The organism is Pseudomonas sp. C6002, from assembly GCF_013385805.1.
GTDB lineage: Bacteria > Pseudomonadota > Gammaproteobacteria > Pseudomonadales > Pseudomonadaceae > Aquipseudomonas.
The window spans coordinates 1-56668 of the sequence record NZ_JACAPH010000001.1; the positions used below are offsets into that span (position 1 = coordinate 1).

General features: G+C 61.1%; 48 protein-coding genes, 2 tRNA genes, 1 rRNA gene and 3 pseudogenes (1 of these 54 cut by a window edge). 24 read left to right on the forward strand and 30 right to left on the reverse strand.

Going from position 1 to position 56668, the window contains the following annotated elements; all coding sequences use genetic code 11:
- Nucleotides 1-129: 129 nt before the first annotated feature.
- From rrf to HX817_RS00020, 4 genes are all read left to right on the forward strand, one after another.
- A 5S ribosomal RNA gene (rrf, locus tag HX817_RS00005) occupies nt 130-245 on the forward strand.
- Between the two features lie 256 nt (nt 246-501).
- The gene (locus HX817_RS00010; protein WP_008437533.1) at nt 502-1161 is read left to right on the forward strand and encodes a paraquat-inducible protein A; all 660 of its coding nucleotides are present in this window, start codon (nt 502-504) and stop codon (nt 1159-1161) included.
- Nucleotides 1148-1771, forward strand: coding sequence for a paraquat-inducible protein A (locus HX817_RS00015; RefSeq protein ID WP_003214366.1), 624 nt, complete (start codon nt 1148-1150; stop codon nt 1769-1771). Before HX817_RS00010 ends, HX817_RS00015 begins: the two co-directional genes overlap by 14 nt.
- Nucleotides 1764-4067: a PqiB family protein gene (locus HX817_RS00020; protein WP_003214369.1), complete on the forward strand. Its 2304-nt coding sequence runs from the start codon at nt 1764-1766 to the stop codon at nt 4065-4067. Before HX817_RS00015 ends, HX817_RS00020 begins: the two co-directional genes overlap by 8 nt.
- Before the next feature lie 170 nt (nt 4068-4237).
- Here the strand turns inward: HX817_RS00020 and mksF are convergent, their stop codons facing one another.
- The 3 genes from mksF to mksB are packed head-to-tail and all read right to left on the reverse strand — an operon-like array spanning nt 4238 to nt 9049.
- Complete coding sequence (gene mksF / locus HX817_RS00025) at nt 4238-7078, reverse strand: Mks condensin complex protein MksF (protein ID WP_177039569.1); 2841 nt, start codon at nt 7076-7078, stop codon at nt 4238-4240.
- The gene (mksE, locus tag HX817_RS00030; protein ID WP_003214375.1) at nt 7075-7782 is read right to left on the reverse strand and encodes an Mks condensin complex protein MksE; all 708 of its coding nucleotides are present in this window, start codon (nt 7780-7782) and stop codon (nt 7075-7077) included. The genes mksF and mksE overlap by 4 nt, the downstream gene beginning before the upstream one ends.
- Entirely contained in the window at nt 7772-9049 is a 1278-nt protein-coding gene (mksB, locus tag HX817_RS00035; protein WP_003214377.1) for an Mks condensin complex protein MksB, read from the reverse strand. The genes mksE and mksB overlap by 11 nt, the downstream gene beginning before the upstream one ends.
- Nucleotides 9050-9255: 206 nt before the next feature.
- On the opposite strand from mksB, the gene HX817_RS00040 reads away from it, so the two are divergent.
- Together HX817_RS00040 and rimI are read left to right on the forward strand one after the other, a co-directional pair.
- Entirely contained in the window at nt 9256-9993 is a 738-nt protein-coding gene (locus HX817_RS00040; RefSeq protein WP_177039603.1) for an energy transducer TonB, read from the forward strand.
- Nucleotides 9986-10438, forward strand: coding sequence for a ribosomal protein S18-alanine N-acetyltransferase (gene rimI, locus HX817_RS00045; protein ID WP_003214382.1), 453 nt, complete (start codon nt 9986-9988; stop codon nt 10436-10438). The genes HX817_RS00040 and rimI overlap by 8 nt, the downstream gene beginning before the upstream one ends.
- A gap of 135 nt (nt 10439-10573) precedes the next feature.
- On the opposite strand, the gene HX817_RS00050 is transcribed toward rimI, so the two are convergent.
- Nucleotides 10574-10978 carry a hypothetical protein gene (locus HX817_RS00050; protein WP_003214383.1) on the reverse strand — a complete coding sequence of 135 codons (405 nt, stop codon included), beginning with the start codon at nt 10976-10978 and terminating at the stop codon, nt 10574-10576.
- A gap of 150 nt (nt 10979-11128) precedes the next feature.
- Here HX817_RS00050 and can point away from each other — a divergent pair, with 150 nt between their 5' ends.
- Nucleotides 11129-11773, forward strand: a complete 645-nt coding sequence (can, locus tag HX817_RS00055) for a carbonate dehydratase (RefSeq protein ID WP_003214385.1) — start codon at nt 11129-11131, stop codon at nt 11771-11773.
- Here the strand turns inward: can and HX817_RS00060 are convergent.
- From HX817_RS00060 to HX817_RS00080, 5 genes are all read right to left on the reverse strand, one after another.
- On the reverse strand, nt 11770-12294 hold the full coding sequence (locus HX817_RS00060) for an SET domain containing protein (protein WP_032899640.1): 525 nt from the start codon (nt 12292-12294) through the stop codon (nt 11770-11772). The two genes, can and HX817_RS00060, sit on opposite strands and share 4 nt — an antisense overlap.
- Nucleotides 12295-12465: 171 nt before the next feature.
- Nucleotides 12466-13635, reverse strand: coding sequence for a hypothetical protein (locus tag HX817_RS00065; protein WP_177039570.1), 1170 nt, complete (start codon nt 13633-13635; stop codon nt 12466-12468).
- A gap of 122 nt (nt 13636-13757) precedes the next feature.
- The gene (acpA, locus tag HX817_RS00070; RefSeq protein ID WP_177039571.1) at nt 13758-15458 is read right to left on the reverse strand and encodes an acid phosphatase; all 1701 of its coding nucleotides are present in this window, start codon (nt 15456-15458) and stop codon (nt 13758-13760) included.
- Nucleotides 15459-15559: 101 nt separating this feature from the next.
- A complete protein-coding gene (locus tag HX817_RS00075; RefSeq protein ID WP_010177091.1) occupies nt 15560-15880 on the reverse strand; it encodes a hypothetical protein in 321 nt (106 codons plus the stop codon).
- A 137-nt stretch (nt 15881-16017) separates the two neighbouring features.
- Entirely contained in the window at nt 16018-17436 is a 1419-nt protein-coding gene (locus HX817_RS00080; RefSeq protein ID WP_008437512.1) for a short-chain fatty acid transporter, read from the reverse strand.
- 188 nt (nt 17437-17624) lie between these two features.
- On the opposite strand from HX817_RS00080, the gene HX817_RS00085 reads away from it, so the two are divergent.
- A complete protein-coding gene (locus HX817_RS00085; protein WP_177039572.1) occupies nt 17625-18908 on the forward strand; it encodes an MFS transporter in 1284 nt (427 codons plus the stop codon).
- Nucleotides 18909-19013: 105 nt separating this feature from the next.
- Here HX817_RS00085 and HX817_RS00090 read toward each other — a convergent pair whose 3' ends face one another.
- On the reverse strand, nt 19014-20384 hold the full coding sequence (locus HX817_RS00090; protein WP_177039573.1) for a gluconate:H+ symporter: 1371 nt from the start codon (nt 20382-20384) through the stop codon (nt 19014-19016).
- Between the two features lie 217 nt (nt 20385-20601).
- Here HX817_RS00090 and HX817_RS00095 point away from each other — a divergent pair, with 217 nt between their 5' ends.
- Nucleotides 20602-21507, forward strand: coding sequence for a cation diffusion facilitator family transporter (locus HX817_RS00095; protein WP_177039574.1), 906 nt, complete (start codon nt 20602-20604; stop codon nt 21505-21507).
- Between the two features lie 3 nt (nt 21508-21510).
- Here the strand turns inward: HX817_RS00095 and HX817_RS00100 are convergent, their stop codons facing one another.
- A complete protein-coding gene (locus HX817_RS00100; protein WP_008437506.1) occupies nt 21511-22185 on the reverse strand; it encodes a heavy metal response regulator transcription factor in 675 nt (224 codons plus the stop codon).
- Between the two features lie 161 nt (nt 22186-22346).
- On the opposite strand from HX817_RS00100, the gene HX817_RS00105 reads away from it, so the two are divergent.
- From HX817_RS00105 to HX817_RS00115, 3 genes are read left to right on the forward strand one after another with little or no spacing between them, the layout of a single operon-like run.
- Nucleotides 22347-23570, forward strand: coding sequence for a TolC family protein (locus HX817_RS00105; RefSeq protein ID WP_177039575.1), 1224 nt, complete (start codon nt 22347-22349; stop codon nt 23568-23570).
- An 18-nt stretch (nt 23571-23588) separates the two neighbouring features.
- The gene (locus HX817_RS00110; protein WP_177039576.1) at nt 23589-24701 is read left to right on the forward strand and encodes an efflux RND transporter periplasmic adaptor subunit; all 1113 of its coding nucleotides are present in this window, start codon (nt 23589-23591) and stop codon (nt 24699-24701) included.
- A gap of 18 nt (nt 24702-24719) precedes the next feature.
- Nucleotides 24720-27881: a CusA/CzcA family heavy metal efflux RND transporter gene (locus HX817_RS00115; protein ID WP_177039577.1), complete on the forward strand. Its 3162-nt coding sequence runs from the start codon at nt 24720-24722 to the stop codon at nt 27879-27881.
- 37 nt (nt 27882-27918) lie between these two features.
- On the opposite strand, the gene HX817_RS00120 is transcribed toward HX817_RS00115, so the two are convergent.
- The 4 genes from HX817_RS00120 to HX817_RS00135 form a co-directional block, all read right to left on the reverse strand.
- A complete protein-coding gene (locus HX817_RS00120; protein WP_177039578.1) occupies nt 27919-29322 on the reverse strand; it encodes a heavy metal sensor histidine kinase in 1404 nt (467 codons plus the stop codon).
- Nucleotides 29319-29993 carry a heavy metal response regulator transcription factor gene (locus tag HX817_RS00125; RefSeq protein ID WP_003214417.1) on the reverse strand — a complete coding sequence of 225 codons (675 nt, stop codon included), beginning with the start codon at nt 29991-29993 and terminating at the stop codon, nt 29319-29321. The genes HX817_RS00120 and HX817_RS00125 overlap by 4 nt, the downstream gene beginning before the upstream one ends.
- 219 nt (nt 29994-30212) lie before the next feature.
- Complete coding sequence (locus HX817_RS00130) at nt 30213-30398, reverse strand: hypothetical protein (RefSeq protein ID WP_177039579.1); 186 nt, start codon at nt 30396-30398, stop codon at nt 30213-30215.
- 160 nt (nt 30399-30558) lie between these two features.
- Nucleotides 30559-31887 (reverse strand): OprD family porin, encoded by a 1329-nt coding sequence (locus tag HX817_RS00135; RefSeq protein WP_177039580.1) that lies wholly within the window; start codon nt 31885-31887, stop codon nt 30559-30561.
- Between the two features lie 238 nt (nt 31888-32125).
- Between HX817_RS00135 and HX817_RS00140 the strand changes: the two genes are divergently transcribed.
- The 4 genes and pseudogenes from HX817_RS00140 (at nt 32126) to HX817_RS00150 (ending at nt 34510) form a co-directional block, all read left to right on the forward strand.
- Nucleotides 32126-32458, forward strand: coding sequence for a DUF2790 domain-containing protein (locus HX817_RS00140; RefSeq protein ID WP_177039581.1), 333 nt, complete (start codon nt 32126-32128; stop codon nt 32456-32458).
- Between the two features lie 199 nt (nt 32459-32657).
- Nucleotides 32658-33341: pseudogene (locus HX817_RS31515) on the forward strand (PAS domain-containing protein); the annotation flags it as partial.
- Between the two features lie 111 nt (nt 33342-33452).
- Nucleotides 33453-33881, forward strand: a pseudogene (locus HX817_RS31520) (methyl-accepting chemotaxis protein); the annotation flags it as partial.
- A 53-nt stretch (nt 33882-33934) separates the two neighbouring features.
- The gene (locus HX817_RS00150; protein ID WP_003214424.1) at nt 33935-34510 is read left to right on the forward strand and encodes a flavin reductase family protein; all 576 of its coding nucleotides are present in this window, start codon (nt 33935-33937) and stop codon (nt 34508-34510) included.
- 164 nt (nt 34511-34674) lie between these two features.
- On the opposite strand, the gene HX817_RS00155 is transcribed toward HX817_RS00150, so the two are convergent.
- Nucleotides 34675-35559, reverse strand: coding sequence for a LysR family transcriptional regulator (locus HX817_RS00155; RefSeq protein ID WP_102368105.1), 885 nt, complete (start codon nt 35557-35559; stop codon nt 34675-34677).
- A gap of 121 nt (nt 35560-35680) precedes the next feature.
- On the opposite strand from HX817_RS00155, the gene HX817_RS00160 reads away from it, so the two are divergent.
- A complete protein-coding gene (locus tag HX817_RS00160; protein ID WP_218182547.1) occupies nt 35681-37051 on the forward strand; it encodes an MFS transporter in 1371 nt (456 codons plus the stop codon).
- A 121-nt stretch (nt 37052-37172) separates the two neighbouring features.
- On the opposite strand, the gene HX817_RS00165 is transcribed toward HX817_RS00160, so the two are convergent.
- Nucleotides 37173-37973, reverse strand: coding sequence for an AraC family transcriptional regulator (locus HX817_RS00165; protein WP_003214430.1), 801 nt, complete (start codon nt 37971-37973; stop codon nt 37173-37175).
- A 137-nt stretch (nt 37974-38110) separates the two neighbouring features.
- On the opposite strand from HX817_RS00165, the gene HX817_RS00170 reads away from it, so the two are divergent.
- Complete coding sequence (locus HX817_RS00170) at nt 38111-38749, forward strand: LysE family translocator (RefSeq protein ID WP_177039583.1); 639 nt, start codon at nt 38111-38113, stop codon at nt 38747-38749.
- Between the two features lie 43 nt (nt 38750-38792).
- A complete protein-coding gene (ddlA, locus tag HX817_RS00175) occupies nt 38793-39887 on the forward strand; it encodes a D-alanine--D-alanine ligase (RefSeq protein ID WP_177039584.1) in 1095 nt (364 codons plus the stop codon).
- 223 nt (nt 39888-40110) lie between these two features.
- Here the strand turns inward: ddlA and HX817_RS00180 are convergent, their stop codons facing one another.
- Both HX817_RS00180 and ggt read right to left on the reverse strand, forming a co-directional pair.
- Nucleotides 40111-40839, reverse strand: coding sequence for a polyphenol oxidase family protein (locus tag HX817_RS00180; protein WP_177039585.1), 729 nt, complete (start codon nt 40837-40839; stop codon nt 40111-40113).
- 23 nt (nt 40840-40862) lie between these two features.
- On the reverse strand, nt 40863-42689 hold the full coding sequence (ggt, locus tag HX817_RS00185) for a gamma-glutamyltransferase (RefSeq protein ID WP_177039586.1): 1827 nt from the start codon (nt 42687-42689) through the stop codon (nt 40863-40865).
- Nucleotides 42690-42886: 197 nt separating this feature from the next.
- On the opposite strand from ggt, the gene HX817_RS00190 reads away from it, so the two are divergent.
- Nucleotides 42887-43777 (forward strand): bifunctional helix-turn-helix transcriptional regulator/GNAT family N-acetyltransferase, encoded by an 891-nt coding sequence (locus HX817_RS00190; protein ID WP_218182549.1) that lies wholly within the window; start codon nt 42887-42889, stop codon nt 43775-43777.
- 165 nt (nt 43778-43942) lie between these two features.
- Nucleotides 43943-44983: a DMT family transporter gene (locus HX817_RS00195; RefSeq protein WP_102604724.1), complete on the forward strand. Its 1041-nt coding sequence runs from the start codon at nt 43943-43945 to the stop codon at nt 44981-44983.
- Between the two features lie 81 nt (nt 44984-45064).
- On the opposite strand, the gene HX817_RS00200 is transcribed toward HX817_RS00195, so the two are convergent.
- Nucleotides 45065-45141, reverse strand: a tRNA-Met gene (locus HX817_RS00200).
- A 269-nt stretch (nt 45142-45410) separates the two neighbouring features.
- Nucleotides 45411-45731 (reverse strand): DUF6124 family protein, encoded by a 321-nt coding sequence (locus HX817_RS00205; protein WP_177039588.1) that lies wholly within the window; start codon nt 45729-45731, stop codon nt 45411-45413.
- A 426-nt stretch (nt 45732-46157) separates the two neighbouring features.
- On the opposite strand from HX817_RS00205, the gene HX817_RS00210 reads away from it, so the two are divergent.
- A complete protein-coding gene (locus HX817_RS00210) occupies nt 46158-47375 on the forward strand; it encodes an MFS transporter (protein ID WP_093201834.1) in 1218 nt (405 codons plus the stop codon).
- A gap of 108 nt (nt 47376-47483) precedes the next feature.
- Here the strand turns inward: HX817_RS00210 and HX817_RS31175 are convergent.
- Nucleotides 47484-47603: pseudogene (locus tag HX817_RS31175) on the reverse strand (RNA polymerase subunit sigma); the annotation flags it as partial.
- Between the two features lie 124 nt (nt 47604-47727).
- Here HX817_RS31175 and HX817_RS00215 point away from each other — a divergent pair.
- The gene (locus HX817_RS00215; RefSeq protein WP_087693771.1) at nt 47728-47952 is read left to right on the forward strand and encodes a hypothetical protein; all 225 of its coding nucleotides are present in this window, start codon (nt 47728-47730) and stop codon (nt 47950-47952) included.
- Between the two features lie 368 nt (nt 47953-48320).
- Here the strand turns inward: HX817_RS00215 and ychF are convergent, their stop codons facing one another.
- The 8 genes from ychF to HX817_RS00255 all read right to left on the reverse strand — a co-directional run bounded on the left by ychF (nt 48321) and on the right by HX817_RS00255 (nt 55230).
- Complete coding sequence (ychF, locus tag HX817_RS00220) at nt 48321-49421, reverse strand: redox-regulated ATPase YchF (protein WP_003208384.1); 1101 nt, start codon at nt 49419-49421, stop codon at nt 48321-48323.
- Between the two features lie 23 nt (nt 49422-49444).
- On the reverse strand, nt 49445-50029 hold the full coding sequence (gene pth / locus HX817_RS00225) for an aminoacyl-tRNA hydrolase (RefSeq protein ID WP_003208389.1): 585 nt from the start codon (nt 50027-50029) through the stop codon (nt 49445-49447).
- 165 nt (nt 50030-50194) lie between these two features.
- Entirely contained in the window at nt 50195-50794 is a 600-nt protein-coding gene (locus HX817_RS00230; RefSeq protein ID WP_003208391.1) for a 50S ribosomal protein L25/general stress protein Ctc, read from the reverse strand.
- A gap of 138 nt (nt 50795-50932) precedes the next feature.
- Nucleotides 50933-51874, reverse strand: coding sequence for a ribose-phosphate pyrophosphokinase (locus tag HX817_RS00235; RefSeq protein WP_003208392.1), 942 nt, complete (start codon nt 51872-51874; stop codon nt 50933-50935).
- A 45-nt stretch (nt 51875-51919) separates the two neighbouring features.
- Nucleotides 51920-51994, reverse strand: a tRNA-Gln gene (locus HX817_RS00240).
- Nucleotides 51995-52030: 36 nt separating this feature from the next.
- Nucleotides 52031-52882, reverse strand: coding sequence for a 4-(cytidine 5'-diphospho)-2-C-methyl-D-erythritol kinase (ispE, locus tag HX817_RS00245; protein WP_177039589.1), 852 nt, complete (start codon nt 52880-52882; stop codon nt 52031-52033).
- Nucleotide 52883: 1 nt separating this feature from the next.
- Nucleotides 52884-53501, reverse strand: coding sequence for a lipoprotein insertase outer membrane protein LolB (gene lolB, locus HX817_RS00250; protein WP_008432261.1), 618 nt, complete (start codon nt 53499-53501; stop codon nt 52884-52886).
- Nucleotides 53502-53505: 4 nt separating this feature from the next.
- Nucleotides 53506-55230, reverse strand: coding sequence for a tetratricopeptide repeat protein (locus HX817_RS00255; protein WP_008432263.1), 1725 nt, complete (start codon nt 55228-55230; stop codon nt 53506-53508).
- Between the two features lie 274 nt (nt 55231-55504).
- Here HX817_RS00255 and hemA point away from each other — a divergent pair, with 274 nt between their 5' ends.
- On the forward strand, nt 55505-56668 hold the 5' portion of the coding sequence (gene hemA, locus HX817_RS00260) for a glutamyl-tRNA reductase (RefSeq protein WP_008432265.1). Its footprint extends 126 nt past the window's final position; the window shows 1164 of its 1290 coding nt (coding positions 1-1164); it begins with the start codon at nt 55505-55507; the stop codon falls past the right edge of the window.

Genomic DNA, 56668 nt, shown 5'->3' on the forward strand with positions numbered 1-56668 from the left:
AAGAGACCAGATTGCGGTGTGTAAAGACGAAACGAACCGAAAGTTCGAGATCTTGCAAAACACCGAAAGCTATCACATACCCAATTTGCTGAAGCGAGGCCAACTGGCCACGACTCAGTACCCGAATTTCTTGACGACCATAGAGCATTGGAACCACCTGATCCCATCCCGAACTCAGCAGTGAAACGATGCATCGCCGATGGTAGTGTGGGGTTTCCCCATGTGAGAGTAGGTCATCGTCAAGATTAAATTCCAGAACCCCTGATTGCTTATGCAGTCAGGGGTTTTGTTTTGCGCGGTCGGAAAGTATGGCGAGCTTGCTGGCGAAAAACTCCAACGGTAACGCGGGCTACCTGATGCCACGCATTGGTCTAAATCCCCTCGTCCCAATCCCCCCTCGCGCGCACAAACGCTACTGAATCCCCCGACAAATTTGCACAGTTATTTCTGAACCAGAACACTAGAATAGGCACCTAATCTTTTTTAGAGTCCGAGCCCTATATGCCCGACCCGGTTGATACCCTTGAGGTGTCAGACTTACCGCTGGACGAACTGGTGGCATGCCATGAGTGCGACCTGCTGATGCGCAAGCCGGAGCTTGCCCGCGGTGAAAAGGCCCAATGCCCACGCTGCGGCTACGAGCTGTACGCTCACCGCCACAACGTCGTTGAACGAAGCCTGGCGTTAGTGCTTGCGGCGCTATTGTTGTACGTCCCCGCGAACTTTTTACCCATCATGCAGCTCAATCTACTCGGGCAGTCCTCGCAGGACACCGTATGGACCGGCGTCGTCGGCCTGTTCGACACCGGCATGCAGGGCGTCGCCGTGGTGGTGTTCCTCTGCAGCATGGGCATTCCGTTGCTCAAGCTCCTGTGCCAACTGGCGGTATTGCTGAGCATTCGCTGGAACATCGGTCGCAGCTACGGCCTGCTGTTTTATCGCATTTACCACCACCTCAAGGACTGGGGAATGCTCGAGGTGTACCTGATGGGCGTGCTGGTGGCGATCGTAAAACTGGCTGACATGGCCACTATCACCGTAGGGCTCGGTCTGGCCTGCTTCGTCAGTCTGTTAATGGTCCAGATATTGTTGGAGGTGGTGATGTCACCTCACCAGATCTGGGAAGCGCTGTCAGGAGAGGATGCTCATGCGGGCGATTGATGCGGGCATTCTGATCTGTACCGAATGCCATGAATTAAACAAACAAGACCCGGACACCGACGAGCAAACCTGCACCCGTTGCGGTGCGCTGGTCCATGCTCGCCGGCCGAACAGCCTGACACGCACCTGGGCGCTGCTGATCACCGCGGCCATCCTGTACATCCCGGCTAATCTGTTGCCGATCATGACCGTCAGTTCCCTGGGGCAGGGCGATCCGAGCACCATCATGTCTGGCGTGATCCAATTGATGCAGCACGGTATGTTCCCCATCGCCGCTGTAGTGTTTATCGCCAGCATCCTGGTGCCCACCTTCAAGCTGGTTGGTATCGGGCTGCTGCTGTTCTCGGTGCAGCGTCACCAGCCACTTTCCGCGCAACAACGCATTATCATGTACCGCTTTATCGAGTTCATTGGCCGCTGGTCCATGCTGGATATCTTCGTGATTGCCATCCTGGTGGCAGTCGTAAACTTTGGGCGACTTGCCAGTGTCGAGGCCAATCTCGGTGCCGTAGCGTTCGCCAGTGTGGTGATCTTGACGATGCTTGCCGCAGTAACTTTTGATCCCCGACTGATTTGGGATAACACGGAGTCGGACGACGACCATGAGTGATTTGCCTAAGGCTAAAACCCGCCCAGCTTCCAACTGGTCGGCCATTTGGGTGCTGCCCCTGATTGCCCTGATCATCGGTGGCTGGTTGGGATGGCGTGCGTACAACCAGCAAGGTATCGAGATTCAGGTACGCTTTGAAAGCGGCGAAGGCATCCAGGCCAACAAGACCGAAGTGGTCTACAAAGGCATGTCCGTGGGTAAGGTCAAAACCCTGGCCCTGGATGACGAAGGTAACAATCGCGGGGTGATTGCTACCATCGAGATGAACAAGGATGTGGAGCAATACCTCAAGACCAACACCCGCTTCTGGCTGGTCAAGCCAAGTGTCAGCCTGGCCGGGATCACCGGCCTGGAAACCCTGGTCTCGGGTAACTACATCGCCGCCAGCCCAGGCGATGGTGAGCCGACGCGCAAGTTCAAGGCCCTGTCCGAAGAACCGCCTTTATCCGACGCCAAGCCCGGCCTGCACCTGACGATCAAAGCTGATCGCCTCGGCTCGCTGAACCGTGGCAGCCCGGTGTTCTACAAGCAGATCCAGGTCGGCCAGGTCAAAAGCTACCTGCTCTCCGAAGACCAGACCACCGTTGAAATCAAGGTCTACATCGAGCCGACCTACGCCAGCCTGGTGCGCAAACACACGCGTTTCTGGAACGCCAGCGGCATCAGCATCGACGCCAACCTTTCCGGCGTAAAAGTCCGCAGTGAATCCCTGGCCAGCATCGTTGCCGGCGGTATCGCCTTCGCCACGCCGGAGAACCGCAAGGACAGCCCACCGACGGACCCGAGCCTGCCGTTCCGCCTGTACGAAGATTTCGATGCAGCCGCGGCGGGCATCAAGGTCAAAGTCAAACTCACCGACTTCGAAGGCCTCCAGGCGGGCCGCACCCCGGTGATGTACAAAGGCATCCAGGTCGGCAGCCTGAAGACCCTGAAGATCGATCCGGACCTGTCCAGCGCCAATGCCGAGTTGACCCTCGACCCACTGGCCGAAGACTACCTCGTCCAGGACACCCAATTCTGGGTAGTCAAGCCGTCCATCTCACTGGCCGGCATCACCGGGTTGGAAGCGTTGGTCAAAGGTAACTACATCGCCATCCGTCCCGGCGACAAGGGCACCGCGCCACAACGGGAGTACGTCGCCCGCGCCAAGGCGCCGCCACTGGACCTGCGTTCCCCCGGCCTGCACATGGTGCTCTTCACCGACAACCTCGGTTCCCTGGATGTCGGCAGCCCGATCCTCTACAAGCAGGTCAAGGTCGGTTCCGTGCAGAGCTACCAGTTCTCCCGCAAGAACAAGCAACTGGTGATCGGCGTCCATATCGAGAAAGAATACGAAGGCCTGGTCAATGGTTCGACCCGTTTCTGGAATGCCAGCGGCGTGACCCTGACCGGTGGGCTTACCGGCGGCATCCAGGTGAAAAGCGAATCCCTGGCCAGCCTGATGGCGGGCGGTATCGCCTTCGAAACCCCGGAGCCGAATGTGCCGCTGAAAAAGCGCATCCCGCGTTTCCGTCTGTTCCCGGATCGCGAAGCCGCCAACCAGCACGGTACGTTGGTGACCATCAAGGTCGACCGCGCCGATGGCCTGCGCCCGGGTACGCCAGTGCGCTTCAAGGGCCTGGACGTAGGCAAGATCGAAAGTGTCGACCTGAGCGCCGACATGCAATCGGTGCTGCTCAGCGCGCGTATCACCCAAGTGGCCGACCGCATCGCACGGGCCGGCAGTCAGTTCTGGGTGGTCAAGCCTGAACTGGGCCTGATGAAAACGTCGAACCTGGAAACCCTGGTGACCGGCCAGTACATCGAAGTACAGCCAGCGACCAAAAGCATCGGCCCACAGAAGAGTTTCGTCGCGCTGGACAAGCCGCCAGAAGCCGTTCATCAGGAGGAGGGCCTGAGCCTGGTACTCAGCGCCGCACGCCGTGGCTCGTTGAAGGAAGGCGTTCCGGTCACTTACCGCGAAGTCACCGTAGGCAAAGTTACCGGCTACGAGTTGGGCCAGACCGCCGACCGTGTGCTGGTTCACATCCTGATCGAGCCCAAGTACGCGCCTCTGGTGCGCAGTGGCAGCCGGTTCTGGAACACCAGCGGCTTCGGGCTCGACTTCGGCTTGTTCAAGGGCGCGACTGTTCGCACTGAGTCCCTGGAGACCCTGGTCGCCGGCGGCATCGCCTTTGCCACGCCGGACGGCGAGCGTATGGGCAACGCTGCACGGCCCCAGCAGACCTTCCCGCTGTTCGACAAATTTGAAGATGAATGGCTGACCTGGGCGCCTAAAATCCCACTCGGCAAATAGACCGAGGCGCGGCCTTCGCGAGCAAGCCCGCTCCCACATTTGACCCAGTTCCCATTGAAGGAACCCGATTGAATGTGGGAGCGGGCTTGCTCGCGAAGAGACCCTCAAGAACACAAAAAAAAGGCCGCGATCCAGAAGATCGCGGCCTTTTTGCATTTCAGCGCAACTAATTAAACCTCATCCAGCTCCGGCTCATCCGCCTGCACATTCACCGTTGCCTTCACCACATCGTGACGACGGATGTACTTCCAGTCCGCCTCATCAATGTAGATCCCGTTCGGCCCGCTGCCGCCTTCCAGGTCGATTGCCACCTGGGCGGAAACCTGCGGCTTCACACTCGCCAGAATCGGCACGAAGCCCAGCTGCAAGCTGGTCTCCAGCAATGCTGCCTGATTCTTCTCATCGATGTCCGCGGCCTCATCGAGGTAGTACGGCAGGCGCACGCGACCGGCCTGGTCGCGGTCCATCAAGTGCAGCAACAAATACATGTTGGTCAGCGCCTTGATGGTCATGGTGGTGCCGTTGGAGGCGGCGCCATCGATGTCGGTGTGAATGATCGGCTGGCCGTTGACCTTGGTGATCTCGAACGCCAGTTCGAACAAGTCCTTGAGGCCCAACTGGTTATGGTTGGCCGCAACCAGGCGCGCCAGGTATTCCTTGGCTTCCTCGTTCTTGTTGTCCTGCTCGGCGCTCTGGCTCAGATCGAACACCGAGAGGGTTTCGCCTTCTTCATACTGGCCGGCACTCTGGATGATCTGGTCGATATGCTTGAGGGCTTCCTTGTTCGGCGCGAGCACGATGCGGAAGCTCTGCAGGTTGGACACCTGGCGCTTGTTGATCTCACGGTTGAACAACGCCAACTGGTGCTCAAGGCTGTCGTAGTCGCTGCGGATATTGCGCAAGGTGCGTGCGATATCGGTGACGGCCGCACGCCGGGCCTTGCCCAGGGTCAGTGCTTCATCGGTACGGTGCGCGTAAGCGTTGATCAGCAGGTGCAGGCGGCGCTCCATATCGTCTTCACTGTCGAACTTGGCCACGCCCTTGAGGCGCACCTGTGCGTACAGCGCGTCGATCTGGCCATCAGCGCGCAGCAGGCCTTGCCAGCTGTCCTGGTAGTCATTGAGCAGCGGCAGCAGGTTGTCCATGGAATCGTCGACCGGGTCCATGAACGGCGTACCAAACGGCAAGTCTGCCGGCAGCAACTGGCGACGACGCAATGCGTCATCCAGGGTGCGCTGCTTGGCTTCCATATCACCAATCTGCCGGCCTACCAATTGCAGCTTGGCCGACAGTTGCTGGACGCGCTCGGTAAACGCATCGCTGGAGCGTTTCAATTCGTCCTGGGCCGCTTCCATCTGCGCCAGGCTTTCCAGCTTCTCGCCTTCCTCGGCGCTCAGGGTTTGTGCACGGCGGAAATCTTCCAGCGCCTTCTGCGCGTCCAGTACCTGTTGGTACAGCGCTTCAGTCTGGGTCTTGCTCGCCGCGCGGTCGGCCGCCACGGCTTGCTGGGTTTTCAGTTGCTTGAGTTCTTTTTCCAGACGCTCTTTCTGGTCGCGCAACGCGGCGCGGTCAGCCAGTGCCTGCAACGCTGGTGGTTCAATGTGCGAGATGTCGATGGCCAGCCCCGGCACTTCAAAACGCTCGCCCTTGAAGCCATCAAGGATCTGCTCCAGGGATTTCACCCACAGGCCGTCCTCGTCCAGCGTGATGCCATGCTCACCCAGCGGCAAGCTGAACAGCGAACTGTTGAACAGGCGCATCAGACGCTCGACATCCTGCTGCGAGAATTCTTCCCGCAGCTTGGCGTAGCTGTTGTTGTCGGCGTGATCGAGTTGCTGCTTCACCGACTTCAGGCGTTTTTCCAGGTCCCGCAGACGTTCGTCCAGATCCTCGGCGCTGAACTGGCGCGACTGCGCCAAGGCCCCGGCCAGTTCATCGTGAGCATCCTTGGCGGCCAGCAGTTGCTGCTCCAGCACCTTGACGTCATCCACCAGCGCGAAGCGGTGCTTGAGCACCGACAGCTCACCCAGCCAGCGCTGAATCCCGCTGATTTCCCGCTCCAGGCGCATCAGCTCCTGAGTGCCGCCGCGCTGGTCGTTCTGCAGCGAATCCTGCTCGTTGCGGTAATGCTCGGCCTGGATCGTCAGCTCTTCCTTGCGCGCACTGGCGTAGTCCGACCAGGTGCCCAGCAACGAATCCAGCAGCGGTGAGAGGCGATGCAGCTTGCCCCGCAGAATGTCCCGCTGCTTCACGCCGTTGGCCAAGGCTTCTACCAGAGGGCCGGCAGCCACCAGCGAGTTGTAGTCCTGCTCCATGCGTCGTACATCGCGGAAGGCTTCTTCGCACGCCGCGATGTAATCGACACTGCCGGAACGCAGGCTGTGTTCGAACGCATCCAGAAACAGCTGCTTCAACTTGGCCGCGGTGATTTCCCGCATGTGCAGCAAATTGATAAACAGCGCGCGGAAGGTCTTCAGGCTCTGCTCGCTGGTGGAGCGCAGCGGAATCAGGGTCAGGTCCAGCGGGATCGACGTATGGCCGCCCACCAGCAAACGCCGCAGCTCATCGGGCTTGAGCTCATAGGCTTTCAGGCCTTCGCGCTCAAGGTTGGTGAACAGCTCTTTCTGGCGCAGGCAGGTGTCGTTCTTCTGGTAGTGCGCCAGGTCCAGCTTGCCGGCGTAGGCAAAGAACTGGTGACCGAAACCACCGCCCGGGCCGCGACCGACCACGCCGATCACGTGCGGGCCATGGGGAAGCGAGACTTCCACGAGGATGTAGCTGGTGTCGGTGGCAAAGTAGAAACGCCGGGATTGCTCCAGGGTGTACTTGCCGAAACTCATGTCCGACATGCGCGCCAGAATCGGGAACTGCAAGGCGTTGATCGACGCCGATTTGCCAAGGTTGTTCGCGCCGTACACCGACAGCGGTTCTTCCAGCGGGAACAGGCCCAGGCTGTAACCGGCGGTGTTCAAAAGGGCGAAGCGGCGAATGCCGTAGCGTTCCTTGCTCATGCGTCGGTCTCCTGTTCTTCGGCAATGGCGCGGGCCAGGGCGTCTTCTTCGCTTTCTTCTGCAAAGTCACTCAAGTCCAGCGGGTCATCGGTCTTCAGCAGTTTTTCATCGCTGTCTTCGTCGATGATCACCGGGGCCGGCAACGGCAATACGCTGTGGATGCTCGCGGCCAAGTCGCGGTCTTGCTGGACCGAGAGGCACACATCGAGGAAGCGGTGCATCGGCGGCAGGAAGCGGTAGATGCCGTTCTCTTCACCGGCAAAACCCAGCTGGGTCATGCGGCGCATGATTTTTTCTTCCAGTTCCTCGACGGTCTGTACTTCGGCCTGGATAAACAGGTCGCGGTACTTTTCCAGCAACGACGGCAGTTCGTCACGGCCCAGGCTGCCACCGTCGAGCACGGCGATCGGGTCGCGGCCCTGGTCGGCCAGGTGCTCGACGATGATGAAGGTGAACAACGCCAGGCGCTGGGCGGTCTTGTTGACCTGCGCGGCGGCCACGGCCGAGTCCGGCACGAAGTAGTAGAAACCCCGCGTGTCGCACACCAACTCAAAGCCCAGGGCCTTGAACAACGTGCGGTACTGGTCCTGGAAGTTCGACAGTTGGGCGTACAGCTCCGGGTCGCGGCGGCTGACGTGGTAACCCTTGAACAGCTCGCGAAAGATCGGCGCCAGCTGGGACAGTTCGGATAGATCAAGATGCATGAGGGGTGCTCGCAGAATTCCCGGCCGTATCAATACTGGCTGGAAGCAGGGCGAATGAGCGCAGGCTGACCTGGTGCTCGTGAGTGTGGTAATCCCGTCGTTCCAGACGTTCACGCTTGAAGCGTTTTTCCCGCGACAGGCGTGAGAACCAGTACAGCAACTCGTCGGTTGCGCCGTCCGGTTCCTGCTCCAGCAGCCAGGTCATCAGGTCCGGCATCGGCAGCGCGTCTTCACAGCGTTCGAGCATTTCCTTGACCGTGCGCGGTGCGCGAGGGGCTTCGCCCTTGTGGGATTTATGCGCCTTGGGGAAACGCGCCGGCTTTGGTTCGAAGTTGGCCAGGGCGTACACGTAGGCTTCGACCTGGCTGGCACTGCCAAGAAAGGTGCTTTGCGGCCGGGTGAACATCGGCATCGCCGCTTGCGGCACCGCGTCCAGGCCCTTGCGGCGAATCGCCGACAAGGCCAGCGCCGCGCCCCGGGTCACGGCATTGTGCCGGCGCGCTTCTTCCCGCAACGGCAGCAGCAGTTCCCGGGCGTGACGCAAGGTCAGTTGGGCGCTGGTCTGCATTTCGAGGATGCGCGCGTGGGTGCGCAGCAGCATGTCGTCGTCCACCAGGTGGCCGAGGCGCTGCTGCTCGGTGAGCATGCGCAACAGTACGTTTTCCACCTTGCGCACGCCTTGTTCGAAGGCGCCGTCGGCGTTCACCAGTTGAATCATCGGCTCGACGTATTCGTCCCAGGTCGCCAGTACTTCGGCGTAGCGCTGGCGCAACGGGATCTGCCGGTCGCTGGTCTTGGCGCGATCGGCCACGGCAGCGAGGGCCTGTTCGTCGTTGGCGAGTTTTTTCAGCACGTCGCGCACGCGCATGTCCAGCAGGCGCAATTGGCGCGCCAGGTCATGGCCGTCGCGGATGTCGAAGGCGTCCTGGATATAACCCGCCAGGCGCTCAAGGTGGCGCAGGTAGGCTTCGATTTCCAGGCACAGGCCTAGCCGGTGCTCCTTGCGAAGATACGCCAGGAAGTCGTGGATCTGTGCGTTGAGCTCGAAACGGTTCGGGCTCTTGGCGACAGGCACCAGGATATCCAGGCGAATCCACACGTCCAGCAGGCTGGTGATGTCCTGTGGCGTGCTGTCCAGTTGTTGGGCGGCCAACTGGGCGCGCAGTTCGCTGAGGCTCAGGGTGCCTTGGTCGAAGTGTTCGCACAGTGGCTCAAGCAGGGCCCAGTGTTCGGCGAGGGCGCGCAAGACGCGCTTGGGTTCGATCATCGGAATGGCCGGCTGGTTAGCGATTAAAAGCAGCGATTGTACTGCATCGGTGCCGGGATTTATCCACAGCCGGTCGTGAGGCGCTCACCGGAACGATCAACTGCGGGCGATCTTCGTCGAAGGGCGGTAGAATCCCTGTTCTTTAGTTATCCACAAGTGGCCGACCTTTGCTTATCGAGTCCCGACGTCGCGCTTACTTGACCGCCATGCAGGTGGTCAACTGGCTGCCGCGCACTGAATTACCGTTCGCCGCCCCTTCGCGGCCCGAGCTGCTGGAGGCCCCGGAACCGTTCGAGGCTTTCGAGCCTTCGGGTGAGGAGGCGGCTGCTCCGGTGCCGCTGGTCAAGCCCGTGGCAGAAACCCCGGTGGTCCGGCCAAAGGTCGAAGTGCCGCGCCCGTCGCCGGTGGCCAAGCCGGTCGTCGCCGAAGAGGCGCCTGCCGTGGTCAAGGCTCCGGTCGTACCGCCGCCACGCTTTGCCCTGCAACTGCTGCGGGCCGGGCGATGCCTGCTGCTGGTGGAGTTACCCACAGGCGAGCGCTTCCAGGCCCGCGACCCGGCCTATCTGCTGCTCAAGGACATGTTGCGCGCCGCCGGCCTGCCCGACAGTCCGCAAATCGTTGGCGAGCCGGTGCGCTGGCCGCTGCTGGCCCGGGGCACCATGGACCAGGGCCCGGAAGCTGCACGGGATTTTGTGCAAGGTTTTGTCTCGGCGCGCCTGGAAGACGACCCCTGCGTGTGCCTGTGGCTGATCGGCCTGCCCGCCGTGCGTTTTGCCGGCGAAGCGAATGCCGAGGCCTGGTACCGCGAACTGCAGGTCGAAGGCCTGGGCTCCGTCTGGGCCCTGCCGGGCCTGGAACTATTAATGGAAGAGCCACAGCGTAAGGCTGATGTCTGGCAAGCCATGCGCCGGCTGATGGCGCGCTGGAAAAGTACCGATGAGTGAAGCTTTATCCTTCCGCCCGATGACCGAGGCGGACCTCGACGCTGTACTGAAGATCGAATACGCAGCGTTCAGCCACCCCTGGACCCGCGGGATTTTTCTCGACGGGCTGGGCAAATACCAGATCTGGCTGATGTTCGAAGGCGAGCAGCAGGTGGGCCACGGGGTGGTGCAGATCATCCTCGATGAAGCGCATTTGCTGAACATCACCGTCAAGCCGGAAAACCAGGGCCGTGGCCTGGGCTTGAGCTTGCTGGAGCACCTGATGTCCCGGGCCTACGAGGCCAAGGCGCGGGAATGTTTCCTGGAAGTGCGCGACAGCAACACCGGCGCGTTCCGGCTGTACGAGCGTTATGGTTTCAACGAAATTGGCCGTCGGCGGGATTATTACCCCGCCGTCGGTGGCCGCGAAGATGCGGTGGTGATGGCCTGCACCCTGGTCGACTAAACACAGGGCCCAATGTGGGAGCGGGCTTGGTGGGAGCGGGCTTGCTCGCGAAGGCGATGGTCCAGTCGCCAGATGTAATGACTGACACACCGCCTTCGCGAGCAAGCCCGCTCCCACATTCAGTTCGGCAGGGTGTCAGCGGTTGCCGTCTACTGGATCGATATCGGCCAACTCGGCCTCATCCAGGCCATTGCCGCCGCCGATCTCGTCTTCATCGACGATACTCAAATCGTAATCCGCCGGATGGTCTTCACCTGCTTCCTGTGCATCCCGCGCGCCATCCTCATGGATCAGCGTTTCCGGGCTCATGTCATCATCGGTTGAGTCATGATCGTCAGTGGAAGCACCGGTCATCCCGGCTTCGCGCACCCGTTCGTCGGGCATCAGGTGCTCACGCTCCCGAGGCGGAATCTCGTCGCCGATTTCCGCAGTCGGTTCCTCCTTGTCAAAATCCAGCTCGCGCATTTCGCCCATGCGATCTTCGTTGTCATCAATCGGTTCCGGCTGTGTAGCGCCGTAGGGACGTCGTGATTCAGTCATGGCGATTCCTCATACTGTGGGGCTTATAGTGTGTGGACAGGCATGGCTCCCCAAGATTCAAGAAATTGCCGCCGGCTATCTTTATTGTTGGCGTGACCCGGACGGGCGGTCGAGTGTCAAAACTGCGCATCATTCCTGAGGCTTTCCCTGATGAACGAACTACAAGACTTGCTTGATAACAACGAACGCTGGGCGGATGCGATCAAACAGGAAGATCCCGAATTCTTCGCCAAGCTCGCCCGCCAGCAAACCCCGGAATACCTGTGGATCGGCTGTTCCGACGCCCGCGTGCCGGCCAACGAGATCGTCGGCATGCTGCCTGGCGACCTGTTTGTGCACCGCAACGTGGCCAACGTGGTATTGCACACCGACCTCAATTGCCTGTCGGTGATCCAGTACGCAGTCGACGTGCTCAAGGTCAAACACATCCTGGTGACCGGCCACTATGGCTGCGGTGGCGTACGCGCCTCGATGCAGGACAACCAGTTGGGCCTGATCGACGGCTGGCTGCGCACCATCCGTGACCTGTACTACGAAAACCGCGACGTACTGGCCCAGTTGCCCACGGAAGAGGAACGCGTAGACCGCCTGTGCGAACTGAACGTGATCCAGCAGGTGGCCAACGTCGGCCACACCAGCATCGTGCAGAACGCTTGGCACCGCGGGCAGAGCCTGTCGGTTCATGGCTGCATTTACGGGATCAAGGACGGCCGCTGGAAAAGCCTGAACACCACCATCAGTGGCTTCGAGCAACTGCCGCCGCAATACCGCCTGCGCCCGCTGGGTGCGGTCTAAGGGCTTTTGCGTTCGCGCCACTGCTCCATGAATTGCTGACCCTCGGGATTCAACGGCTCCTTCATGCCGGTGATCCAGCCCCGGCAGTTGAGCTCGCCGCACTGGCAGCGAAACTGTCGGAACAATACGTCCTCGGTGTGGGCGTAATCCATGGTCAGCAGGGCACCAGCGGGAATGGGCTGAACGGACCACAGTTCCAGGTACGTCATGTCGAGAAACGCGTTCGGGTTGCACGAGTGCGAAATCAGGCCGCTGAACCACGGGTCGTACAAGTGGATACGCGAGGACATCTGCACCGTATGCAGGCGCCGCTCATTCAGTGCGTAGCCGGACACCCTGGCGATGCACATACGGCTGTCAAAGGTGACGCGGGTCTTGACTCCGTCGCCTGAACCGTCTCGGGTACGCACCACTTCATAGTCGCGAGCGCGGGGGTAGCCGTGTTCGGCGAGGGCGGTCGCGAACGGGTAAAGACACTTGCTCACAGCGGTTTTAGCCTTGTCCATGGCTTGAGTTTTCATGACTCTCCAGGAGGGGCTGCATCGACCTGCCGGTGGTGTCTTGACTGCCAGTCTTGCAGCGGATGGGCGCGGCTCAAGACTCGCTTAAGTGGGAACCAATTTCTACTGTCAAATCTGACAGTAGAAATTGGCTATCTTTTATGTAGGAAAACGCCCTTCTTGCAGCCTGCTTCAGAGCGCCGGTGCTTCAATCGCCGGTTCTGGCACTGCGCTTTTCAATTGCCTCAGCTGGGTTTTGATCGCCGGCTGGGCACACTTGGCGTTCGCTTGATCGGGCGTCAGCTCGCGGATAGAGGTGTAGAACAGTTCGCAGGTCTGCTCCTTGCGCGTTACCTGCCAGGTGTTCATGCAGCCTTTGAGCTGCACATTCGGATCGCTGGCGGGCTTCTGGCCCATCGAGGCCTGCCAGCAGGCGGCGCTCAAGTCCTGGCCCATCACCTTCAAACCGGCCTCGTCGGCCTTTTGCTCGTCACCGTCGTAGGTGTCGGGGTTGGCGGCATACCAGATGTAGCTCGGGTGATTGGCACCCAGTACGGCGACCTGGCTCCCGACGGCCGGGCTGATTTGCGCCAGGCCCAGTACGGCAACGGTTTGCCCGTATTGCTGCTTGATCCAGCTGCGCACCGGCGCGCCGAAGGCCACCATCGGCAACGCGCCGCCCGCGTGCTGGCTCAGCTCCTTGACCATCCGGGTCTGGTAGTCGGTGAAGTAACCGTAGACGCCTTCCAGGTCCTTGCCCGCCGTGGCAGGGGCGGCGATCGGGGCGATGTCGATGATGGTCTGGTATTCCGGCGTCTGGGTCGCCGGGATGCCGTTGGCCGTGAGCAAGGTCGCCCAGCGGTCGGTGGTGGCCGACTCCAGGTAGTCCTGGAAGTGGGTCAGGGAATAATCCGGCGGGAAGTGCAGCAGCTCGATGCTCTTGCGGTTTTCCAGGGCCATGCCCAGCGGCAGGAACAGGTACCAGTTGAACTGCCATTTGCCATCACCATTGAGTTTGCTGGCGCCCTGGTAAGCCAGGTCGGCGGTATCGAGCAAGGTGGTCAACGGCTGGCCATAACCGTCTGGCACGCCGCTGAACGTGGCCAGCACCTGGTCATGCTCGGTTTTGACGCTGACTTTGCCCCGGCTGTAACCGTCGCGTTGCAGGCTCTGGTTCAGGTAGTGCTCGACGGTCTGTTCCAGCGTCCAGGGACGAAAACAGATGACGCTGCAATTGTTCGGGTACGCGAACAACTGGGTGACCCGTTGCGGGGTACCCAGCGGTACGGTGATATCAGCCTGTACGACCGCACTCAAGGTCAGTGCGGCCAGGGTGAAGGACAACCTGGAGAGTTTGAACATGGATGGTTCCCTGTCAGCGAAAGCCCGTCTGCGCGGGGTGAATGCCCACCCTCACACAGTAGCGGTTGACCGGGAAAAGCGCGTAGAAAAACTGCGCGCTTGTCGCTTTTAAGCAAATGCGTCTACACCGGGAAGTGCAGGGCATTGCTCAAATCCCCCATGGGCTTTTGGCCGCGCGCGGTCATGGCGTCGTCACGCTGCTTGAGCCCGTCGAGGGTTTCCAGCTGGAACACCCGGGTGATCAGACGCAGGATCGACGCGGTGTCGTAGACGGTATGGTCCACCGTGCCCTTGCGCGCGAACGGCGAGACCACCAGTGCCGGAATCCGCGTGCCCGGGCCCCAACGATCGCCTTTTGGCGGTGCAACGTGGTCCCACCAGCCGCCGTTTTCATCGACGGTGACGATCACCACCATGTTCTTCCACTGCGGGCTTTCCTGCAGCACCTTCAAGGCGCGGGTGATATGCCGGTCGCCCGAAGCGACGTCGGCGTAACCGGCGTGCATATTCAGGTTGCCCTGGGGTTTGTAGAAGGTCACCGCAGGCAGCTTGCCGGCCTGGGCATCGGCGAAGAACTTGTTGGTGCTGGCGTCATCCCCCAGGCCGCCATCGCGCAGGCGTTTATTGCGCTCAGCCGGGTTTTCCGGGCCTTGCTGCTTGAAGTAGTTGAAGGGCTGGTGGTGGTACTGGAAGTTCGGAATCTTCGGAATGCCGCCCGAGTCCTTGAACTGATCCAGCGTTGCTTGCCACGCACCGGCGTACCAGGCCCAGTCGACGTTCTTTTTCGACAGTTTGTCGCCGATGTGCTCGTGGGTTTGTGGCACCAGCACGTTAGGCAAGTCGGGCTTGGAGTAATCCGGGCGCTCGGGGTCGCGAATCCAGGTAGGCCAGTAAGGCGGGGCCAGGGTGTTCACGCCGAAACCGTCCGGGGTCAGTGCGCTGGGGCCGAATTGCGGCGGGCCGGTCATGGCGCTGGCCGGGGACTTGTCCAGAGGCTTGAGGCGCGGGTCGGTCGGGTCGTCGCTTTGCAGCGTGGCGATCTGTGCCTTGGCCACCGATTGCGCAGCGTTTGGGTACACCGGCGGGGTGGCACTGATCAGGTATTGGTGGTTGAGGAACGAGCCGCCAAACGCGCCCTGGAAGAAGTTATCGCAGATCACAAACTCCTTCGCCACGTCCCACAAGCGCAGGGCGTAACGGCTCTGGGCGTAATGGCCCATCAGCAGGCCGCCGGAGTCGCCCCAGGCGACGAACGCATCGTTTTTACCGCCATTGATCTGCATCTGGTTCTGATAGAACACGTGCCACAAATCCCGGGTGACCAGGCTCAGGGGCTGGTCTTCGCCGTTCGGGCCCTTCAGGGCGTAGGGGGCGTTGGGCAGGTTTTCCTGGTATTGCACTTCGCTGGGGTAGGTCACGCCATCGACGGTCTGCGGGCCGATTTGCAACACGCCGCCCCAGGTCGGGGGCAGCGTGCTCAGCAGGCTGCCGTCGCGGTCGCGTTGTTGATACTCAGCGGCGGTCAGGGCCGACAGGGGTTTCTCGACGCCGGGGAAATCAGCAAACAGGTTGTTGAAACTGCGGTTTTCGGCGTAGATCACCACCACGGTTTTAACCTGTTCGTGCAGAGCCTTGTCCAGCTCTTGCGGCGTCAGCGGACGCTCCACCGGCTTGCCGGGTGCCTCGCTGGTATTGCCGCAGGCACTCAGGGTCGCACCCACGCCCAGCACGGCCGCGCCTCCCAGGAAGCGCCGCCGGCTGGTGTCGACTGGCGGTTTGGCTTCAATGTCTTGGGAAGGGCGGTCTTCGTGCTCGTCGCTCATTGCTGGGAGTTCCTGCTGGTTGAATGTTGCAAGATATTTCGCAGGACGGTAGCAATGCAATGTGACGGAACGAAGACAGTGCCTTGAACGCTACAGGCCACTCATAACAAGCGCAGTGCCAATTGGCTGCCGGCGCGCAAGTACTCTACCTGGGACGCCAGCGCATCCTTGACGATGGCTTCGCCCGTGTCAGTCAGCTTGGCTTTCTTGGCATCGATGACGCAGGACTGCAGCAGTTGCATGGCCACATCCATGGCTTTCTGGAACGCCGTCACGTTGTTGTGCAGGCCAAACTCCTTGATAACAGTGGCCATGCGGCAATCGGCATTGTCGCGCAGGCCCTGGTACTCAACGAACGACACGTTGCCGTCCTTGTAAATAGCATTGATCAACTCTTCCAGCGATTTGGATAGGGGCGTCATCGGATTTTCCTTGGGGGGTGTGAGGCGTTATCCGAATCAGGTTAATCAAAGGCGTTGGCGGCAGAAATCAGGGGTTGCCACCGTAGTGAGTGGGACAACCCCGACGCGTTTGATCAGAAAGGTTACTGGCAGCTGCCCTATGGCATCACCGGCGGCAAATATTTAAGCGTCGTGCCCAACGCCCACAGCAGGAACAACACCAGCGGCGTATGCACCAGCAACTGCACAAACGAAAAGCCGATCAAGTCCCGCGCCTTCAACCCCAGCACGCCCAGCAGCGGCAGCATATAGAACGGGTTGATCAGGTTCGGCAGCGCTTCGGCGGCGTTGTAGATCTGCACCGCCCAGCCCAGGTGATATTCCAGGTCGTTGGCGACCTGCATCACGTACGGCGCCTCGATGATCCACTTGCCGCCGCCCGACGGGATGAAGAAGCCCAGCACCGCCGAGTACACACCCATCAACAGCGCGTAGGTGTCGTGGGACGCGATCGAGGTGAAGAAGGTCGAGATATGGTGCGCCAGGGTCGCGCCGTCACTGCCTTTCACCACGGTCATCAGCGCGGCAATCGAGCCATACAGCGGGAACTGGATCAGCACCCCGGTGGTGGTGGGTACCGCACGGGCCACCGCATCGAGAAAACTGCGCGGACGCCAGTGCAGTAGGGCACCGACCATCAGGAACAGGAAGTTATAGGTGTTCAGCCCCGAGATCGCGCTGATCGCCGGCTTGGTCGAGAATTCATGGAACAACCAACCGGCGGCCAGCAACGCCAGCAGGATGGTCAGCAACGGGCTGTGCTCCAGCCACTCGCCCGGACGGGTCGGCGGTTGCGGCTTGGGCATGTTGAAGGCCGGGTCGATACCGCAAGCCTTGGCGTCACGGGCGGAGTTCGGCCCGGGCGCGGTGGCGTAGGCGATGATCAGCGACACCACGATCAGCGCCAGCAACAGCACGCCGGACTGCCACAGAAAGATGGTGTCGGTGAACGGGATCATCCCGGTGATCGACAGGATCGACGGCGGCAAACTGGCCGGGTTGGCCTGCAACTGCGCCGCCGACGACGACAGCCCCAGCGCCCAAACGGCACCCAGGCCGAGGTAGGCCGCAGCACCGGCCGCGCGGTAATCCATGCGCAAATCCGTACGCCGGGCCAGCGCACGCACCAGCAAACCACCGAACACCAGGGACAGGCCCCAGTTGAGCAACGAGGCGACCATCGAAATCAGCGCCACCCAGGCCACGGCAGAACGGCCGTTCTTCGGGATGCGCGCCAGGCGGTCGATCAACTTCACGGCGGGCGGGGAGCTGGCGACCACGTAACCGCCAATCACCACAAAGGCCATTTGCATGGTGAACGGGATCAAACTCCAGAAACCGTCACCAAACGCCTTGGCGGCCTCGGTCGGCGCGGCGCCCATGCCCAGGGTCGCCACGGCGACAATGATCACGGCGAGGGCGGCAAACACCCAGGAGTCAGGGAACCAGCGCTCGGCGAAGTTTGAACAACGCAGGGCGAATCGGGCGTAGCGGCTGTCTTCGATAGCATCGGCCACGTTCAGTACCTCTATTTGTATTTATTATGGGGGCGGCAGTTTTGCTGCATGTTCCTCTACGGCTATTCATTTGGGAATGTAGTTATCTTCATTGATCAATGAGTAAAGCAAATATATCCGGCGAGATTGCCATCACCGGGCCCAGCTCATAACCTGCAGGCCATTTTGTTTGTCTGCCGAGCTTTTCCATGACTGCCACCTCTTATCCACAGGCGCAGCGTTTCTCCCGCTCCGACTACAAAACCCTGGGCCTGGCTGCCCTGGGCGGGGCCCTGGAAATCTACGACTTCATCATCTTCGTATTTTTCGCGCTGACCCTCAGCCAGTTGTTCTTCCCGCCGGAAATGCCCGAGTGGCTGCGTCTGCTGCAAAGCTTCGGCATCTTTGTCACCGGCTACCTCGCGCGCCCGCTGGGCGGAATCCTGATGGCGCACTTCGCCGATCACCTGGGGCGCAAACGGGTGTTCAGCCTGAGCATCCTGATGATGGCGCTGCCGTGCCTGCTGATCGGCATCATGCCCACCTACGCACAAATCGGTTATTTCGCACCGTTGATCCTGCTGGCGCTGCGCATCCTCCAGGGTGCGGCAGTGGGCGGGGAAGTGCCCAGCGCCTGGGTGTTTGTCGCCGAACACGCTCCGGACAACCATCGTGGTTATGCCCTGGGCTTCCTCCAGGCCGGGCTGACCTTCGGCTACCTGCTCGGCGCGCTGACCGCGACGCTGCTGGCGCAAGTCTTCACCCCGGCCGAAATCCTCGACTACGCCTGGCGCTTCCCGTTCCTGCTCGGCGGCGTGTTCGGCGTGATCGGTGTCTGGCTGCGGCGCTGGCTCAGCGAAACCCCGGTGTTCCTGCAAATGCAGGCCCGTCGCCAGGCCGGCGCCGAACTGCCGCTGCGTACCGTCCTGCGGGAACATCGCAGCGCGCTGCTGCCGGCGATGATCCTCACCTGCGTGCTCACCTCGGCCGTCGTCGTACTGGTGGTGATCACCCCGACCATGATGCAGAAAACCTTCGGCATGAGCCCCAGCCACACCTTCGCCCTGAGCGCGTTGGGCATCGTGTTCCTGAATATCGGTTGCGTGTTGGCCGGGCTGCTGGTGGACCGCATCGGCGCCTGGCGTGCGGTGTTGGTCTATAGCCTGCTGCTGCCGGTGGGGATTGCCGTGCTCTATGCGAGCCTGATTGCCGGTGGCGTGTGGCTGGGCGCAGCGTATGCAATTGCCGGCTTGAGTTGCGGGGTGGTGGGCGCGGTGCCGTCGGTGATGGTCAACCTGTTCCCGGCGCAGGTGCGGGTGTCGGGGATTTCCTTCACCTACAACATTGCCTATGCGCTGTGGGCGAGTACCACGCCGCTGATGTTGATCGCGTTGATGCCGACCAGCCCGTGGATCTGCGTGGGGTATTGCGTGGTGATGGGCGCGGTGGGCGCAGTGAGTGCGGCGCATTTTGGCAAGCGCCTACCCACCTGATCGTTCCCACGCTCTGCGTGGGAACGCCTCACTGGACGCTCCGCGTCCGCTCGTGTGACGCGGAGCGTCACGGATGCATTCCCACGCGGAGCGTGGGAACGATCATTACGTCAGGAAGTGCCACATCAGCAATGTGCCCACCAGGCCCACCACCGACACAATGGTCTGCAACACCGACCACACCCAGATCGTCTGCTTCAGCTGCAAGCCGAAGTACTCGCGCACCATCCAGAAGCCCGCATCGTTGACGTGGCAGAAGAACACCGAGCCGGCACCAATCGCCAGGGCGACCAGTGAGCTTTGCGTCGCCGCCAATCCCGCCATCATCGGCGCCAGGATGCCCGCCGTTGTCGTGGTGGCGACGGTCGCCGACCCCGTGGCCTGACGCAGCGCCACCGCAATCAACCAGGCCAGCAACAGGTAAGGCATGTGCGCGCCTTCGGCCACCTTGCTGATGGTCTGGCTCACGCCGGCATCCAGCAGGGTTTGCTTCAACCCGCCACCGGCGCCGATGGTCAGCAGCAGCACCGCGATCGGCGCCAGCGCCTTGCGCAGGGTGTTGCCGACATCGGCCCGCGGCATGCCGCTGGCCCAGCCCAGGCAAATCACCGCGGCAATCACCGCCAGGCCCAGCGCGATCAACGGCTCACCGAGGAACTTCAAGGTCAGTGCCACCGGGCTTTCCGGCGACATGGCAACCTTGGCCAGGGTGCTGCCGAGCATCAGGATCACCGGCAACAGGATGATCAGCAGCGACACAGCAAAACTCGGCTGGCGCGGCGCCTTGGGCGGAGCACTGAACAGCGCGCCAATGTCGGCCGGCTCATCCACGTGCATGCGCTTGGACAGCCAGTTGCCGTACAACGGACCGGCCAGAATCACGGCCGGCACTGCCAGGCAAAAGCCCAGCAACATGGTCAGGCCCAGGTCGGCGTGCAACGCGCTGACCGCAATCAGCGGCCCCGGATGCGGTGGCATCAAGGCGTGCAGGGTGGTCATCCCCGCCAGCGCCGGAATTGCGATTTTCAGCAGCGGCTGGTTCGAACGCTTGGCCATCACGAAGATGATCGGCACCATCATCACCAGGCCCACTTCGAAGAACAGCGGCAGGCCAATCACCATCGCCACCAGCGCCATCACCCACGGCAATGACTTGCCTTTACCCAACCCCAGCAGGGTGGTGGCGATACGGTCGGCAGCCCCGGATTCGGCCATCAACGCGCCGAGCATCGAGCCCAGGGCAATGATGATCCCGGCTTCACCGAGAATCGCCCCGGCGCCTTTGCTGAAGGCCTTGGCCACTTCTTCCGGCGGCAAGCCCGCGCCGACACCGGCGATAAACGTACCGATCAGGATCGACAGGAAGGGCGGCAGCTTGGTCGCGCTGATCAACACAATGATGCTGGCGATGGCCAGTAATACGCAGAACATGAGGCGGGTGTCGTGAACCATCCACGCGGCAGTCGATAACTCCAAAACGGGACTCCTTATCGAACAGGTTGGCTAATGTGTTTCTTTTTGTTTCCTGCTCGAAAAGCATACCTGATACAACGGTTCCAGAGCGTTCGTGTTCAATTTTGGTGCGCATGGCTTAACGCCCAGCTGACGGCGAGATGACAATTTTGCAACTCGTGCCGGTGGTTTTGGCCTATAGCTCTATGATCAACCGGACGACCACCCACGAGGATATTTCATGAGTGCAGGACACAGCCACGCCCAGGTACGCGCCGGCCACGAACGGCTGTTATGGATCGCATTGGCACTGACCGGCAGCTTTATGATCGCCGAGGTGATCGGCGCCTTTATCACCGGCAGCCTGGCGCTGTTGTCCGATGCCGCGCACATGATGACCGACGCCCTGGCGCTAGGGATTTCCCTGGTGGCGATCCAGGTCGCCAAGCGCGCCGCCGACCGCAAGCGCACCTTCGGCTATGCGCGTTTCGAGATCCTGGCGGCAGCGTTTAATGCGCTGCTGCTGTTCGGCGTGGCGTTCTACATCCTGTATGAGGCGTATCAACGCTTGCAGGCGCCCGCCGAGATCCAGTCCAGCGGCATGCTGGTGATCGCGGTGCTGGGGCTGGTGGTCAATCTGATTTCCATGCGATTGCTGAGTGCGGCCAGCGGCGAAAGCCTGAATGTGAAGGGCGCTTACCTGGAGGTCTGGAGCGACATGCTCGGCTCCATCGGCGTGATCATCGCGGCGCTGGTGATCATGTACACCGGCTGGGGCTGGGTGGATTCGGTGGTGGCGGCGGCGATTGGCTTCTGGGTATTGCCCCGCACCTGGACGCTGCTCAAGGAAAGCATGAACGTGCTGCTGCAAGGCGTGCCGGATGGCATTGATATCGACAAGGTGGAGCAGGCGATTCGCGGCGCTCCCGGGGTCAAGGACGTGCACGACCTGCATATCTGGGCCCTCACCAGCGGCAAAAATGTGCTGAGTACTCATCTGGTGGCGGATTCGGCGCAAGGCAGCGAGCAACAGATCCTCAGCCAGGTGACGGAGTTACTGCATGAACAATTCGATATTTCCCACGCCACGATCCAGATCGAAGGCGAAGGTTTTCAGCATGACGAGCACGACGAGGTGCATGCCTGACCGTCACTCACGGTCTTCCAGCACATAACCCACGCCGCGCAAGGTATGGATCAACTTGCGCTCGAACGGGTCATCGATCTTCGCCCGCAGGCGGCGGATCGACACTTCCACCACATTGGTGTCGCAATCAAAGTTCATGTCCCACACGAACGAGATAATTTGCGTGCGCGACAGCACCACGCCGCTCTGGCGCATCAGCAGGTGCAGCAGGGCGAACTCCTTGGTGGTCAGGTCGATGCGCTGCAAACCGCGAAACGCCCGGTGGCGGCCCTGATCCAATTCCAGGTCGGCCACCCGCAACACATCCGGCACCGGCGAATGCACGCTGCGGCGCATCAAGGTGCGCACCCGCGCGAGTAATTCGGGGAACTCAAACGGCTTGACCAGGTAATCATCGGCGCCCAGGTCCAGGCCCTTGATCCGGTCGGCGAGGCGGCCCTGGGCGGTCAGCATCATGATGCGGGTGCTGCTGTTCTGGCGGATGCGTTGCAGCACGTCCCAGCCATCCATCAACGGCAAATTCACGTCGAGCATCACCAGGTCGTAGGCGTGCTGGCGAGACAAATGCAGGCCGTCGGCGCCAGTGGCGGCACAGTCGACGATATAGCCACTTTCGCTCAATCCCTGATGGAGATAATCGGCGGTTTTAGGTTCGTCTTCGATGACCAGAATACGCATGTCGAGGATCCCGCTGGGCAGTGGAAAAGATGCCCGGAGCTTAAAGCAAAAGCCCGCGCCAGAGCCGTTGCTAACGGATTTGTAATGTTCTGGCCACTCCTCTGATAAGTACCGAAAGTTACATTGCCCACCTGTTAATTCATGGGCATGGAACTCTTGTTATGCCAACTTTTGTCCGCACGTTTATCGGCGCTTCGGTGCTGTTGCTGATGACGGTCCAGGGCGCAAACGCGCAAACCCTGACCCTCGAATCGGCCCTGCAAACCGCCTTCGCCAACAACCCCGACATGGCCGCTGCGCAGTGGGAAATCGACATCGCCCAAGGCGGTCGCCAGCAGGCCGGTTTGATCCCGAATCCGGTGGCCTCCTGGGATGCCGAAGACACCCGCCGCAACTCGCGCACCACCACCGTGAAACTGAGCCAAACCCTGGAACTGGGTGGCAAGCGCGGCGCCCGGATTGATGTCGCCACCCGTGCCCAGGAGGCGGCCGCACTCACCCTGGAACAGCGCCGCAACGGTCTGCGAGCGGAGGTCATCGACGGTTACTACGGTGCACTTCGCGCCCAGGAACGCCTCGACCTGGCCCAGCGCTCATTGGCATTGGCCGAGCGCGGCCTGGTGGTGGCCAATGGTCGCGTCACCGCCGGCAAAACGTCCCCGGTGGAAGCCACCCGCGCCCAGGTGCAACTCTCGGAAATCCGCCTGGAATTCAACCGCGCGCAGATGGGCCTGAGCGATGCCTACCGGCGCCTCGCGGCCAGTACTGGCGCGGCCAGCACCGATTTCCAGGCCGTCGCCACCCAAGCCCAGGCCGCCCCGGCATTACCGTCGCCCGCGGAGCTGCTGGCGCGCCTGGAACAGACCGCCGAACTGCGCCTGGCCGAGCTGCAAATCGTCCAGGGCGAAGCGGCCCTGGGCCTGGAAAAAGCCCAGCGCATTCCCGACCTCGACGTGTCCATCGGCAGCCAATACGACGCCAGCGTGCGCGAGCGGGTCAACGTGGTGGGCGTGTCGATGCCGATCCCGCTGTTCAACCGCAACCAGGGCAACGTGCTCGCCGCGAGTCGCCGCGCCGACCAGGCCCGCGACCTGCGCAACGCCGCCGAACTGCGCCTGCGCACCGAAACCCGCCAGGCCCTGGACCTTTGGCAAACCGCGAATACCGAAGTGCGCTCGTTCAACCAACAGATCCTGCCCGCCGCCCAAAGCGCGGTGGACAGCGCCACCCGCGGTTTCGAGATGGGCAAGTTCAACTTCCTCGACGTACTCGACGCCCAGCGCACCTTGATTGCGGCCCGCACCCAATACCTCGCGGCGACCGCCCAGGCCACCGAAGCCTGGGTGCGCATCGAACGGATTTACGGCGACCTCGCCCGGTTTTGATTTTTTCAGGAGCGTTCCATGAACAACAAACACAGGATGGCGCTGGCCGTTGCGCTGATGCTGGCGTGGCCGGCCATCAGCGGTGCGGCAGAGGCGGAAGAGGAAGGCAAGATCGAGCTGACCGAACAGCAGGTCCAGGCCGCCGGTATTCAACTGGCCCCGGCGCAATCCCGGCAGATCAGCACTGTGCTTTCGCTGCCGGGCGAGGTGCGTTTCGACGAAGACCGCACCTCCCACATCGTGCCGCGTGCTGCCGGCGTGGTGGAGTCGGTGCAGGTCAACCTCGGCCAATCGGTGAAGAAGGGCGAGCTGCTGGCAGTGATCGCCAGCCAGCAGATTTCCGATCAGCGCAGTGAACTGGCGGCCAGTGAGCGCCGGGTGGTACTGGCCCGCACCACCTTCCAGCGCGAGCGCCAGCTGTGGCAGGACAGGATCTCCGCCGAACAGGATTACCTGCTGGCGCGCCAGGCGCTGCAAGAGGCCGAAATCGCCCTGAACAATGCCCGGCAAAAGATGAACGCCCTGAGCGGCAGCGCCGTATTGGTCGGCGGCAATCGCTACGAACTGCGGGCGCCGTTTGACGGCGTAGTAGTGGAAAAACACCTGGGTGTCGGCGAGGTGGTGAGCGAGACCAGCAACGCCTTCACCCTGTCGGACCTGTCCCTGGTGTGGGTCACCTTCGGCGTGTTCCCCAAGGATTTGAACAAGGTCCGGGTCGGCAAGCCGGTGAAGGTCACCTCCTCGGAAATGGGCACCGAAGTGCTCGGCACCGTTGCCTATGTCGGCAACTTGCTGGGGGAGCAGACCCGCACGGCCACCGTGCGCGTCACGGTGCCGAACCCCGACGCTTCGTGGCGTCCAGGGCTGTTCGTTTCCGTGCAGGTCGCCACCGACACCTACCCGGCCAAGGTCACCGTCCCCCAGGAGGCGATCCAGACCGTCGAGGACAAACCCTCGGTGTTCGTGCGCACCAGCGACGGCTTCATGACCCGGCATATCGAACTGGGCGTCAGCGAAAACGGTTTCGTCGAAGTGCGCCAGGGCCTCGACGCCGGCGCGCAGGTGGCCACCGTCGGCAGCTTCATCCTCAAGTCCGAGTTGGGCAAGGCCTCGGCCGAGCACGCCCATTGATCCTGCGAGTGATTTCCCATGTTTGAGCGCCTTATCCAATTCGCCATCGAGCAGCGCATCATCGTGCTGCTGGCGGTGCTGTTGATGGCCGGTGTCGGTATCGCCAGCTATCAGAAATTGCCCATCGACGCCGTGCCGGATATCACCAACGTCCAGGTGCAGATCAACTCGGCGGCGGCGGGTTTTTCGCCGCTGGAAACCGAGCAGCGCATCACCTTTCCCATCGAGACCGCCATGGCCGGGCTGCCGGGCTTGCAGCAGACCCGCTCGCTGTCGCGCTCGGGCTTGTCCCAGGTCACGGTGATTTTCAAGGACGGCACCGACCTGTTCTTCGCCCGCCAGCTGGTCAACGAACGCTTGCAGGTGGCTCGCGAGCAACTGCCCGATGGCATCGAAAGCATGATGGGGCCGATCTCCACCGGGCTCGGGGAAATCTTCCTGTGGACCGTGGAGGCGAAAGACGGCGCGCGCAAGGAGGACGGCTCAGCCTATACGCCGACCGACCTGCGGGTGATCCAGGACTGGATCATCAAGCCGCAACTGCGCAACGTGCCGGGGGTGGCCGAGATCAACACCATCGGCGGCTTTGCCAAGGAATACCAGATCGCCCCGGACCCCAAGCGCCTGGCGGCCTACAACCTGACCTTGGGCGACCTGGTCACGGCGCTGGAGCGCAACAACGCCAACGTCGGCGCCGGCTACATCGAGCGCAGTGGCGAGCAATTGCTGATCCGTGCGCCGGGGCAAGTCGCGTCCATCGACGACATTGCCAACATCGTCATCACCACTTCCGACGGTACGCCGATTCGGGTGCGCAACGTCGCCCAGGTCGACATTGGCCGCGAGCTGCGTACCGGTGCCGCCACGGAAAATGGCCGCGAAGTGGTGCTGGGCACGGTGTTCATGTTGATCGGCGAAAACAGCCGCACGGTGTCCCAGGCGGTCGCGAAAAAACTCGAAGAGATCAACCGTTCGCTGCCTGAAGGTGTGGTGGCCGTCACCGTCTACGACCGCACCAACCTGGTGGAAAAAGCCATCAGTACCGTGAAGAAAAACCTCTTCGAAGGGGCGCTGCTGGTGGTGGCGGTGCTGTTCCTGTTCCTCGGCAATATCCGCGCTGCGCTGATCACCGCGATGGTGATTCCCCTGGCCATGTTGTTCACCTTTACCGGGATGTTTACCAACAAGGTCAGCGCCAACCTGATGAGCCTCGGCGCGCTGGATTTCGGGATTATCGTGGATGGCGCGGTGGTGATCGTCGAAAACGCCATCCGCCGCCTGGCCCACGCCCAGCAGCGCCACGGGCGATTGCTGACCCGCAGCGAGCGCCTGCATGAAGTGTTCGCTGCGGCCAAGGAAGCGCGGCGCGCGCTGATCTTCGGGCAACTGATCATCATAGTGGTGTACCTGCCGATCTTCGCCCTCACCGGGGTCGCCGGGAAGATGTTCCACCCGATGGCGTTCACCGTGGTGATCGCGCTGCTGGGGGCAATGATTCTGTCCGTGACCTTCGTGCCGGCGGCCATTGCGCTGTTCGTCACCGGCAAGGTCAAGGAAGAGGAAAACCTGGTGATGCGCAGCGCACGCCGTGTCTACGCGCCGGTGCTGGATTGGGTGATGGCGCGCCGGCCGCTGGTGTTCGGCCTGGCGGTGCTGGCCATCGTTGCGTCGGGCCTGGTGGCCAGTCGCATGGGCAGCGAATTTATCCCCAGCCTCAGCGAGGGTGATTTCGCCCAACAAGCGTTGCGGGTGCCGGGCACCAGCCTGACGCAGTCGGTACAGATGCAGCAGCAACTGGAAAAGACCTTGATGGCCGAGGTGCCGGAAATCGAGCGGGTATTCGCCCGCACCGGCACCGCGGAAATCGCCTCCGACCCGATGCCGCCGAACATCTCCGACAGCTACGTGATGCTCAAGCCCAAGGACCAGTGGCCCGACCCGAAGAAGTCCCGCGAGGCAATCATCGCCGACATCCAGCGCGCCAGTGCGATTGTGCCGGGCAGCGTGTATGAACTGTCGCAACCGATCCAGCTGCGCTTCAACGAACTGATTTCCGGCGTGCGCAGTGACGTGGCGGTGAAGGTGTTTGGTGACGACATGGCGGTGCTCAACAAGACCGCCGGGGAAATCGCCGAGACCTTGCAAACCCTCAAGGGCGCCTCGGAAGTGAAGGTGGAACAGACCTCCGGCCTGCCGGTGCTGACCATCAATATCGACCGCGACAAGGCCGCGCGTTTCGGCCTGAACGTGGGCGATGTGCAAGACACGATCGCCGTTGCCGTGGGTGGGCGCCAGGCCGGGACGATGTACGAAGGCGACCGGCGTTTTGACATGGTCGTGCGTTTGTCGGACGCGCTGCGCACCGATATCGAAGGCCTGTCGCGGCTGTTGATTCCGATCCCGGCGCTGGCGAATAACGCGGCGGGGCAGTTGGGTTTTATCGCGCTGTCGGAAGTCGCCAGCCTGGACCTGGTGCTCGGCCCCAACCAGATCAGCCGTGAAAACGGCAAGCGCCTGGTGATCGTCAGCGCCAACGTGCGTGGGCGGGATATCGGCTCGTTTGTCGAGGAAGCCGGGACGGCCATCGACACTCAGGTGAAAATCCCCGCGGGCTACTGGACCACCTGGGGCGGCCAGTTCGAGCAGTTGAAGGAAGCTTCCGAGCGCTTGCGCATCGTGGTGCCGGTGGCGCTGCTGCTGGTGTTCGGGTTGCTGTTCATGATGTTCAACAACCTCAAGGACGGGCTGCTGGTGTTCACCGGGATTCCCTTCGCGTTGACCGGCGGGATCATGGCGCTGTGGCTGCGGGACATTCCGTTGTCGATCTCGGCGGGCGTGGGTTTTATCGCGCTGTCGGGGGTGGCGGTGCTGAACGGGTTGGTGATGATTGCGTTCATTCGCAACCTGCGGGAAGAGGGGCGCTCATTGTCGGTGGCCATCAACGAAGGCGCCCTGACGCGCTTGCGCCCGGTGTTGATGACGGCGTTGGTGGCGTCGCTGGGGTTTATCCCCATGGCCCTGGCCACCGGCACCGGCGCCGAAGTGCAGCGCCCGTTGGCGACGGTGGTGATTGGCGGGATTATCTCGTCGACGCTGCTGACCCTGCTGGTATTGCCGGCGCTGTATCACTGGGCGCACCGGCGTGAAGAACAGGAAGACCGCCCGATGCCTGGCCAATAACCTGTGGTGAGGGAGCAAGCTCCCTCACCACAATGGTTTATTGGCAGATAGCGTTGGTATGAAGGGGAAACACCAACCGAAACACAGTGAAATCTCCGGGCTCGCTGCTGACTTCTGCCAGGCCTTGATGCAGGGTCATGATTGACCGCACGATGGCCAGCCCCAGCCCGGTCCCCCCTTCGGAGCGGGCGCGGCTGCTGTCGACGCGGTAGAAACGCTCGAACAGGTTCGGCAGGTGGTGCGCTTCAATCCCCGGACCCGGGTTGCCCACCGAGAGCGACACCTGCTGCCCGTGGGTTTCCACCTGCAACGACACCGTGGAAGCGTGTGGCGTATGACGGATGGCATTGGACAACAAGTTGGAAATCGCCCGCTGAATCATCAGGCGATCGCCATGCACCGAGGCATCACCGTGAAGGCTCAGGCTCAGTTGCTTGTCTTCGGCACTCAACGCAAACAGTTCCATCACCCGGCGCGCTTCATCGGCCAGGGACACGGGTGCAAACGAAACCCGCGCCGCCGGGTGGCTGACCTGTGCCAGGAACAGCATGTCGGAAACGATCCGCGCCAGCCGCTCCATTTCTTCGGTGCTGGATTCCAGCACCGCCTTGTACTCCTCGGGCGGGCGCTCTCGGGACAACGTCACCTGGGCCTTGCCCATCAAGTTGGTCAGTGGCGCGCGCAGTTCATGGGCCAGGTCATCGGAGAACTGCGACAGCTGCTGCACACCGCCATCCAGGCGTTGCAGCATGAAATTGATGCCCTGCGCCAACTCGCCCAACTCGTTGGGCAAGTTATCCACAGCCAGGCGGTGGGTCAGATCCTGTGTGGTGACCTTGGCCGCGACGCGGCTGAACTGTTGCAGCGGTGCGAGCCCGCGTTGCACCACCCACCACGCGCCGATGCCGATCAGCAGCAACAGCAGCGGCAGGGCGATCACCGTGGAACGCAGGTAAGCACTGAGCAATGCCTGATCGTCCCTGCGGTCCAGGGACAGCAGCACCCGCACGCGTTCGCCGCTGGACAGGCGCATCAGGCTGGAGGCGCTGAGCACCTGGTTGCCGTTGCTGTCGTCCCAGTTCAGGTAACCGAGGGTCTGGCGTGGTGCGAAGTCGGTCAGCAACGGTTCCTGTGGCTTGGCACCGACGCTCAGCAGCACCGCTTCATCGGGTGCGGTGCCGACGATGGTCAGGTAGAAATTGTCATGCCCCATCACCAGGTCCATCAGCGAATGCGGGCGGGCCTTTATGTCGCGGGTGTCCAGGCCGAGGGCGAGGCTGTGCTGGATCTGCTCCATCTTGCTTTCCAGGCCCTTGCGCGCCAGTTTCTCAAGCTCGTGGGTCAGCGCCAGGTAGGCCAGTGTCGCGAGCAGCACCACCAGGCCCGCGCCCATCAGGCTCACCGTCAGCCCGAGGCGCATCGACAGGCTGCTGGCTTTCATTGGCGGGCCTCCAGCACATAGCCCACGCCGCGAATGGTATGGATCAGCTTGACGTCACTCTGGTCATCGACCTTGGCCCGCAGGCGGCTGATGGAGACCTCCACCACGTTGGTGTCGCAGTCGAAATTCATGTCCCACACCAGGGAAATAATCTGCGTGCGGGTCAGCACTTCGCCGGACTGACGCATCAGCACATGCAGCAGCGCGAACTCCTTGGTGGTCAGGTCAATGCGCCGGGTGCCGCGATAGGCGCGGTGGCGGCGCGGGTCCAGTTCAAGGTCCGACACGCGGAAGACTTCCGGCACCGGTATGTGCTCGCTGCGGCGCAACAGCGTGCGCACCCGGGCCAGCAATTCGGGGAATTCGAAGGGTTTGACCAGGTAATCATCGGCGCCCATGTCCAGGCCCTTGATCTTGTCAGTCAGCCGGCCACGGGCTGTGAGCATCATCACCCGCTGGTTGCTGTCGCGGCGCAGTTGCTCAAGCACTTCCCAGCCGTCCTTGGCCGGCAGGTTTACATCGAGAATCACCAGTTCATAAGCGTGTTGCCCGGCCAGGTGCAGGCCGTCCACGCCGCTGGCGGCGCAGTCGACCACGTAACCGCTTTCGGTCAGGCCCTGCTGCAGGTAGGCGGCGGTTTTTTGCTCGTCCTCAACCACAAGGATACGCATGGGGGTTTACCTTTTACTGATAGAGAGAGACTGAAATTCGAATTTTCCGAAGCCTGAAGGCTGAAGTAGCTACAGGGTCAATCAGCCAGTTTGTGACTGGTTGTTGCGTTGCAGAACGGGCGGGCAAAAAAAACGCCCCATCCGGGGCGTTAAAAATTCATCTCTTTCCAAAGGAGCTACACAAAAGCTTCAGAGATGAATGTGCTCGGTGTGCGCCGTTCAGATCGACTGCTTCTGTGCGTCGGCGGGCGCGGTCTCGGCCACGGACTGTTCACCGTGGACCTGCTGCTGTTGCTGGCGGAACTCGGCGAGGAACTGCCGGGAACGGTCGGCGCCGTCGTCGGCGAATGCGAGGGTGGAAGTGGCGCCGAGAAAACTGATCAATAACAGGTGGGATGTCTTCATGACGTGTCTCCAAATAAGGCGTGTGCCGTTAGTTGTGGCCAGTATATGAAGCGCAACTTAACGAGAAGGTGAGGCGCATATTACAGTTCTGACAGGCTTCAATTTGTGAACAGATGTTAGTCAACGGCAAATGAATGTAAGCATTTGCCGTTGTATTCATTTACAGAATTGCCAATGGGTATTCGACAATCAACCGAACTTCTTCCAAGTCCGACTCAAAGGCACTTGAGCGAACGGTCGCCTGGCGCAAACGCAGCGACAGGTCTTTCAAGTTACCGCCCTGCACCACGTACTTCGCCTCGATATCCCGCTCCCAGCGGCGTTGATCGGTCAGCGGGTCGCCGGCCGCGTCACGGCGCATGTACACGCTGTTGGCGTTGCTGTAGTCGGCGCCGGTACCTTTGCCATAGCGGGTCATGAAGGTCAGGCCAGGAATGCCGAAGGCCTGCATGTCGAGGTTATAGGCGAGCATCCACGAGCGTTCCCTGGGCGAGTTGAAGTCGCTGTACTGGATCGAGTTGTTGAGGAAGATCGAGTCCGACATGCGCAGGTAGTCAAAGTCGTCATCGCCGTTGTTGCGCTGGTGCGACAGGGCCAGGCTGTGGGCGCCGACCTTGACCCCGAGCCTGGCGCTCCAGATGTTGTTATCGAACTCGCCAAGGCGTTTCTTGCCCTCGTCCACGGCCTTGTAGTAGTTGAAGTCGCCAAACAGCGACACGTCATCGTTCAGCGGGTAGCTGGCGGCGCTGCCGAAGTAGTACTGGTCCCAGGCATCCTTCAGGCGGCTGGTGTACAGGCTGACGCTGAGGTGTTTGTTCACCTGGTAGTCGCCGCCGGCATAGCCGATCCAGGGGGAATCCACCTTGCCCGCATAAAACGTCGCGAAGCCTTTATCCATGCCGCTCTGGGTGGGCTGGCTCATGCCGCTCAAGTGCCCGGCGTGCAAGCTCAAGCCGTCAATGCTGGTGTTTTGCGCGGTGACGCCACGGAAGCTTTCCGGCAACACCCGCGAGTCGCCGTAGGCCACCACCGGGGTCAGCGGGAACACGTCACCGGCCTTGATCACGGTATCCAGCAGGCGCACTTTTACCGCGCCGCCGAGCTTGCTGTAGCCGTCCTCGGGGTGGTTGTCGCTGTCTACCGGCAGTACGCCGAACGAGCCCTTGCCGCCGCTGCGACCGGTGCCGGAGTCGAGTTTCAGGCCATACATCGCAAACGCATCGAGGCCGAAACCCACCGGACCCTGAGTGAATCCGGATTCGAACTTGCCGATAAAACCCTCGGCCCAGGCTTCGGAATAGCCATTGCCGGTGGGGCTCGACTGGCCCTTGCGGTCATCGCGGTTGAAGTAGAAGTTGCGGGCCAGCACGTTCAAGGTGCTGCCTTCGATAAACCCTTCGGGTTTTTCTTCCACGGCCATGCCTGACAGCGGGGTGAGCCCCGCCAGGGCGGCAATCATGGAGAGTGAAAATGTGCGGTTAGTGCTCATGTAGCGCTCCTCGGTAGTGGCAGCTATCAGCTTCTTATCGATGGGGCATTCTTGTTGTGATGGCGCCCGGGCAGATAGTTGCAAACACGAGATAACGGCGAGGTGGCGCACAGATTACAATTTTGGAATTTCAATAAAACATAACGGATAAGTAATCTGTCGGTGAACTTTGCGACAGGCTTGGTTAGTTATTCTTGCTCTGAACTTTTAATTCAATAAGTCAGACGAGGACGCCCTCATGAATACCCTGAAAAACACTGTCGCTGCATTGGCCCTGATCGTTTCCGCCGGCGCGATGGCCGAAGGTGGAGGCGACCGCACCTTCGCCCAATTGATGCAAAACAATGAGCAAGCCATGGCCGCCTACGCCGCCAGAAAGGGCAAGCCTGCGCCCGAGGTGATGGTGTATCGCTACGGCATGAAGCTGGACATTGCCAAGGTGGTGAATGTCACGCCGCCGATCCGCTCGTGCAGCGCGGTGCCGTCACGCATGACCTACGAAGACTCCACCGGCAAGCTCAACACGCTCCACTACCAAGTGATGGGCATCTGCCGTAACAACGGCAGTTGAGGGGCTGAAAAAATATAGTTGGGCAATGGGCTAAAGCTCTCTTAAGAAAATGCCGGCAGCGCCGATGCAGGTCAGATCCCGCCCTCATTTGCCCACCGGTGCCTCCATGTTCAACACCCGTCTCAAGCAGGAGCTGTCTGCTCTTCGCGAAGAATTATCCAGTTTGCAGCAGGTCAAGGAGAGCCTGGAAAGCGAAATGATGGCCCTGACCCTGGATCCCGAAGGGCGCATCGAGTCCGTCAATGCCATCTTCCTTCAAGAGATGGCTTACCAGGCAAGCCAGCTGCAAGGCCGCCTGATCGAGGATCTGGTGCCGGCGCACGTCAAGCACGACACCTTTCAACTGCGCTTCACGAACGCCCTGGTGCGTGGCGAACACTTCGCCGGTTCCGTACGCCTGATGCGCGGCAACGGCAATGAGGCGTGGCTGCGCTCCATCGTGCAACCGGTGCGTGGCAGTGACGGGCGTATCAAGCATATTTCGATGTACTCCAGCGACCTGACCCGCACTATCGAGGCGTCCCGCGAGCACGAAAACCTGATCACCGCGCTGGTGCGCTCCACGGCAGTGATCGAGTTCGACCTCAACGGTAATGTACTGACGGCCAACGACCGTTTCCTCAACGGCATGGGTTACAGCCTGGCGCAGATCCAGGGCAAACATCACCGGATATTCTGTGAGCCGCAGGATGCCGGCAGCGTCGAGTACCAGCAGTTCTGGAAGCGCCTGAACGCCGGTGAATTCGTCGCGGGCCGCTTCAAGCGAGTGGACAGCCACGGGCGGGTGGTGTGGCTGGAGGCTTCGTATAACCCGGTGCTCGACGCCAACGAGCGGCTGTACAAAGTGGTCAAGTTCGCCACGGTGATCACCGACCAGGTCAACCAGGAACAGGCCGTGGCCGACGCGGCCAACATCGCCTACAGCACCTCGCTGCACACCGACAGCAGCGCCCAGCGCGGCACCACCGTGGTCACCCAGGCGGTGGAGGTGATGCGCGACCTGGCCAAGCACATGGAGCAGGCGGGTGAGGGCATTGAAGCGCTGAACGCCCAGTCCCAGGTGATTGGCAGCATCGTCAAGACCATCAGCGGCATCGCCGAGCAGACCAACCTGCTGGCGCTCAACGCCGCCATCGAAGCCGCCCGTGCCGGTGAGCAAGGCCGTGGTTTTGCGGTGGTGGCCGATGAGGTTCGGCAACTGGCGTCGCGTACCAGCAAGGCCACCGAGGAAATCGTCGGCGTGGTGCGCCAGAACCAGGACATGGCCCGCGATGCGGTGGCGTTGATGACCGATGGCCGCCTGCAGGCCGAGCAAGGGCTGGCCCTTGCGGCCGAGGCGGGCACGGTGATCGTCGAGATCCAGGACGGCGCCCAGAAGGTGGTCAGCGCCGTAGGGCAATTCGCCAATCAACTGAGCAGCTAGTCACCCGGGCTCATGCTTGAGGTATCGTAGGTTTTTTTCCGAGCCTTTCGTCCATGAGCCCTAACCATCGCCGTCCCGTCCCGCTGTCCAAGGCCTACCGCTTGCTCAACCACGGCCCGACCGTACTGGTCAGCGCCGCGCACAACGGCCAGCGCAACATCATGGCCGCGGCATGGGCGATGCCGCTGGATTTCGAGCCGCCCAAAGTCGCCGTCGTGCTGGATAAGGCCACCTGGACCCGGCAACTGCTCGAAGGCGCCGGCACTTTCGTGCTCAACGTACCGTGTGCGGCCCAGGCCGATATCGTGCAGACCGTGGGCAACACCACCGGCAGCGAGACCGACAAGTTCGCCGCATATGACTTGCAGACGTTCAGCGGCGAACACACCGAAGCGCCGATGCTTGAAGGCTGCGTGGCGTGGCTGGAATGCCGCTTGCTGCCGGAACCGCATAACCAGCAGACCTACGATCTGTTCCTCGCCGAAGTGGTGGCCGCCCAGGCTGATGAGCGCGTATTCAGCGACGGTCGCTGGCATTTCGAAGGGCAGGATGCGCTGCGTACCTTGCACCATGTGGCGGGCGGGCATTTCCTGACGATTGGTGAGCCGATTGATGGGCGACAGCTTTAAGCCCAGTGCCAATTCTTCCGGTACAGCCTGGTTTTGTGGCGAGGGAGCTTGCTCCCGCTGGAGCGCGAAGCGGTCCCATTGTTTCCTGCCAATACACTTGGTCGGTAGATATACGACTGCTGCGCAGCCGAGCGGGAGCAAGCTCCCTCGCCACAAAGGTTGTGTTACCACTGGGCTTTGCTGAGTGCCTCGGCAAACGCCATCAACTTCGGCGAGTACTGCCGCGATGGCGGATACACCAGCGATATCGCCCGACTGCGCCCGGCAAATTCCTCCAGCAAGGGCACAAGGCGCCCGGCCGCCAGATCTTCCCGCACCGCAAAGTCCATCACCTGGGCGATGCCGAATCCGCCCAGCGCGCCGTCCACCAGCGCATCGCCGATATCAAAGATCAACCGCCCCTCGACACTCACGTCCTGCACCCTGCCATCGAGCATGAACTGCCAGTCCACCAGCCGGCTGGTACGCAGGTTACGTACGGTCAGGCAATTGTGGTCCTGGAGTTCATCGACGGTCTGCGGCGTACCAAAACGCGCGAGATAAGCCGGGGCGGCGACGGTGACCCAGCGCAGCGGTGGCAGTGCCCGGGCGATCAGGCGTTGGTCCTGGATATCGCCGGTGCGCAGCAAGGCGTCAAAGCCTTCGTCGACGATGTCCACCAGGCGGTCGGTCATTACCGCTTCAATGCGCAGATCGGGGTATTGCAGGGTCAGCTCGCCGATCACCGGCATCACCACCTTGCGGCCAAACAACGAGGGCGTGCTGATCTTCAGCAAACCGGACGGTGAGGCACGGCGGTCGAGCATTTGCCGCTCGGCTTCGGCCAGTTCCGCCAGCAGCGGCGCGCTGCGTTCATACAGCATCTGCCCGTCGGGCGTGAGGCTGACGCTGCGGGTGTTGCGTTGCAGCAGGCGCACACCCAGCTGGTTTTCCAGTCGGGAAATGGCCCGGGACAAGCCCGATTGGGTCAGCCCCAGGTCTCCGGCGGCGCGAGTGAAACTGCGGGTTTCGGCGACGCGCACCAGCAGGCGAACAGCATTCAGATCCATGATTAAAGTCATTGCTGAAAGAGTGATAGGGGTATTTATCATCTGTTGGGCATGAAAGAAACTGGCGCCTCTCATTTTCAGGCAGGACGCTGTGATGTCTTCTTCTCGACCCTCTGGCTGGATGCTGTTGCTGCTGGCAACCGCGCAACTGATCATCGCCCTCGACGCGACCATTGTGTTTGTCGCGCTGCCGCAAATCGGCAGCCACCTGGGGTTTTCTGCCCAGCAATTGCAGTGGGTGGTCAGTGCCTACAGCGTGGCGTTTGGTGGCTTCCTGTTGCTGGGCGGTCGGGCGGCGGACCTGTTGGGCAAGCGGCGCTTGTACATGCTTGGCCAGTCGCTGTATGCGCTGTCTTCCCTGGCGGCGGTGCTCGGTGGCAGCGCCTTGCTGCTGGTGCTGGCGCGGGCGGTGCAGGGTGTGGGCGGGGCGCTGTTGTTCCCGGCCACGCTGGCGTTGATCAACACCCACTACGCCGAAGGGCCCGCGCGTCATCGGGCGTTTGCCGTGTGGAGCGCGGCGTCTGCGGCGGGCCTGGCATTGGGCGCGTTGCTCGGCGGCGTGCTGACCCAGGCCTGGGGCTGGGAAGCGGTGTTCCTGGTGAACGTGCCGTTGGCCGGCGCCTGCGCCCTGGCGGCGCGCTACTGGATTCCCGCCGATGGCGAACGGGCCCGCGGGCGCAACTTTGATATCAGCGGTGCGTTGACCGTGACGCTGGGCGGCACCTTGCTGGTGTTCTCCCTGGTGCAGGGGCCGGAGTGGGGCTGGGCGGCGCCGTCGACCCTGGGCTGCATGGTCCTGGCGCTGGTGCTGCTCGGGTTGTTTGGGTGGATCGAACACCGGGGCCGTGATCCGTTGATGCCGCTTCGCTTGTTGGGCTATCGCGAGTTGCGCATGGCCATGGTGTTGACGGCGGTGTTCATGAGCAGCTTTGGCGTGCAGTACTACTTTCTGGCGGTGTACTACCAGCAGGTCTACGGCTACAGCGTGTTGCAGGCGGGGTTGGCGTTTTTGCCGGCGACGCTGGTGTGCACCGCGGGTATCTGGCTGGCGGAGCGTTCATTGGCGCGGCTGGGGTTGCGCAACACCCTGGTCAGCGGCCAGTTGGCGGGCGCGGTGGGTATCGCTTTGGTATGTGTGGCGTTGCCGACGGGGGCGGGGTTCTGGTCGTTGCTGCCGGGGATTTTCATCCTGAGTATTGGCCAGGGCATGACCTGGACGGCGATGTGGGTGGCCGCCGGGCTGGGCATCCGGCCGGGCGAGCAGGGCGTGGCGGCAGGCATGGCGTCCACCAGCCAGCAGATTGGCGGTGCGTTGGGACTGGCGTTGCTGGTGTCGTTGGCGAACGCCGGTGGGTCGACGGGCGCGGCGCAGGCGGGCGGGATTGAGCTGGCGTTGTGGTGGAGCGCGGCGATTGCCCTGGCGGGTGCGGTGCTGGCGTTGGCCCTTAAAGAACGAGCTCCAGCGTCGAATACGATTTCGGCAGCGACATAGTTCAGCTGTAGGAGCTGGCTTGCCTGCGATGGCGGAGTGTCAGCCAACAATTTATTAACTGATCCACCGCTATCGCAGGCAAGCCAGCTCCTACAGGTTGATCGCGTTTCAAGGCGGGATTTCAGCGCCCGAGCATCTTCACCCAGCGCGACGGCGGCATGCCGAAAGTGCTGCGGAACTGGCGGGTCATGTGGCTCTGGTCGGTGAAGCCGGCGGTCAGTGCCGCATCCACCAGTGACTGGCCCTGGCCCAGCAGGCTGCGCACCAGGTCCAGGCGGCGCATGGTCAGGTAGCGATAGGGGCTGGTGCCGAACAACAAACGAAAATCCCGCGACAACGCCCAGCGGTCGCGGTTGGCGTATTCCGCCATTTCATCGAGGGTAATCGGCCGGCCCAGGGCACTGTGGATAAATTCCCGTGCGCGCTCGGCGGCCCGGTAGTCGAAGGTCTTGCGATTGACCGTGATGCCCGACGCGTTATTTAGCGCCTGGGCCAGGTCAAACATCGCGTCCTGTTCCTGCAGCGGGTCAATCGGGCAATCCAGGCTTTGCAGCAGCACTTCACTGGCGCGGTACAGCCACGGGTCGCTGGACAATCCGCCGGGGATGAACGGTAACGGCTTGCCGCCGAGCACCTGCTGGATCAGCGCCGGCTCCACGTAAATCATCCGGTATTTGAAACCTTCCTCGCTGCCGGCCCAGCCGTCATGCACTTCATCGGGATGGATCACCATGGTCCGCCCCGGCAGGCTGTGGGTCATGCCGCCGCGATAGTGAAAGCTCTGCACACCGAACAGGGTACGGCCGATGGCATAGGTGTCGTGGCGATGGGGGTCGAAGCCAAACCCGGCAAAATACGCCTCGATGCGCTCCAGGCCACTGGCGTGGGGCGCGCGGTGCAGCCAGTCGATATTGGTCGCCATGATGAGTTGTCGCGCAAAGAGATGGAAATACGGTAACCCAGTCTGAATCCGCTGTCTGCCGGGGTCTTGTACGATTGTGCAGGGCGGGTACCGGGCATATGATCCTGATTCCTGCACTGCCCTCGGCGGAATCCCACATGGAATTGTTCAATCCGGCCTACGCGGCTCCTCTGGTCTCGCTGGCCCTGCTCTGGACCGTCGCGGTCGTCACGCCTGGCCCGAACTTCTTCAACACCGCGCAACTGGCCGCCAGTTGTTCACGCCGCCATGGCGTGGTGGCGTCGGCTGGCGTGGCCACCGGCACCGTGATGTGGGGTCTGGCAGGCGGTTTGGGGATCAAGTCGCTGTTCACCGCAGCACCCATGTTGTACCTGGCGTTCAAGATCATCGGCGGCTGCTACCTGATTTACCTGGGGTTGAAACTGTTCCGGCGCTCGGCACCGTCGATGGCCCAGAACCTGTTGCCCGACGAACCTCGGCGTTCACTGTTCTCCGCCTGGCGCCTGGGTTTGCTGGGCAACCTGTCCAACCCCAAGGCGGCGCTGTTCGTCGCGACGATCTTTGCATCCACCATGCCGCAGTCACCGTCGCCGACGCTGCTGACCCTGGCCGTGATCACCATGGCGACCTTGTCATTCAGTTGGTACTCCTGCGTGGCACTGGTGTTTTCCAGTGAGCGGATGGCCAACATCTATGCCCGCTCGCGCAAGTGGCTGGACCGGTTTGCCGGTGGTTGTTACGTACTGTTCGGGGCCACGCTGGTAGCGAATCGCTGACGGCTCATGGTAAGAAGCCTTACTTTCAAACGTGAGGCCGATCATGAGCAAGCTGCGGGTAGGGATTATTTTTGGTGGCCGTTCGGCCGAGCACGAAGTGTCGCTGCAATCGGCGCGCAACATCGTCGATGCACTGGACCGTTCGCGCTTTGAGCCGATCCTGATCGGCATTGACAAGGCCGGCCACTGGCACCTCAACGACACCTCGGGCTTTCTGCTCAACGAAGAAAACCCGGCGCTGATCGCCCTCAATCAATCCAATCGTGAACTGGCCGTGGTGCCGGGCAAGGCCAGCCAGCAACTGGTGGAAACCGCCAGCCAGGCCTCGTTGGAACATGTCGATGTGATCTTCCCGATCGTCCACGGCACCCTCGGCGAAGACGGCTGCCTGCAAGGCCTGCTGCGCATGGCCGACTTGCCGTTTGTCGGCTCCGACGTGCTGGGCTCGGCCGTGTGCATGGACAAGGACATCAGCAAACGCCTGCTGCGCGATGCCGGGATTGCCGTGACACCGTTCATTACCCTCAACCGCAGGAATGCGGCGCGTACCACCTTCGAACACGCCCAACAAAAACTCGGATTGCCGATGTTCGTGAAACCGGCGAACCAGGGTTCGTCCGTGGGTGTGAGCAAGGTGGGCAGCGAGGCTGAATATCATGCCGCCGTAGAACTGGCCCTCGGGTTTGATGAAAAGGTGCTGGTGGAGTCGGCGGTAAAAGGCCGGGAAATCGAATGCGCCGTGTTGGGTAACGAGAATCCCATCGCCAGCGGCTGTGGCGAGATCGTGGTGCGGGACGGGTTCTATTCCTACGACAGCAAATACATCGATGACCAGGCAGCCCAGGTGGTGGTGCCGGCGGACATCAGTGTTGAAGACAGCGAGCGTATTCGTGCGTTGGCTATCGAAGCGTTTGAAACCCTGGGCTGTGCCGGGCTGGCGCGGGTGGATGTGTTTCTGACGGATGAGGGGGAGGTGCTGATCAACGAGATCAACTCGTTGCCGGGCTTTACGCGCATCAGCATGTATCCGAAGCTGTGGCAGGCGGCTGGCATGAGCTACAGCGAGCTGGTGAGCCGGTTGATCGAGCTGGCGCTGGAGCGGCATGCGGGGCGTAAGGGGTTGAAGATCAGCTGGTGATTTTTACGGCGTTAGACTTGGGAGCGCCGATTACTTTTTCATGAGCGACTCCATTGTGGCGAGGGAGCTTGCTCCCGTTGGGCTGCGCAGCAGCCCTGAAACTGAGTTTGGTGCGCTTGCTGAAAAAACGCATCAGCTCATTCTGGGGGCGCTTCGCACCCCAGCGGGAGCAAGCTCCCTCGCCACAAATATGGTGTTGCCGGGGAGGTTGTATTCGGCCGCTTTATCGTTGCGTTTTTCGCGAGATCCACGAATACAACAACGTCTTGCGCTCCGTACTGTCATGGGTCCTTCGGCGGTAACTCGCAAACGCCGGCGAGGTGCAATACGTACACACCTCGCTCACCTCAACCTGCTCAGGTTTTATCCCTGCCGCCTCCAGCAAGATCAGCGCATACCGGCCCAAATCAAACCACGCACTCAACGCCTGCCTGGGTTCTGGCGGCTGAATCTCCGGTGCCAACAACGGCGCCGGCTGCTCAAACGTCCACGGCGCATTTCCATCCCGCCACAAATGCCCCTGACTCGCCTGCAACTGCGCCACAAACTCGCCACTCACCTCATAACAACACGGCTTGATCGACGGCCCGATCGCAATCCGCAACTGGTCCAACGCCACTCCCTCGGCGGCAAACCGTTGCATGGCATTGGCGATGATCCCGCCTTGCAGCCCCTTCCAGCCGCCATGAATCGCCGCGACAAAATCCCCGCTCTCCGAGGCCATCAGCAACGGTAGGCAATCGGCGGTGATCACCGCAATCGGCTGCACATCCCGGCTGAAAACCCCGTCAGCCTCCACCGTGTTGGGCGTAAGCTCCGGGTGCCATTCAATGGTCGTGGCGCTGTGCACCTGCTTGCAGATGAACACCTCGTCGGGCCGCAATGGATCGTCAATCGTACAAAACCCATGGTCGACGCCAGCCAGGGCGTCGAGGTTATTTGCCTTGTGCACGCGCAGCTCTCCAGTGAGTCAATTCAATCCCCCAACGCTTCGCCTTCACGGCGTGGATCAGCCCCGCCGATCAACGACGCCTTGCCTTGCGCATCGCGCACTCGGACGATCGCCTGGGCGCCGCTGGTCATGTCGATTTCGCTCAGGGCGTGGCCCTTGTCCTTGAGCGCCTGTTTCAGCTGAGCACTGAACAACCCGGCTTCCAGCTCGGTCGCGCCGTTGCGGCTGCCGAAGTTGGGCAGGCCGACGGCCGCTTGCGGGTCGAGGTTCCAGTCGAGCATGGCCACCAGGGATTTGCTCACATATTCGATGATCTGCGAACCGCCCGGCGAACCCACCGTGGCCACCCACTCACCGCTCTGGCGATCAAACACCAGGGTCGGTGCCATCGACGAACGGGGGCGCTTGCCCGGCTCGATCCGGTTGGCCACCGGCTGGCCGTTCTCTTCGGGGATGAAGGAGAAGTCGGTCATCTGGTTATTCAGCAAAAAGCCCTGGACCATTACATGGGAACCGAATGCGGACTCCACCGTGGTGGTCATCGACACCGCGCCACCCACGTCATCCACCGCCACCACTTGCGAGGTGGAAATGCGCAACGGCGAGCGATCCGGCGCGTAGGCCACTTCAATTCCCGCAGGCTTGCCCGGCTTGGCGACGCCCATGCTGCGCTCACCGATCAATGCGGCCCGTCCGGCCAGATAGTCCGGCGCGACCAGCCCGGCCACCGGCACCGGCACATAGTCGGAATCCGCCACGTACTGGGCGCGGTCGGCATAGGCCAGGCGGTCGGCCTCGGCGATCAGATGCACCGCTTCATGCACCGGTTCCAGGCCGGCCGGGGAGTCGTTCTTCACCGGCTTCAACAGCCCAAGCGTCATACGCGGGTCGCGGGTTTCCAGGGCCTGCAACGTGCCGAGGATCTGCGCAATGGCGATCCCGCCCGACGACGGCGGCGGCATGCCGCAGACTTTCCAGCGTTTGTAGTCGGTGCACAACGGCGCCCGCTCAACTGCGCTGTAGCCCTTGAGGTCGGTCAGCGTCAGGCTGCCGGCGTTGCTGTTGCCTTGCACCTTGCGGGTGATTTCGTCGGCAATGGGGCCGTAGTACAGCGCGTCCGGCCCTTCCTTGGCGATGCGCTTGAACACGTTGGCCAGCGCCGGGTTTTTCAGCAGCGTACCGGTGGCCTTCGGGCTGCCGTCGGCATTCAGGAAGTACGCGGTCATTTCCGGCGAGCGGCTGATGTAGCGGTCAGCGGCAATCAGGCTGTGCAGGCGCGCAGAGATCGGGAAACCCTCTTCGGCCAGGCGAATGGCCGGCTCAAACAGTTTGGCCCATTGCAGGTGGCCGGTTTTTTTATGGGCCATTTCCAGGGCACGCAACACCCCCGGGGTGGCCACCGAACGCCCGCCAATCTGCGCCTGCGGGAACGACATCGGCGTGCCATCGGCGTTGAGGAACAACCGCTCGGTAGCGCCCGCCGGTGCGGTTTCGCGACCGTCGTAGGCGTGCACCTGCTTGCCGTCCCACAGCATGATGAACGCGCCGCCGCCGATCCCGGAGGACTGCGGCTCCACCAGGGTCAGCACGGCCTGCATGGCAATCGCGGCGTCGATGGCCGAGCCGCCCTTGCGCAATATCTCGCGCCCGGCTTCGGCGGCCAGCGGGTTGGCGGCGGCGGCCATGTGGCGCTCGGCGTGGCGGGGGCTCATGTCGGTGCGATAGCCCGAGCCGAGCTCCGGGGCGGGCGGCAGTTCCGGCGCGGTGGCGCTGTGGCAGGCGGCGAGGGTGAGGGCGGCGGTGATCAGCGAGAGGGCGGTAAGGCGTTGGCGGCGAAAAATCGAAAACACGCGATGACTCCGTTCATTTGAGAATGATCTGTTGTCCGTGGGGAGGGAATGTACCTCAGTGGTTTGCAGGTTGGGAGATTGATCTGTATTTGGTTGTGCAGTACAACTACATCCTTCGTCATTCGGGCAAGAGGTTTCCCCCCGTGAACCGTTCCAAGCCAGACCTTATCGATCAGATCCGCTGTGCCTCGCGTCTTATGGTGCGAGAGCTGGGCTTCATGCAGCCGAAGTTGGCGGCCAGCAGTTACCCACCGTCATCGGTGCACACGATTGTTGAAATCGGCGAGCGTGGCGCGCTGACAGCGGCTGAACTGGTCATGTTGCTGGGGCTGGAAAAGTCGTCGGTAAGCCGCATGGTGCGCAAGCTGGTCGAGGCGGGCGAGCTGGAAGAGTTTGCCAACGAGGACGATGCCCGTTCGAAAAAGCTGCGGCTCACCACACGAGGCCAGAAGACGTTACGCGACATTGAAACGTTTGCCCGGCGCCAGGTGGGCGAGGCGATTGGCGACTTGTCCAGCGAACAGCAACAGGCCGTCAGCCGCGGGCTCGATCAATACGCCGCAGCCCTGCAAACCCAACGTACTGGCGCCCGGCAGCCGAGGCACTACCGCATTGCCCATGGCTACCGGCCAGGCATCATCGGGCGTATCGCGCAGATGCACGCCGAGTACTACGCCCAGCATGCGAATTTTGGCCAGCCGTTTGAAAGCCTGGTGGCGGCGGACATGGCCGAGTTGATGGGGCGCCTGGCCAACCCGCGCAACCAAGTCTGGGCAGTGCTGGACGCAGAGCAGATCGTCGGTTCGATCGCGATTGATGGCGAGGGCGAAAACGGCGAGGCGATCCTGCGCTGCTTCATCCTCGACCCGTCTGCCCACGGCCAGGGCTTGGGTAAACGGTTGTTGAAAGAGGCGCTGGATTTCTGTGACGGGCACCGGTTCCCGGCGGTGCGGCTGTGGACGTTCAAGGGCCTGGATGTGGCGCGCAAGCTCTATGAAAACGCGGGCTTTGTGCTGGAGTCGGAACAGGAGGGGCAGCAGTGGGGCAAGTCGGTGGTGGAGCAGTGTTTTGTGCGGCAAGGGGTTTGACATACAGCGCCCCAGTAAGAGGCGCTCAGTGCTGATGCCGGTAGCGGGGAATGTTATGCGTCACCTTCTTGTGGTTCGCCAGCCAGGCTGGCATTCACATAATTCTTACCCGGGCACGGCTATGATGCTCGTCCTTATGCAATAAGCCTGACAGGGCGACCCATTATGAATGTGAGCATTCTCTACGCGTTGGCGGCGGCGGCGTTGTTCGGCGCCAGCACTCCGCTTGCCAAGCTCCTGGGGGTCGATACGCCGCCCATCCTGTTGGCCGGGCTGCTCTATCTGGGCAGCGGCCTGGGCCTGGCCATCGTTCGGTTTGCTCGCGACCACGGCTGGAAACGGCCCGGGCTTGCAGCCGGAGAGTGGCCCTGGTTGGTGGGCGCCATTGTCTTTGGGGGCGTGCTTGCGCCTGTGGCGCTCATGTACGGGCTCACCCGTACCGCGGGCGCCACCGCATCGTTGATGCTCAATCTTGAGTCGGTGCTCACGGCCGTGCTGGCGTGGGTCGTGTTCAAAGAGAACGCAGATCGCCGCATCGTGATCGGCATGATCGCTATTGTTCTGGGCGGGATCGTTTTGTCATGGCCGCACGGGACAGCGACGGCTCATGATTGGACGGGGCCGCTGGCCGTGGCTTTCGCCTGTTTTTGTTGGGCCATCGACAATAACCTGACCCGTAAGGTCTCTGCCTCGGATGCGCTGTTTATCGCCGGCAGCAAAGGCTTGGCGGCGGGTGTGGTCAATTGCTGTTTGGCGTTGGCCATCGGGTCGCAACTGCCAGCGGTGGCCACGCTCGGGTCAACCATGGTGGTTGGGCTGCTTGGGTATGGCGTGAGTCTGGTGCTGTTTGTGCTCGCTCTGCGCGGGCTTGGCAGTGCGCGCACCGGCGCCTATTTTTCCACGGCTCCCTTCCTGGGCGCGGTCATCTCGATCCTGATCCTGGGCGAGTCGGTTTCGCTGATGTTCTTGCTCGCGGCCGCCTTGATGGCCATCGGGGTGTGGATTCATCTGATGGAACATCATGCGCACGAGCATCAGCACGATCCCCTCATGCACGGTCATCGCCATACACACGATGAGCACCACCAGCATGTGCATAACTTTGCGTGGGACGGTACCGAGCCACATAGTCATGCCCATGAGCACGCACCGATCCAGCACAGTCATGCGCATTTTCCCGATGTGCACCATCGGCATAAACACTGACGTCTGTGGGGCAATAGGGCGGTTTACTTTTCTTCAGGCATAAAAAAACGGCCTACCTTTCGGTAAGCCGTTTTTAGTACTTGGTGGCTACACAGGGACTTGAACCCCGGACCCCAGCATTATGAATGCTATGCTCTAACCAACTGAGCTATGTAGCCAAGTGGCGCGCATTATTCGCGGAGAACGGGAATGCGTCAAGCGCTTTTTTTGAAAATTTATCTACGCTATCAACTGTTTAACGGGAAACACCGGGTTTGGTGACGAGCGGTTGGGGTTTGCGCAGGTCCCAAGGCAGCGAAGATCAAAAGGTGGGAGCGGGCTTGCTCGCGAATGCGGTGTGTCAGTCAGCAGAGGTATTGGCTGGTCCACCGCCTTCGCGAGCAAGCCCGCTCCCACATTTGATCTGCGGTGTTCTGGCGTTCGCGCGTCAGGTTTTGCGCGGGTGCAGGCACTCTATCGAGCGGTCGACCATGGCCTTGGCGATTTCCAGCAGGTGCCACACGGCGAGCACTTTGGCGCGTTCGGGGCTTTGCAGTTGTTCGCCACAGTCGAGCGCGGTGGCCGAGGCGCTGTGCAGCAGGTCGGCGGTGTAGAGCAGGGAGTCTTCGAAGCTGATGTCGTCGCTGATGGCGTAGAAGCTGGTCGAGGGTTGCGGCGGGTCGGTGGGCAAGTAGTGGTCGAGCGCTCGGGTGAAGGCGGCGCGGTCTTTGGCCTGGTCACGGGGTGGATCGGGGACAATTTTAAACATGGCATAGCTCCTGATTAACTTGGAGCCGTACCGCTCGCGACTAAACGAAGGGTGGCGGCTGTACGCAGGTTAGTCGACCGGCTAATCAGGAAAACCCGGCGCACCCGAAGGTGCCCTGCGCACAGCCACCATGAAACCTCATGGGAGCATGCGCCTGATATAAGTCCGGGCGACTAAACCCGATCACTGAAAACCAGCGACGGACCGAAGACTAGCCACCGACTCCCCCAGGCACAAGGCCGAAAGATTCTCTAGGAAACGTCCCGCAAATTAAAGGGATTCATCTTGCTGGCCCTTTACAAACCATGACCGCTGCATCGATTCATCTACTCGTTAGCCTGCTAACGGGATAGCCTTCCTGCACCCAAAAGTGGCACATTGTCGCACCTGCACCTGTGCATCCATCTGCTGTACGGAAAACCTCCCATGGCTCTGAGCAATTCCCAGCCCTCCGTGGCTACGACGCCTGCCGCCGGGCAAACCAGCCCGTTGGTGATGCGTGTAATCGGCGCGGTGGCGCTGGCGCATTTGATCAATGACTTGATCCAGTCGGTACTGCCCTCGATCTACCCGATGCTCAAGGCCAATTACGGCCTGACGTTCACCCAGGTCGGCTTGATCACCCTCACGTTCCAGCTCACCGCGTCCCTGCTGCAGCCGTGGGTGGGTTATTACACCGATCGCCATCCCAAGCCGTACCTGTTGCCCTGCGGAATGATCTGCACGCTGGTGGGCATCCTGATGATGTCCCAGGTGGGCAGCTTCCCCCTGATCCTGCTGGCGGCGGGGTTGATCGGCATCGGCTCGTCGACCTTCCACCCGGAAGCGTCCCGCGTGGCGCGCCTGGCCTCGGGCGGGCGTTATGGTTTGGCGCAGTCGACGTTCCAGGTGGGCGGTAATGCCGGCTCGGCCTTCGGCCCGTTGCTGGCGGCGGCGATCATCATTCCGTTCGGCCAGGGCAATGTGGCCTGGTTCGGCCTGTTCGCGGTGTTTGCGTTGTTTGTGCTGTATGCGATCAGCCGCTGGTACGCCCACCACTTGAACCTGTTCAAGCTCAAGCAAGGCCAGGCGGCCACTCACGGCCTGTCCAAGGGCCGGGTCTTGAGCGCGCTGGTGGTGCTGGGCCTGCTGGTGTTTTCCAAGTACTTCTACATGGCCAGTTTCACCAGTTACTTCACCTTCTACCTGATCGAGAAGTTCGACCTGTCGGTGGCCAGTTCACAGCTGCATCTGTTCCTGTTCCTCGGCGCGGTGGCGGCGGGCACGTTCTTTGGCGGGCCGATTGGCGACAAGATCGGCCGTAAGGCGGTGATCTGGTTTTCGATCCTCGGGGTGGCGCCGTTCACCCTGATTCTGCCCCATGTGGACCTGTTCTGGACCAGCATCCTGAGCGTGGTGATCGGCTTTATCCTGGCCTCGGCGTTCTCGGCAATTGTGGTGTATGCGCAAGAGTTGGTGCCGGGCAATGTGGGGATGATCGCCGGGGTGTTCTTCGGTTTGATGTTCGGTTTTGGCGGGATTGGTGCGGCGCTGCTGGGGCACCTGGCAGACATCCACGGCATCGAGTACGTGTACACGCTGTGCTCGTTCCTGCCGCTGTTCGGGGTGTTGGCGATTCTGTTGCCGCGTACCAAAAAGGCCTGATACCAGATCAATCGAGTCGGGCAGATATCCCTGCTGCCCAACGCTTGCGTCAAACGGGTAAATCAACTGCTCCTGCAAAGGGTGTCGGCGTTGCGCCGGTGCGCTGATTTACGGTTGTAGCGGGTTGTAGGTGGCCCGCTTGAGCTGTTCTCGCGCCCGGGACAAACGTAGGCGCACCGTGCTAATGGGGATGTCCAAGGTGTCGGCGGTGTATTGGGCGTTTCCATCGGCAAGTGCTTGTTGCTGTACTAAGTCAGCAGGTTCCAGCCGCCGGTAGATATGCTTTCCATGAAAGTGATTCCGAGTGATTAAGGCGTCGGTGCTACGCTTGCTCAAAACACGGAGAGCCGCCATGACGGATATCAAACTGATTGCTAGCTTGTTTGATCGCCTTAATCAGAACCAACTCGCCCTAGGCGCCGCAGTTGAAGAGCTTTCCAAGTGGGTCGAACAACGTGGGTCGGCAGAAATTGCCAACAACGTTCGCGGTGCGCTCGAAACACTGGATGAGAACCTTGTGTTTATTCGTCAGGGAATTGCTGAGCTAACAGTCACAGGGAGTTTAGGAAAGCTGTGACGGTCTGGAGCAGTAGAAGGTCCGGCTGTCTAACATCGAGGCAAGTAGTCCGATTCCGCCCAGGTGCCGTCGTTAGCAGTAACGGCAGGGTAGGCCGCTTACTAGCTTACAACGGCGCCCTATCGCAGGGAGGCGCTTCCCCAGGGGCATGCGCACGTTGGTAGCGAGCTGGACTGCCTACCGGGCTGGTGATTTTTCATATCTACCGAATCGAATTCTGAAGTTCTCGCTGCTAATTTTAGAGATGGGACTGGCTCTAACAATATTGAATACCGAAGTTTTTTTCGGTGGCGGGGAAGTGAGCGCCCACAAAAAAGCCGATGCAGTGCATCGGCTTTTTGTTTTGCGGCATAGGCCGCAGGTAAAGCTTATACGTTGAAGCGGAAGTGCATCACGTCGCCATCCTTGACGATGTATTCCTTGCCTTCCAGGCGCCATTTACCGGCTTCCTTGGCACCGGCTTCACCCTTGAACTGGATGAAGTCGTTGTAGGCGATGACTTCGGCGCGGATGAAGCCTTTTTCGAAGTCGGTGTGGATCACGCCAGCCGCTTGCGGGGCAGTGGCACCGACCTTGACGGTCCAGGCGCGTACTTCTTCAACACCGGCGGTGAAGTAGGTCTGCAGGTGCAGCATTTCGTAGCCGGCACGGATCACGCGGTTCAGGCCAGGCTCTTCCAGGCCCAGGGCCTCGAGGAACATGTCTTTTTCTTCGCCGTCTTCCAGCTCGGCGATTTCCGCTTCGATCTTGTTGCACACCGGAACAACCATCGCGCCTTCTTCTTCGGCAATGGCCAGGACCACATCGAGCAGCGGGTTGTTCTCGAAACCGTCTTCAGCCACGTTGGCGATGTACATCACCGGCTTGGTGGTCAGCAGGTGGAAGCCCTTGATCACCGCCTTTTCGTCGGTGCTCATGTTCTTCATCAGGCTGCGTGCCGGCTTGCCCAGGGTGAAGTGGGCAATCAGTTGCTCCAGCAAGGCTTTCTGGACCACTGCGTCCTTGTCGCCGCCCTTGGCGTTACGCGTGACCTTTTGCAGTTGCTTCTCGCAGCTGTCGAGGTCGGCGAAGATCAGTTCCAGGTCGATGATCTCGATATCGCGTTTCGGGTCGACGCTGTTGGAGACGTGAATCACGTTCTCGTCTTCGAAGCAGCGGACCACGTGGGCGATGGCATCGGTCTCGCGGATGTTGGCGAGGAACTTGTTGCCCAGGCCTTCACCTTTCGACGCGCCGGCTACCAGGCCCGCGATGTCGACGAACTCCATGGTGGTCGGCAGGATGCGCTTTGGATTCACGATGGCCGCCAGGGCGTCCAGGCGTGTATCGGGCATCGGCACGATACCGGTGTTCGGTTCGATGGTGCAGAAGGGGAAGTTCTCCGCCGCAATACCGGATTTGGTCAGGGCGTTGAACAGGGTGGACTTGCCGACGTTAGGTAGGCCGACGATGCCGCAATTGAATCCCATGGTGTTTCCCCTCGGGTAAAGAGTCAGGCCTTCTGGCTGTGCAGGTTTTTCATCGCACGGTTCCATTCACCGGCGAAGATATCCGGCAGCACGCCGAGGGCAAAATCGATGCTGGCATCGAGTTTTTCCTGTTCGGCGCGTGGCGCACGACCCAGGACGAAATTTGAAACCATACTGGCAACGCCCGGGTGGCCAATGCCAAGCCGCAAGCGGTAGAACGTATTCTGATTGCCCAACTGCGCGATGATGTCGCGCAGGCCATTATGCCCGCCATGGCCGCCGCCTTGCTTGAGCTTGGCAACGCCGGGTGGCAGGTCTAGTTCGTCATGGGCCACCAGGATTTCTTCGGGTTTGATCCGGAAGAAGCCCGCAAGCGCCGCGACAGCCTGGCCGCTGCGGTTCATGTAGGTGGTGGGAATCAACAGACGAACATCCTGACCCTGATGCGAAAAGCGTCCGGTCAGGCCAAAATATTTGCGATCGGCCACAAGATTGACGCCTTGGGCGTGGGCGATACGCTCAACAAAAAGGGCCCCCGCGTTATGCCGGGTCTGTTCGTATTCGGCGCCTGGATTTCCCAGGCCAACGATCAGTTTAATGGCAGTCACGACAGGGGCCCTTCCTTTGGAGTTGTGGATAACATCGCCGTTGGTGCGGCGAAAGTGGACGACAAAAACTCATTAACCGTTAGAGGCCAACTTCGCATTCTCGCCCGCTTTCTCGCTACGTTCCGGTCCGCGATGTTTCCTCAAGCTCCGGCATTACAGAGTGAATTACTCTGCAGCGCCTTCTTCAGCTTCTGGTGCAACGCGTGGAGCGTGTACGTTTGCAACAGCTTTGTCGTCACCGTGAGCCAGTGCAACGAACTCAACGCCTTTAGGAGCCTTGAGGTCGGACAGGTGAACGATTGCGCCGATTTCCAGAGCCGACAGGTCGACTTCGATGAACTCAGGCAGGTCTTTCGGCAGGCAGGTCACTTCGATCTCGGCGATAACGTGCGAAACTTCGCCGCCTTTCTTGACCGGAGCTTCTTCACCAACGAAGTGCACAGGCACGATAGCGGTCAGTTTCTGACCAGCTACTACGCGTACGAAGTCAGCGTGCAGCACGTGGCCTTTAGCTGGGTGACGTTGCAGTGCCTTGATGATGACGTTCTGCTTGGTGCCGCCAACGTTCAGCTCGATGATGTGGCTGTAAGCCGCGTCGTTTTCGAGCAGTTTGGCGATTTCTTTAGCCAGCATGCTGATGGATTCAGGGGCTTTTTCGCCACCGTAAACTACAGCTGGAACCAGGCTTGCGAGACGACGCAGGCGGCGGCTCGCACCTTTCCCCAGGTCGGAACGCAGTTCAGCATTCAAAGTAAAATCGTTCATGTTGTATCTCCAAAATAACCACATTCGCCCTAGCGTTTGCGACCAGCGCTAAAGGCGATATGGGCAAAAAAGCCCCGCCCCGGCAGAATGCTGGGGCGGGGCGCTTTTCGTCAGGTTGATGCCGCTAAGGTTTGACCCTTAACGGAACATCGCGCTGATCGATTCTTCGTTGCTGATGCGGCGAACCGCTTCGGCAACTACCGGTGCGATATCCAGTTGACGGATACGCGAACAGGCTTGAGCGGCAGCGGACAACGGGATGGTGTTAGTCACCACCAGTTCGTCCAGCATTGAGTTCTCGATGTTCTCGATCGCTCGGCCCGACAGCACAGGGTGTGTGCAGTAGGCGAAGACTTTTGCTGCACCGTGCTCTTTCAAGGCTTTCGCCGCGTGGCACAGGGTGCCGGCGGTGTCGACCATGTCATCAACCAGAATACAGGTACGCCCTTCGACATCACCGATGATATGCATCACTTCAGAGTGATTGGCTTTCTCGCGGCGTTTGTCGATGATCCCGAGATCCACGCCCAGGGATTTGGCAACAGCCCGTGCACGCACGACGCCACCAATGTCCGGGGACACGATCATCAGGTTTTCAAAGCGCTGGTCTTCGATGTCATCCACCAGGACGGGGGAGCCGTAGATGTTATCTACCGGAATATCGAAGAACCCCTGGATTTGGTCAGCGTGCAGGTCAACCGTGAGAACACGGTCGATACCTACCACGGTCAGCATGTCAGCAACGACTTTCGCACTGATAGCCACACGTGCGGAACGCGGACGGCGATCCTGACGGGCATAACCAAAGTAAGGGATTACAGCTGTGATTCGAGTCGCTGAGGAGCGGCGGAAGGCATCAGCCATCACGACGAGTTCCATCAGGTTATCGTTGGTCGGAGCGCAAGTCGGCTGAATAATGAAGACATCTTTACCGCGGACGTTTTCATTGATCTCGGCTGTAATTTCGCCGTCGGAGAATTTACCGACAGAGATGTCACCGAGAGGGATATGCAGCTGACGTACAACACGCCGAGCCAGATCGGGGTTAGCATTCCCCGTAAAGACCATCATCTTGGACACGCGCAGTACCTAGAGGCTGAGGGTAACCTGGATGAGTATAGAAAATGGCAGGGGCGGCTGGATTCGAACCAACGCATGGCAGGATCAAAACCTGCTGCCTTACCGCTTGGCGACGCCCCTGTATCTGTTGCAACGAGTACCCAGTACTCGGTTCCTTTAGAGCAGACTTTGCAGCTTGCGATGCAACATCGAAACGTTGCTTCCCTTTGCTACAAACCCTGTAAGGGTCTCTGTAAGAAGGGCCGAGACTTTATCAGCTTCAGCTTTGCTTGGGAAGCCCCCAAACACACAACTTCCAGTTCCGGTTAATTTTGCTTCGGTAAAATTACCTAACAAATTCAAAGCGTTACGTACATCTGGATAACGCCTTGCTACAACCGGTAAGCAGTCATTTCGACTGTTTCCCTTGGGAACGGGGCGCACTTTAATGGGAGGAGAGTTACGTGTCAACAGTGGATCTGAAAAAATTTCTGCTGTACTTACAGATACTTGCGGAACAAGCACGACATACCACGGCTCTTCGGGGTCTACAGGGGTGAGTTTCTCCCCCACGCCTTCGGCAAAAGCGGCGTGCCCACGCACGAAAACCGGGACGTCCGCGCCCAGTATCAGGCCCAGCGCCGCCAGGCGATCGTGGTCCCAGCCCAGTTGCCACAAGTGATTCAGGCCGAGCAATGTCGTTGCGGCATTTGAGCTGCCGCCACCGATGCCGCCGCCCATGGGCAGGATTTTTTCGATCCAGATGTCGATGCCCAATGGGCAACCGGATTGTTCCTGGAGTTTTTTCGCGGCCTTCACAATCAGGTTGCTGTCGTGAGGCACGCCGTCGAATTCGGTGTGCAGTTGAATCACGCCGTCATCGCGAACGGCGAAGGTCAGCTCATCGCCGTAGTCGAGAAATTGAAAAATCGTCTGCAACTCGTGATAGCCGTCTTCACGGCGACCAAGAATGTGCAGCATCAAATTCAGTTTGGCCGGGGAGGGCAGGGTCAGGCGTTGTTCGTTCATCTCACTGCCCCAGCTTGCGCGGTTGCCAGTCCTTGATCACCAGCGTGACGTCAAGGTCGGTGCCATGCAGCTTGATGCGCTCGGGCAGCCAGTAACCGTTCTGTTGCACATAGCTCAGGTATTCGACCTGCCAGCCATCCTGTTCCAGCGAAGCCAGGCGGCTGTCGCCATTGAGGCTCAGGCGGCTCTTGCTGTCTGGCGCAGGAAGACCGCGTACCCACCACACGAGGTGCGATACGGGGAGTTTCCAGCCCATCTGTTCTTCCAGCAGGGCTTCCGGCGTTGGCGCTTCATAGCGGCCCTGATTGGCCACTTCCAGGCTGACTTGCCCCGGCCGGCCGGTCAGGCGTGCCGCACCGCGGCCCAGCGGGCCAGACAGGCGAATGTCGTAATAGTCCTGGCGTTGCAGCCAGAACAAGGTGCCGCTGCCCGAATCTTTCGGGGCGCGAATGCCCACCTTGCCCTCGATCTGCCAGCCATCAAGGCTGCTCAGTTGATCCTTGTGCTGCTGCCACTGCGCCGGGTTGCCCGGGCCTTCGACAGATTCACGGGTGCCAAGACCGGAACAGCCGGCAAGCAGGGCAATAAAGCTGAAAACGATAACGTGGCGCAAAAACATAAAGTTAAAGGGTCTCGGATCCGGTCAGGCGCTTGATGGTGCTGCGCAGGATTGGGCTTTCGGGCTGTTCCTTGAGGAACTTCTCCCAGATTTGTCGCGCTTCACGCTGCTTGCCATTGGCCCAGAGTACTTCGCCCAAGTGTGCGGCGACTTCCTGGTCGGGGAAGCGCTCCAGCGCCTGGCGCAACAAGCGTTCGGCTTCGTCCAGGTTGCCCAGGCGGTAATTCACCCAGCCGAGGCTGTCGAGTACGGCCGGGTCTTCCGGGTTGAGCTGGTGAGCTTTTTCAATCAGCTCCTTGGCTTCGGCGTAGCGCGTTGTACGGTCGGACAAGGTGTAACCCAGGGCGTTCAGTGCCATGGCATTGTCCGGGTCGCGCTTGATGATCAGGCGCAGGTCTTTTTCCATCTGCGCCAGGTCATTGCGTTTTTCCGCCTGCATGGCGCGGGTGTACAGCAGGTTCAAGTCGTCCGGATATTGCAGCAAGGCTTGCTGGAGGATTTTCCAGGCGCGATCGCCCTGCTTGTTGGCCGACAGGGTCTCGGCCTGGATCAGGTACAGCTGGATCGCGTAGTCCGGTTCGGCATCCCGTGCGGCAGCCAGGCGTTTTTCCGCCTCGTCGGTACGGCCGTTGTTCATCAGGATATCGGCCTGGCGCAGTTGCGCCGGCAGATAGTCGTTGCCGGCGCCGACCTGGGCGTATTCAAGCAATGCAGCCTGCGGGTCGTTACGCTCTTCAGCGATGCGGCCCAGGTTCAGGTGCGCCGAATCCACGTGGCTCTCGCGGGCGATCAGGTCTTCCAGGTAACCCTTGGCCTCATCCCAGGCCTTGGCTTCCAGGCACACCAGCGCCAGGGAGTAGCGCAATTCGTCATCGTCCGGGTATTGCTGCACGAGGTTGGCGAACTGCACCTTGGCGTCTTCCATGCGGTCCTGTTCAACCAGCATGCGGGCATAGGTCAGCAGCAGGCGTTTGTCGCCCGGGTACTTCTTGATGCTTTTTTCCAGCAGCGGAATCGCTTCCTTGCCGCGGTTGAGGTTTTGCAGCAGGCGGGCACGCAGCAGGATCGGCGCGATCTCGCCCTCTTCCGGCGGGTGTTGCTCCAGCAGCTTCAGCGCAGCCTCGGGCTCATCATCCTGTTGCAACAACAGCGCCTTGCCGAAAATCAGCTGGCTGTTGTTCGGGTGTTTTTGCAGCAGGCGGTCGAAACTCTTCATCAGGCCGTTGCGGGTGTCCTGATCGGTGTCGGCGGCCGACAGCGCGAGGAAGTCAAAATGCGTGTCGCCCTTGCCCTGCAGGACCTTCTCCATATACACCATGGAGTCGTCATAGCGTCCGGCGCGGGCCAGTTGAATGGCCGCTGCCCGTTGTGCCTCGAGATCGTCCGGGGCGTTTTTCGCCCAGATCAGCGAGGAGTCCAGGGCCGCCTGATCGGCGCCCAGGTACTCGGCGATGCGAAACGCCCGCTCCGAAATCCCCGGATCCTGAGTATTGATGGCCTGGGTCACGTAGTTATCCAGGGCAATGTCGAAACGATTGCGCTGGCCGGCCAGCTCCGCGCTCAGCAGGCTGAAGATCGTCTCTTCACTGAACGAGGAATAAACCTTGGGCTTTTCAGGGGCGGGGGTGCTGTCTTCTACCGGCGGCGTACCGTCCGGCGACACGGGTGCCATGGCCTGGCAGCCGCTGAGAAAGACAAAAGCAAGGAGCAACGCGGAAGATCTATTCATATAGGAAGAGGACGACTAACCTGCGGTCGGATCATCATGACACAAGCCTTCGGCCAAACATAACCGTGTAGGAGCGAGCTTGCTCGCGAAGAACCAGAGGACAACGCGTTTTATCCCGTAAGCCAGCGTTATCGTTAACGACCATCGCGAGCAAGCTCGCTCCTACAGATGGCCTTTATAGGCGTAAGCTACTAGGACAATAGCCTACGGTGGTTGTTCTGAATCATTCGAAGTAGGACAATTGTCGGCTTCCCGACATCATCAGCGATATTGAATGGCCTTCCTTGCACTCGGTATTAACCACAAGACTGCTTCTGTAGACGTCCGCGAGCGCGTGGCTTTTACTCCCGAGCAGTTGGTTGAGGCCTTGCAGCAGCTCTGCCGGCTCACCGACAGTCGCGAAGCTGCGATCCTTTCGACCTGTAATCGCAGCGAGCTCTATATAGAGCAGGAACATCTTTCAGCGGATGTGGTGCTGCGCTGGCTGGCCGATTACCACCATTTGAGCCTCGATGAGCTGCGCCAAAGCTCATATGTGCACGAAGAGGATGCGGCAGTTCGTCACATGATGCGCGTCGCCTCCGGGCTGGATTCGCTGGTGTTGGGCGAACCGCAGATTCTCGGCCAGATGAAGTCCGCCTACGCCGTGGCCCGCGAGGCCGGCACCATCGGCCCGCTGCTGGGGCGCCTGTTCCAGGCCACCTTCAACTCCGCCAAGCAGGTGCGCACCGACACCGCCATCGGTGAAAACCCGGTGTCCGTGGCGTTTGCCGCCGTCAGCCTGGCCAAACAGATTTTCAGTGACTTGCAGCGCAGCCAGGCCCTGCTGATCGGCGCCGGCGAGACCATCACCCTGGTCGCCCGCCACCTGCACGAGCTGGGCGTAAAGCGCATCGTCGTCGCCAACCGTACCCTGGAACGCGCCAGCATCCTAGCCGAGCAGTTCGGTGCCCACGCGGTGTTGCTTTCCGACATCCCGGCCGAGCTGGTGCGCAGCGACATCGTCATCAGCTCTACTGCCAGCCAGTTGCCGATCCTCGGCAAGGGCGCGGTGGAAAGCGCCCTGAAACTGCGCAAGCACAAGCCGATCTTCATGGTGGATATCGCCGTTCCCCGGGATATCGAGCCTGAAGTCGGCGAGTTGGACGACGTTTACCTCTACAGCGTCGACGACCTGCACGAAGTGGTCGCCGAAAACCTGAAGAGTCGCCAGGGCGCTGCCCAGGCTGCCGAGGAAATGGTCAGCACCGGTGCCGACGATTTCATGGTGCGCCTGCGTGAACTGGCGGCAGTGGACGTGCTCAAGGCCTACCGTCAGCAAGGCGAACGCCTGCGGGACGAGGAATTGATCAAGGCCCAGCGTATGCTCGCCAACGGCAGCAGCGCCGAAGACGTGCTGATGCAGTTGGCGCGCGGCCTGACCAACAAATTGCTGCAT

Bases quoted from the DNA above. Each gene is read 5' to 3' on its own strand.
- HX817_RS00010 (WP_008437533.1), top strand. From the start codon at position 502: ATGCCCGACCCGGTTGATACCCTTGAGGTGTCAGACTTACCGCTGGAC.
- HX817_RS00015 (WP_003214366.1), top strand. From the start codon at position 1,148: ATGCGGGCGATTGATGCGGGCATTCTGATCTGTACCGAATGCCATGAA.
- HX817_RS00020 (WP_003214369.1), top strand. From the start codon at position 1,764: ATGAGTGATTTGCCTAAGGCTAAAACCCGCCCAGCTTCCAACTGGTCG.
- mksF (WP_177039569.1), bottom strand. From the start codon at position 7,078: ATGAGCAAGGAACGCTACGGCATTCGCCGCTTCGCCCTTTTGAACACC.
- mksE (WP_003214375.1), bottom strand. From the start codon at position 7,782: ATGCATCTTGATCTATCCGAACTGTCCCAGCTGGCGCCGATCTTTCGC.
- mksB (WP_003214377.1), bottom strand. From the start codon at position 9,049: ATGATCGAACCCAAGCGCGTCTTGCGCGCCCTCGCCGAACACTGGGCC.
- HX817_RS00040 (WP_177039603.1), top strand. From the start codon at position 9,256: ATGCAGGTGGTCAACTGGCTGCCGCGCACTGAATTACCGTTCGCCGCC.
- rimI (WP_003214382.1), top strand. From the start codon at position 9,986: ATGAGTGAAGCTTTATCCTTCCGCCCGATGACCGAGGCGGACCTCGAC.
- HX817_RS00050 (WP_003214383.1), bottom strand. From the start codon at position 10,978: ATGACTGAATCACGACGTCCCTACGGCGCTACACAGCCGGAACCGATT.
- can (WP_003214385.1), top strand. From the start codon at position 11,129: ATGAACGAACTACAAGACTTGCTTGATAACAACGAACGCTGGGCGGAT.
- HX817_RS00060 (WP_032899640.1), bottom strand. From the start codon at position 12,294: ATGAAAACTCAAGCCATGGACAAGGCTAAAACCGCTGTGAGCAAGTGT.
- HX817_RS00065 (WP_177039570.1), bottom strand. From the start codon at position 13,635: ATGTTCAAACTCTCCAGGTTGTCCTTCACCCTGGCCGCACTGACCTTG.
- acpA (WP_177039571.1), bottom strand. From the start codon at position 15,458: ATGAGCGACGAGCACGAAGACCGCCCTTCCCAAGACATTGAAGCCAAA.
- HX817_RS00075 (WP_010177091.1), bottom strand. From the start codon at position 15,880: ATGACGCCCCTATCCAAATCGCTGGAAGAGTTGATCAATGCTATTTAC.
- HX817_RS00085 (WP_177039572.1), top strand. From the start codon at position 17,625: ATGACTGCCACCTCTTATCCACAGGCGCAGCGTTTCTCCCGCTCCGAC.
- HX817_RS00095 (WP_177039574.1), top strand. From the start codon at position 20,602: ATGAGTGCAGGACACAGCCACGCCCAGGTACGCGCCGGCCACGAACGG.
- HX817_RS00100 (WP_008437506.1), bottom strand. From the start codon at position 22,185: ATGCGTATTCTGGTCATCGAAGACGAACCTAAAACCGCCGATTATCTC.
- HX817_RS00105 (WP_177039575.1), top strand. From the start codon at position 22,347: ATGCCAACTTTTGTCCGCACGTTTATCGGCGCTTCGGTGCTGTTGCTG.
- HX817_RS00110 (WP_177039576.1), top strand. From the start codon at position 23,589: ATGAACAACAAACACAGGATGGCGCTGGCCGTTGCGCTGATGCTGGCG.
- HX817_RS00115 (WP_177039577.1), top strand. From the start codon at position 24,720: ATGTTTGAGCGCCTTATCCAATTCGCCATCGAGCAGCGCATCATCGTG.
- HX817_RS00120 (WP_177039578.1), bottom strand. From the start codon at position 29,322: ATGAAAGCCAGCAGCCTGTCGATGCGCCTCGGGCTGACGGTGAGCCTG.
- HX817_RS00125 (WP_003214417.1), bottom strand. From the start codon at position 29,993: ATGCGTATCCTTGTGGTTGAGGACGAGCAAAAAACCGCCGCCTACCTG.
- HX817_RS00130 (WP_177039579.1), bottom strand. From the start codon at position 30,398: ATGAAGACATCCCACCTGTTATTGATCAGTTTTCTCGGCGCCACTTCC.
- HX817_RS00135 (WP_177039580.1), bottom strand. From the start codon at position 31,887: ATGAGCACTAACCGCACATTTTCACTCTCCATGATTGCCGCCCTGGCG.
- HX817_RS00140 (WP_177039581.1), top strand. From the start codon at position 32,126: ATGAATACCCTGAAAAACACTGTCGCTGCATTGGCCCTGATCGTTTCC.
- HX817_RS00150 (WP_003214424.1), top strand. From the start codon at position 33,935: ATGAGCCCTAACCATCGCCGTCCCGTCCCGCTGTCCAAGGCCTACCGC.
- HX817_RS00155 (WP_102368105.1), bottom strand. From the start codon at position 35,559: ATGGATCTGAATGCTGTTCGCCTGCTGGTGCGCGTCGCCGAAACCCGC.
- HX817_RS00160 (WP_218182547.1), top strand. From the start codon at position 35,681: ATGCTGTTGCTGCTGGCAACCGCGCAACTGATCATCGCCCTCGACGCG.
- HX817_RS00165 (WP_003214430.1), bottom strand. From the start codon at position 37,973: ATGGCGACCAATATCGACTGGCTGCACCGCGCGCCCCACGCCAGTGGC.
- HX817_RS00170 (WP_177039583.1), top strand. From the start codon at position 38,111: ATGGAATTGTTCAATCCGGCCTACGCGGCTCCTCTGGTCTCGCTGGCC.
- ddlA (WP_177039584.1), top strand. From the start codon at position 38,793: ATGAGCAAGCTGCGGGTAGGGATTATTTTTGGTGGCCGTTCGGCCGAG.
- HX817_RS00190 (WP_218182549.1), top strand. From the start codon at position 42,887: ATGGTGCGAGAGCTGGGCTTCATGCAGCCGAAGTTGGCGGCCAGCAGT.
- HX817_RS00195 (WP_102604724.1), top strand. From the start codon at position 43,943: ATGAATGTGAGCATTCTCTACGCGTTGGCGGCGGCGGCGTTGTTCGGC.
- HX817_RS00205 (WP_177039588.1), bottom strand. From the start codon at position 45,731: ATGTTTAAAATTGTCCCCGATCCACCCCGTGACCAGGCCAAAGACCGC.
- HX817_RS00210 (WP_093201834.1), top strand. From the start codon at position 46,158: ATGGCTCTGAGCAATTCCCAGCCCTCCGTGGCTACGACGCCTGCCGCC.
- HX817_RS00215 (WP_087693771.1), top strand. From the start codon at position 47,728: ATGACGGATATCAAACTGATTGCTAGCTTGTTTGATCGCCTTAATCAG.
- ychF (WP_003208384.1), bottom strand. From the start codon at position 49,421: ATGGGATTCAATTGCGGCATCGTCGGCCTACCTAACGTCGGCAAGTCC.
- HX817_RS00230 (WP_003208391.1), bottom strand. From the start codon at position 50,794: ATGAACGATTTTACTTTGAATGCTGAACTGCGTTCCGACCTGGGGAAA.
- ispE (WP_177039589.1), bottom strand. From the start codon at position 52,882: ATGAACGAACAACGCCTGACCCTGCCCTCCCCGGCCAAACTGAATTTG.
- lolB (WP_008432261.1), bottom strand. From the start codon at position 53,501: ATGTTTTTGCGCCACGTTATCGTTTTCAGCTTTATTGCCCTGCTTGCC.
- HX817_RS00255 (WP_008432263.1), bottom strand. From the start codon at position 55,230: ATGAATAGATCTTCCGCGTTGCTCCTTGCTTTTGTCTTTCTCAGCGGC.